This window comes from Synechococcus sp. CCY 0621 (genome assembly GCF_019038465.1).
GTDB lineage: Bacteria > Cyanobacteriota > Cyanobacteriia > PCC-6307 > Cyanobiaceae > Cyanobium.
This window is the reverse complement of sequence record NZ_JAFKRH010000034.1, coordinates 1-50,136: the sequence shown is the minus strand read 5'-3', so window position 1 is coordinate 50,136 and position 50,136 is coordinate 1. Positions and strand designations below refer to the sequence as shown.

The following is a 50,136-nucleotide window of genomic DNA, read 5'->3' as shown; positions in this document are numbered from 1 at the left end:
CCGCTCCATCGTCGCTGTAAGGCGTGATGTGAGCGATCAGCTCCGATCAGAGCTGTAGGAAAAGCCACCCGAGCAGGGTGGCTTTTCTGTTGGTCGTCTGTTGCTGGCTGGTGGCCGGTGGCAGGCTGCTGGTGCTCTGCCGGGTGCTGCGGACGGTGGGCAGAATGAATTGGCGTATCCGCCCGACACTCTTGACGTTGATCCTGCCGTGAGTTGGCGTCGCCGCTTCCGCCCCGTCTGGAAGGCCTATGCCCTGTGGCTGCGTTCGGATTGCGTTGATCTCAGTGCGGCCTTTGCCTACCACACCCTCCAATCCTTTTTCCCGGCCCTGTTGATCGCGCTCTCGGTGGCCTCCAGGCTGCTCGGACGCGACATGGAACGCTTCGACCGGCTGCTTGTCTACGTGGCCCAGGTGCTGCCAGCCTCCTCCCTGCCGGGTTTTGAGGCCACCCTGCGGCGTTTCACCAATCAGGGTTTTGGCGCTGGTCTGCTCGGATTGGTGCTTCTCGCCCTCAACGCCAGCAACATCTATCTGACGCTCCAGCGCGGTGCCGATCGGCTCTGGTGGAACCGTCCCTTTGGGCTTGACCACCTGCGCTGGCAGCAGCACGTGGCCCGATTCCTGGCCCTGCGCCTGAAAGCGCTGTCGCTGATTCTGTTCGTGGGGGTTCTGATCGTTGTTGACCAGCTGTTCAGCACCGTGAGGCTGTTCGGTTCGAGTGGGTTCCAGCAGCAGCTGCAGGCCTATCTGCCCAAGCCTTTGCTGTTGCTCAGTTCCCTTTCCTTTGGCCTGGATCTGCTCCTTTCCCTGGTGATCAGCTTCGCGGCCACCCTGGTGTTTCTCTGGCTGCTGCCATCGCGCCGCATTCCCTTCCGCCCCTTGATTCCCGGCGCTTTGCTGGTGAGCATCAGTCTCACCCTGTCCAACCTGCTGCTGGGCAGGAGCCTGATCGCCCTTGGCTTGCGCTTCCAGGCCTACGGGGTGGTGGGTGCCGTGTTGCTGCTCACGCTCTGGGTCTGGTTGGTGGGGGTGGTTCTGTACTTCGGCCAGTGTTTCAGTGTGGTGCTTTCCGGCGGTGCCGCTGGGGGGCCATCGACACCTCTGCCGCGCTGAGGACGGGCTTGTTTCGCGTCAGGATGGAGGTCGCTTCGATGGATCGACCCTTGGCCAAGCTTTCCCTCCGGATACCGCCATTGCCGGCCAGCCTTGCGCTTGTCTGCATGGCCGTGGGTGCGGTTGTGGTGATCGGCCTGACCACCCTGGCGCTGGTTCCCCTGCTGCTTGGTCTTGGCCTGTTGGCCGCCTGGCTGGTGGCGGCCCTGCTGCTGGGGTGGGCGGGCCTTGAAGGTCTGGCGGCACTGGAGCGGTGGATTGAGAACGACCCGCGCTTCCAGCGATGATGGAGCGCCGCATCCCTTGGCTCTGGATCGGTGTGGCGGCCGCCCTGCTCCTGGTGCCCACCTCAGCCGGCCGAATCCTCCTGGATGTGATCGGGGGGCTCACCCTCACCCTGCTGTTTCTGCCGCTGCTGGTGGCAGGGGTGGGTCTGATCGGCTGGCAGGTGCTTCGCCGCCGGCTGCGCACCTGTCCGAACTGCGGTTTCACCAGCCTCGGCAGCGAGGCCTGCCCCGCCTGTGGCAGCGCGTTTGATGCGGTTGATGCCTCTGGAACGGCGCCCAGCGCCCCGTCCGGAGCGTTCTTCTGGGGATCCCCGCCCGACGGGGAGATCGACGCCCGCGACGTCACCATCAACGTGGAGGCCGTCGATCTGGAGGCCTCCGGCTCCGCCGATGGTGCCATCAGGGAAAGCGAAACCCCCTGAGCGATCGGCTCATCCGTTGGCGACGGGACGCTCCTGGCCAAGGCGGGAGAGCTCCAGGAGCCGGCGTTCGCGTAGATGCAGGAACAGGGGCGCGCCGAAGGCAAAGGCGATCGTGACACAGCTGAGCAGCACCCAGCCCAGCCCGCGCATGCCGAGCCTGCGGCTTTCGCGCACCATCCAGATGGTGACGGCCGTGGCCCCGATCGCCAGATCGCTGGACAGGGAACGGGCCGCCGGGTTGGCATTGGCCTGGCGAATGAACAGCCCCAGATCAAAGGCCGCCCCTTCCGCCCGGATGAAGTCCAGATTGGCCAGCCAGGGCAGGATGGCCCCTGCCACGGCCAGGGCCAGATAGAGCCAGGCGACCCAGTTCAGACCGCCAGGGTCTTGTGGCGTGACGCGTGCTGCTTGGCTCATGGGGCGTAGGGCGTCGGCGCCCGTTCCGGCTGGCTGGAATCCCATTGCATCACCTGCTGTTCCACCTGCTGCAGCACCGACTCGCAGCGTTCGGCGTAGGCCAGGGCCCTGCGATAGAGATCGGCCATGGACTCCACATCCAGTTCCTCGTCCTGCAGCTGGGCCAGACAGAGTTCGAGGGCTGTCTGGGATTCGCGGAAGCTCAGTTCCTCGGCCACGGTTGCGGGTTCGGAGGACTCCTGGGGAGGGGGGCTGGATCTGGTGCTGGGCCTGGCCATGGGATGGGTGCGTGGTGGAAAAGGCGGGCAGCGATTCACCCGGCTGGGGCGGGGCCGTCGCCAGGGGGTGCGTCAGGGGGGGCAGCGGCTGGTTCGCTCGCCTCCACCCGCAGGGCCACCCGGCCATCTGCCAGTTCGGCGAGTACCGAATCGCCTGGTCGGAACTGAACCACGGAACGCAGCAGGCGTCCGTCGCGATCCCGCAGCAGGCTGAAGCCCCTGGCGAGCAGGTGCGCCGGAGACAGGGCCCGCAGCAGCTGACGTTGCTGGGCCAGCCACTGCTGTCGCTGCTCCAGAAGACGGCTCGGATGCAGCTTCTGCAACTGCTCCTGCCGTGTGCCCAGCCGTTGCCGGGCTGAGGCGATGCGTAGAGAGAGGGTGCGCTGCAGGTGTTCGCGTTCCTGGGCCAGGGAGCGGAGCACCTGGCTGCGTTCCGGCAGCACGGCCACCAGGGCCGCCGTCGGTGTGGCGGCCCGGTAGTCGGCCACCAGGTCGGCGATGGTGACGTCATCCTCATGGCCGATCCCGCAGATCACGGGCAGCGGCGACGCTGCCAGGCAGCGGGCCAGTTGCTCGCCGTCGAAGACGGCCAGATCCTCCCGGCTGCCACCGCCGCGGGCCAGCACCAGGGCGTCGATGCCGAGGCTGGCGGCCTGGCGGCAGACGCTCTCGATGGCAGCGGTGATCTGGGATTCCACGTTTCCCTGGACTGGGATCGGCACCACCAGCAGGTCCGTGGCGGGCCAGCGTTCGCGGGCCGTGCGCAGCATGTCGGCGAGGGCGGCGCTGGGCACGCTGGTGAGCAGGGCGATGCGGCGGGGCCAGGGCGGCAGCGCTCGCTTGCGTTCAGGATCAAACAGTCCTTCGGGCTCGAGCCGGCTGCGCACCTGCTCGAACTGACGCAGAACGGTGGTCAGGCTGGGACGCACATCCAGCACCTGCACGGTGAGGCTGGCCCGGGCGGCCCAGAAGTTGAGCTTGCCGACCACCACCACCCCATCGCCTTCCTGGGGAAGGAAGCTGAGTTTCTGCAGCTGGGAGGACCAGATCACCCCCTGGATGCTGGCCTGTCCGTCGAGCAGGCTCAGCCAGAGATGGCCCTTCTTCTGCTGGGGTCGGCCCATGGTGGCCTCCAGCAGGAAGCGGGGCGCAAATCCCCTCTCGAGCAACGTGCCGATGGCCTGGTTGAGCTCAGCGACCGTGAACCGGGGAATGCCGTCCTGCTGGCGGTGGGACGCGATGCTGCCAGGGGCCGTGAGCATGGAATCAGTGCTGGAGCTTGCGATAGCAGAGCCACCAGTAGAGGCTCAGCAGGCCGGCCACCAGGGCAACGACCCGTCCGATGGGATGGTCGACGCGGATCAGGCCAGCCCCGGTGATCACAAGGGCGCTGCTCAGCAGCCTGGAGCCGTCGCGGCGGTTGCCGACATAGAAGCGGGAAACGGCGGCAGTCGTTGCCATCGGAGGGCGTGAGCCTGTAAGAAGCCCAACCTAGGCCCGCCGCCGGGGTCATGAAAAAGCCGCCGGTGGAACCGGCGGCCAACGCCAAGGATGCGATTCAAGGATTGGTGATCTGGCTTGGTGGCCGGGCTTCAGCCGAGGCCAACCTGAGCCAGAATGCCTTGGCCGGTGAGAATTTCGGTCGCCAGGCCGATCACGAAGCCCATCATGGCCAGGCGGCCGTTCCAGGTTTCGGCGAAGTTGACAAAACCGAAGCGGGGCTGGGAAGCATCAGACATGGAAGTAACCGTCGGAAGAGACCCCACTGTAACGAAACGTGGAGGGATCTTGACAGTGTCAGGCACTACAAACTCTGGTGTGGGTTGCACGGTTGACAGTCGTGCTTTGGGGTGGGCTTGAAGACGATTCCGGTCTGCGGCCCCGGCCGGGGTTCCCTCTGGGGGCCTGGAACGGAGGAGCAGCGCCGTGCGCCCCGGGCTCACTTCCAGCAGCATCTCAAGGAGCCGCTACCCGGGGCGACCGAGCTGGTGCTGGTCACGGATCTCGATGGAACCCTGCTGGAGGGGAGCCTCCCGACCCGCCGCCGCCTCTACGGCTGGCTGGGTTCCCAGCGCCACCGGATCCTGCAGGTCTTCAGCACGGGACGGGACATGCGTTCCGTCGCCCGGCTGCTGGCCGCGGAGGCCGTCCTGGGCCTCCAGCCCCCGCACCTGGTGATCGGTGATGTGGGTTGCACGGTGGCCTGCGGTGCCTCCCTCACCCCCTCACCCCTGGCGCTGGAGCCGATCGAGGCCCTCTGGCGCGGACGGGCGGCACGGGTGCTGCCCCTGCTGGCGGGCCTACCGGGTCTTTGCGCCGAGCCCCTCAGCAGCGATCGGCGCCTGGCTTACGCCATCGACCCCAGCCAGCTCGATCGCAGCCGATTGCCGGCGATCGAGGCCCATGGGGTGGATTGCCTTGTCTCCGGCGGCAAGTACCTCGACGTGTTGCCGGCCGGTGTCAACAAGGGCAGCACCCTGCTGGGGTTGCTGGAGTGGCTGGAGCTGGATCCCGCCCTGGTGGTCACGGCGGGGGATTCCCTCAACGATCTGGCCATGTTCGAAACGGGGCTTCAGAGCGTGATGGTGGGCAATGCCGAGCCCGGCCTGGTGCGCGCCCTGCCGGGCCTGCCTCGCACCTATCGCGCCCGTGGCCATGGCGGCGCGGGCATCCTCGAGGGTCTGCGCCATTTCGGCTTCGGCCATCTGTTGGCCGGTCTGGTCTGAAGGGCCTTGCCTGAGGAGGCCTCGTCCGAGCAGACCAGCTGGATCAACGCTCCGGGGTCTGGCCGCCACGCCTCTCCCGCGCCAGGGCGGCCTTGGTACGGGCGCTGGCGATGCCCTGGCGGGGATCCTCGGGCCAGGGGTGGCGGGGGTAACGGCCGCGCAGCTCCCGGCGCACCTCGGCGTAGCCCTGGCTCCAGAAGCCGGCCAGGTCGCTGGTGACCGCCGCCGGGCGTCCCGCCGGAGACAGCAGCTCCACCCTCACCGCCAGCCGGCCGTCCAGCACCGTCGGCCCTTCGAGACAGCCGAACATCTCCTGCAGTTTCACCGCCAGCACCGGGGTGCCGCTGCCGTAGTCCAACGGCACACGACGGCCGGAGGGGACCGGCTGGGTCAGGGGCAACAGTCGCTCCAACTCCCGGCGCAGGGACCAGTCCAGATCGCCCCAGAGGATCTCGGGCAGGTCCAGTCGCTGCAGATCCTGAAGACTGCTCAGGCCGCCCAGGTGGGGCCCCAGCCAAGCCCCCGGATCCTGCTGCAGTTGATCCGGCGAACGGTCGGGCCAGGGCGACCCCAGGTGACGGTGGGCCAGCATCAGACGCTGCTGCAGCTGGCGGCTGGTGCGGCACCAGGGCAGCACCTCCAACCCCAGACTTTCCAGACCCTCCAGCAGGGCCCGCTCCACCACCTCCCCTGTGGCTTCGGGCCAGGGGCGACGCTCCAGCACCAGGGCCCCGCTCCGCCGCAGCCGTTCGCAGCGCACCCGCTGGTCGTTGCCATCCCAGCGGGCTTCGGTGCACTCCTCGACCCCGTCGGCCAGCAGCTCCTCCAGCCCCTGACGGGACAGGGCCACCGCCAGCCGCACCCGGGCCTCCTGGCCCTGGCCGTCGACACTGGCGATCGCCAGGGCTTCGGCGCCGGCGAGGGGGTCCCCCGGGGGCAGAACGGCGCCGCGACCGCTGCGCATCAGGAAGCGCCCATCCCCCCGGCCCCGGCCCAGGGCCAGCCGTTCCGGGTAGGCCCAGCCCAGCAGCTGGGCCGCCTGGGCATCCTCGGAGCCTGAGGCGGCCTCGCGGCCCGAGCGGCTGCGTGCCGACGGTGGTGGGCCATGGCTGTCCGTGAGCTGGCGCAGCAGCTGGGACTGGAGATCTCGCCAGGGACGCCTGGCGCCAGGGCGCCGCAGCCAGTCGAGCCGCCGCATCAGATCGCTGCCCGCCTCGCGGCGATCGAGCGGATCCCGTTCGCTCAGCAGCACGGCCACGGCACTGGCCAGGGACTCCCAGCCCCGTTCCCTGGCTCGCAACAGCATGTGGGCCAGGCGTGGATGGACCCCCAGCCGGGCCATCGCCCGCCCGTGGTCGGTGAGCCGTCCGTCGCCGTCAATGGCCCCCAGCTGACGCAGCAGGCCGCGGGCCTCCACCAGGGAACGCCTGGGGGGCGGGGTGATCCATGGCAACGTGTCGTCCGCCGCCCCACCCCATTCCGCCAGCTGCAGGGCGATCGGCAGGGGATCGACCTCAAGCACTTCCGGGGGATCGAAGGGGGGGCGCCGCAGCTGTTCCGCCGGGGACCAGAGCCGCAGGCAGTGGCCGGGTCCGAGGCGCCCGGCCCGGCCGCGGCGCTGCTCGGCACTGGCCTGGCTGGCGGGCTGGGTGACCAGGCCGTCCATGCCCGTGGCCGGATCGAAGCGACTCAGGCGGCTCAGGCCGCTGTCGATCACCAGGGTGACCCCTGCGATCGTGAGCGAGCTCTCCGCCACCGCCGTGGCCAGCACCACCTTGCCGGTGGCCTGGTGGGTCGCCGCGATGGCCTGGCCCTGGGCCGCCAGCGGCAGCTGGCCATGCAGCAGAACGCAGTCGATCTCGGCCCCCCAGGCGGTGGCTTCGATGGCCCGGCGTGTCGTCTCCAGCTCCCCGAGGCCCGGCAGGAAGACCAGCACGGTGCCCCGGGGCTGGGGCTGGTCCAGCCAGTGGCCTTCAAGGGCCCGCAGCACCTGGCGCTCCAGTCGCTCCTCCTGCCGCGGCGGTTGGTAGGCGACCGTGACCGGATGGCTGCGGCCCTCGCAGCTGATCACACTGGCCCCATCCAGCTCGGCGGCCAAAGGTTCCAGATCAAGGGTGGCCGACATCACCAGCAGCCGCAGCTCCGGCCGCAGCAGGCTGCGGGCCTGACGCACCAGGGCCAGGGCCAGATCCGCCTCGGCCTGGCGCTCATGAAATTCGTCGAAGATCACGCAGGCCACCCCTTCGAGGGCCGGATCGGCCTGGAGCCGGCGCAGGAACAGGCCGGCCGTGACCACCTCCAGACGGGTGGCCACCGAGGTGCGGGATTCCAGTCGCACGCTGTACCCCACCCGGCCGCCGAGGGGTTCACCGAGGTTGGCCGCCAGGCGCTCGGCGGCGGAGCGGGCCGCCAGCCGCCGCGGCTCCAGCATCAGGAGGCGGCCTTCCCGGCCGAAGGCGTCGAGCAGGGCCAGGGGGACCCGGGTGGTCTTGCCGGCGCCGGGTTCGGCCTGGAGCAGCAGGGTGGCTCCTGGGCTGAGGGCAGCGGTGATGGCCGCGAGGCGCCCGTCAATCGGCAGGGGCGGGTTCAGCGCACGTGGCGGAGGCCATCCACCGGGTGATAAGCCTCACCGGTGGTTTCTTCGTAAACGATGGCTGGCAGGCCGGTTTCGAACATGGTCTGCAGGGCCTCTTTCAGGTACGGGTTCCAGCCGCCGGTGGTGACCTTGCCGTGACGCACCGTCCAGTCCCAGGTGCCCTGGAGGTCTCGGGGAATGCGGCCCTCCCGGTCGCGCCGGGCTACCAGGTCCTGGGATTCGACGATGCCCACAAGGATCGGGTCTTTCCCGTAGGACGGCGTGATGCTGAGCTCAAGCCGAATCGGATCGTCCTTCACCATCTTGAGGCGAAAACGAGGTGGCAATTTCAGTGCCCCGAGCACGGCCGCCACGATTCGTGTTCTCTGATCCACCATCGATCTCCGCCTTTGAGCGCGTTCACCTCAGGGAGCCTATTCAGCGGTCGGCCTGGCGTGGTCAGTTCGGATCGGCGGGAAAGGCGGGCTGCTCGTTGTCGCCGCTGAACCGCACGGTGAGCAGGTCCTCCTGGGTGAGCTGGCCGTCGGCGTCGAGGAGCTCAGGATGAATGGTCAGCCGGCCCGTGCGATCACCCGTGGGGCCGCCGGAATCCGTCGCGGCCGCCGCTGGGTCGCCCGGGCGTGGCACGGCCCCAAACCCCCGTCCCATGACCCGGAACGCCTGCCAGAGCAGCAGAACAAAGCAGGCTCCATAGAGGATCGGGAAGATCTGCGAGAGGAGAGAAGTCATGGCGCGATGGGAACCCCGCATGCCGCGGACTCTCCCCCATCATCACCCGTCTGAAGGAGCGGTGGAGGTGGCCAGCATCCAAGCCCAGAGGGAGGTGCAGGCGGCTCCGAAGGCGAGAAAAGCCAGAAGCAGGCGACTTGTGTCCATGTCCCGATAAGAAAGTTTACAAATCATAGCCGATCAGGCCGGTTTGCCTCCCCTTCCTGCTTTCAGGGGAGGTGTCTACGGTTTTGTTACTGCCGATTCTTTTTGCGATGCGTTCCACCCGCGTTCTTGCTGCGGCCGCCGCCGGTCTTGCCACGGTCACAGCGGCGGCCACGGCCACGGTCACGGCGACCACGGCCCTGATCAGCCCGACCTTCACCCCCCCTGGCCTCGCCCAGCCGGCCGGGGCCGTGCTTGGGCGTCAATCCTTTGTGGCGGCGGCGATCCGCCGGGCGGGCCCGGCCGTGGTCACCATTGACACGGAGCGGACGGTGCAATCTGCCGGTGGCGGTGGCGGTCTGCCCCGGGGACTGATGAACGACCCCCTGTTCCGTCAGTTCTTCGGCATTCCGCAGCAGGGGGCTCCCTCGCGCCGTACCGAGCGGGGCCAGGGCAGTGGCGTGATCCTGCAGTCCGACGGGTTGGTGCTCACCAATGCCCATGTGGTGGATCAGATCGACCGGGTGACCGTGGGCCTGGAGAACGGACGGCGTTATGAGGGCCGGGTCGTTGGCCTCGACAAGCTCACCGACCTGGCGGTGGTGCGGCTGGTGGGGGCGGGTCCGTGGCCCGTGGCGCCCCTGGGCAACTCCGATGCCCTCCAGGTGGGCGACTGGGCGATCGCGGTGGGGAACCCTTTCGGTCTCGACAACACCGTCACCCTGGGGATCATCAGCAGCCTGAACCGCAACGCCACCAAGCTGGGCATCACCGACAAGCGGCTGGATCTGATCCAGACCGATGCCGCCATCAACCCCGGCAACTCCGGCGGACCGCTGCTCAATGCCGATGGCGAGGTGGTGGGGATCAACACCCTGGTGCGCTCAGGACCGGGCGCCGGGCTGGGCTTCGCCATCCCGATCAACCGGGCCCGCAGCATCGTCAATCAACTGGTGGCCACCGGTCGTGCCACCCATCCGATGATCGGCGTGGGCCTCGATGAGGTCAGGGCGGCCAGCGGCCAGCGTTCGGGTCAGGGTGCGGTCGTGGTTTCCGTGCAACCCAACGGCCCGGCGGATCGGGGCGGCCTCAGGACCGGTGACGTGATCGTCGCGGCCCAGGGGGCGACGGTGAAGGATCCCTCCCAGGTGATCACGGCCGTGGAGCGGGCCGGGGTGGGAGGAACGCTCAACCTGACGGTGAACCGTCAAGGGGCGACGCTGAATCTGCGCCTTGTGCCAGGCGATATGGCGGTGATGCGGCAGGGATGAGGTGGGTGGCCCGACCCCGCCACCTCGGGGCCGGGCCACGGATGGGCCTCTGGGCAGAACTCAGAGGATGTCCATGCCCCCTTTGCCGCCGTCCGGACGCAGGGCATCAAGCAGGCCGGAATCCACAGCGAGTTCGGTGCCGAAGCGGGCCGGTGCACCCAGTTGCTGCCGCATGACCCATTGGGTGGCCGCCTTCTGGCTCTGCCAGGCCTGCAGCAATTGCTTGGCCAGACCCCGCAGGACCTGCGGATCCCCTGTGGCGTCGATGGCCCGGGTCATGCGCTCAAGCTCGAATTTCTGACCGAGGCTGAGGGCGAGGGGTTCGGACATGGTGGGAGGCGCGATGGGGCGTTTCTGACCGGCCCAAAGCTACAAACTGTTTCAAGATGTCACGTAGCGGCTGTTACAGGGCCTATGCCCTGGTCAGGAAATCCGCTCAACATCCGCAGCAGGGGGCTCCCAGACCAGGCTCCCTGGTTCCCGGCCTGGGGACTGCAGGGCTCAGTGGCGCTCGCGCAGTTCTTCCACGCAGCGGGTGACGCACTCCCCATCCTCCAGGGAGCAGGTCGTGATGCACTCGAAGTACACCTCCATCGCATCGTTGGCGCCGGCTGTTTCCTCCCGCTCGGCATTCCAACCGTCGGTGACGACGTTCTGGATGGTCATCGCTGCTCCTGGATGGGTGACCTTGTCAGCCTATGCACACAGATCCCACGGCACCAGAGAAATGAGTCTTCCTGCCTAGGGAACGATGAAGTTGTATTTTGCTCCGCCCTGTCAGCCGCCACCGCCGTCCTTGCCCCCGGCCTTCGCGGCCGACTTGGCCCGCTGCTTCTGGCGCTGCTCCTGGCGTTTGGCGGCCAGCTTCTGCTCCTGCTCCAGGCGCTGGCGCTCCTCGGCCTCCTCGCGCTTCTTCTCCTGGTAGTAGGCGTAGTCGCCGCGATAAAGCACCAGTTCGCCGTCGCGCACCTCCACGATCCGGTTGGCCACCCTGCCGATGAAGAAGCGGTCGTGGGAGACCAGCAGGGCCGCCCCCTCGTAGGCCATCAGGGCCTCCTCCAGCATCTGCTTGGCAGGGATGTCGAGGTGGTTGGTGGGCTCGTCGAGCACCAGCAGATTGCAGGGGGTGAGCAGCATCAGGGCCAGGGCCAGCCGGGCCTTCTCGCCGCCGCTCAACTTGGCCACCGGCTTGAAGACCGTGTCATTGCTGAAGCCGAAGCCGCCCAGCAGGGAGCGCACCTGGGTCTGGGTCCAGTCGGGAACGGCTTCGAACAGGGTGTTGATCACCGTTTTGGCCAGATCCAGGGCCTCGGCCTGGTTCTGCTCGAAGTAGCCCGCCACCACGTGGTGCTCCCCCAGGCCTGCCTGGCCCTCAAGGGGAATCTCGTAGCCCATCACCAGCCGCAGCAGGGTGGATTTGCCGGCTCCGTTCGGCCCGACGAAGGCGATCCGGTCGCCCCGCTCCACCTCCAGGTTCGCCCCCAGAAACAGAATCTGGTCGTCATAGCCGTGGGTGAGGTTCTCGATCGCCGCCACCACCCGGCCGGAGCGGGGGGCGGGGGGAAAGGAGAACCGCGGCCCGCTCACCGACTCCAGTGGCGCCTCGATCCGTTCCACCTTGTCGAGCAGCTTCTCGCGGCTCTTGGCCTGGGTGCTGCGTGTCGCACTGGCCCGGAAGCGGTCGATGTAGGCCTGTTGGCTGCTCAGTTCCTTCTGCTGACGCTCGAAGGCCGCCTGGCCGGCCTCCCGCTCCAGGGCCTTCTGCTCGAGATGCTGGCTGTAATTGCCCAGGTAGGTGCGTGAGACGCCGCGTTCCGTCTCCACGATCTGGTTGCAGACCCGATCGAGAAAGGCCCGGTCGTGGCTGATCACCACCAGGGGAACGGTCTGATCCACCAGGTAACTCTCCAGCCACTGGATCGTTTCGACGTCCAGGTGGTTGGTGGGTTCGTCGAGGAGCAGCAGATCCGGCTCCTGCAGCAGGATCTTGCCCAGGGCGATGCGCATCTGCCAGCCGCCGGAATAGTCCCCCACGAGCCTTTCGGCCGTCTCGGGGGTGAAGCCGATGCTGGGCAGCAGTTTGTCGATGCGGGCGTCGAGCTCGTAGCCGTGCAGGGCTTCGAATCGGCTCTGCAGCTGGCTGAGGTCGTCGATCAGCCGGTCGAGCAGGGCCGCATCGCTGGCGGCCTCCTCGCTGGCCATCGCCTCTTCCACCTGGCGCTGGCGGTTGAGCACCTCGGCCGCCTCACCGAAGGCCTGGAACAATTCCTGGCGGACGCTGCGGGCGAGGTCGACATCGAACTCCTGCTGCAGGTAGGCGATGCGGGGATCCCCCTGGCGCACCACCTGGCCGCTGGTCGGTTCCTCCAGACCGGCGATGATGCGCATCTGGGTGGACTTACCGGCCCCGTTGACCCCCACCAGGCCGATCCGATCCCCCGCCTTGACTTCCCAGGTGATGTCCTTGAGCACCTCACCGGTGGGGTAGATCTTGCCGATGCGTTCGAGGCGCAGCACGGAGCGGATAGCGGTCGCAGTGAGCGCATCATCCCCCGTCGGGGCGTCCTGCAGACTGACTGAACGGTTCGGTCGTGTCGTCAGAATGATCAAGCGCCTCGAGCAGATCGCCGCCCTGGTGGTGGCGGCGGGCCTGGCGCTGACGAGCTACTGGCTGTTCTTCAGCTGGGCCCAGGGCGGGGGCTCCCAGCGGCGGGAACCGCCGCGCCGGCCCCAGCAGGAGGGACGCCGTTTTCCGGCTTCAGAGTCCGCCCCGGGCCTTGATCAGCCACTGCTTGGTGGCCCCGTCATCAAGGCCGGCCAGGTGGGCCTTGACCTCCTCCGGGCTGACCGGCAGGCCGGCCTGCTCGCCGAGGGCGACGATTCTGCTGAGGGCTCCACTCGGATCCTGCAGGGCCTGGCGGAACAGTGACTGGGTGAGCTCCCCGTCGTTGCTGATGCGTCCGTAGAGCTCTGCGGCGTTGTCGGAGGCGTTGCTGGTGGCGTTGCTGGTGGTCATCCTGGCCGGGATTCTTCCCTGACCTTATGGGCTGGGGGGCCATTGGCGCAGCCCCCTGGGGGTGGAACTTCAGGGGCGACGGGGACGGATCAGGCGGCCTGCGGACTGGGGTCCTCCTCGGCACCGCTGGCGGAGGCGTCTTCCATGCTGCGGGCGTCAAGACAGAGCACCTTGCGCAGCTGGGCGTAATTGGCAGCCAGGGACTGGCGTCCCTCCTGCTGGGCGCCGAACTCGGCCCGCTGCAGCACGTGGTGCAGATGGGTGAGCAGGTAGGTGCTGATCACGGCCGACACCAGCACATCGCTGCGTTCCGCCGTGCTGCGTCGCCGGCTCTGGCGGCTCTTGGGCTGCAGAGGGGTCTCGGAACCGGTGGGGCGGGACTGGGTGGATCGGGCCATGGCGGAGGCGGCCGGTGGGCCGTCGGAGGGGACGGTGGGCGTGGTCGGTGGGCGTGGAGCAGGTGGGCTTGGGCCTTGGGGAAGGGATTCCGGGCGGGGGCCGGAACGGTCCACAACCCTACTTTTGGATACTACCCATGACAGCCACTGTACACTTTTTCCTATCTCGCCGTACCCCAGCGGCAGCCGCTTGCCGGCACCCACCCAGAGGCACCGTGCCGACCCGCCAGACCTCCTCCAGCGGCAAGCCCAAGTCGCCGCGGATCCAGGTCGTCCTGCCGGAGGAGCTCTGCGCCCGCCTCGCCGCCCTGGCGGAAAGCGAATCGCGCACGGTCAGCAACATGGCCAAGGTGCTGATCCAGCAGGGGGTGGAACGGCTCGAGCAGCTGCAGCGCCCCGCTGAGCCCGCCCAGGCGCCTTACCCGAGTGGGCCGGCCGCCGCCGCCGCCGATCGGTTTCGCCGTGAGCTCGAACAGCAGGAGCAGGGCGGCACCCGGCGGCTGCGCGGGGCGCCACGCCGGCTGCGCCTGCGCCAGCCCCCCCTATCCCCTTGACGGGGGAGGCACGGCCAGCACCCCGAGCACGGCGGCCCGCCGGGCCCCGGTGACCGAGGGCAGCGAGCCTGGGTGGCCCCGCCAGCGCCACCAGGCCAGCAGGGCAAAGGCCAGGGCTTCCCGCTGATCATCGGCGATGCCATGGCCGGCCAGGCTGCGCACCGCCATGCCGCGGCAACGGCGCTGCAGCTGCTCCATCAGGAAGCCATTGCGGGTGCCGCCTCCGGCCACCAGCAGCTCCAGGGGGCGGGGACCCCGGGCCAGGTCCTGAGCCACCACCGCCGCACTGAAGGCCGTCAGGGTGGCCAGGGCATCGGCCGGCTCCACACCGGCGCCGAGCTCCGCCAGGCGCCGATGAAGATCGGCGGCCCCGAACAGCTCGCGGCCGGTGGATTTGGGCGGCGGCGCCTGGAGGTAGGGCTCCCGCAACCACTGCTGCAGCCGCCCCTCGTCGATGCGGCCCTGCCGTGCCCAGGCTCCGTCGGCATCGAAGTGCAGGCGTCCATCGCTGAAGCGGGAGACCGCCAGATCCAGCAAGGTGTTGGCCGGTCCGCAGTCCCAGCCCTGCACCGGGGCGTTGCGGTCTGGGCCCGTGGGTGGGGGGAGCAAGGTGAGGTTGGCGATGCCGCCCAGGTTGAGCAGGGCTCGCCAGCCGGCGATCCTTCCCAGCAGGGCGGCGTCGGTGGCCGGCACCAGGGGCGCGCCATGGCCGCCGAGGGCCAGATCGACGCTGCGGAAGTCGAAGACCACCGGCCGCCCCAGCAGCTCCGCCAGCAACGGTCCCTGCAGCAGCTGCCAGCTGGCCCCGCGGCGCTCCCCGTCCGGCGGGCGGTGCCAGAGGGTCTGGCCGTGGCAGCCCACCAGCTCGGCGCGGCCGTCCGGATCGCAGGCCCGGGCCGCCACGGCCTGGTGCTCGGTGAGGTCTTCAGCCAGGGTCAGCCAGGCGTCGGCGTCCAGGGGCATCCCCTGGCCAACGGCCACCAGGCGCTGGCGCAGGTCCGGCGGGTAGGGCGTGTGGGCACCCGCGAGAATCCGCCAGCGGGGCCGGGCGGACCGACCCTCCAGCCGCACCAGCACCGCGTCCACCCCGTCGGCGCTGGTGCCGCTCATCAGGCCCAGCACCCGCATGGCTGTCAGTGGGAGGGCAGGGCCTCGAGGGCTTCGCTGCTGCCCATCACCACCAGCAGCTCGGAGGCGTTGAGCACGTGGGAGGCGGGCGGGTTGACCGTGAGCTGGTTGGAGGGACCGGCGGCCAGCACGCTGACGTTGTAGTTCTTGCGCAGGTTCAGATCCCGCAGCGACTGGCCGACGAAGGAGCCCGGAACCTTGATTTCCTCGATGCTGTTGCGGTCGTCGAGGCGGAGCCGCTCCAGCAGGTTGGGCCGGACCAGCTCCATACCCAGCCGTGTTCCCTGCATTTTCGAAGGGAAGACCACCTTGTCGGCGCCGACACGCCGCAGCATCTTTTCGTGCAGGTCGCTGGTGGCCCTGGCGATCACCTGGCTGACCCGGCTGCCCTCGCCGTCCCTGACGATCAGGGTGGCGGTGATGCTGGCGCCGATCGGTTCACTGATGGCGACCACCACCGTGCCCACGTCGAGGGCGCCGGCGGCCCGCAGGGCTTCCTCGTCGGTGCAGTCCACCACGCGGGCTTCGATCGCCGGGTCCATCTGGCGCAGTTCATCGATGGCCCGCTGGTTGTTGTCGATCGCCAACACCTCGGCGCCATGGCGCAGGAGCTCCTTGCAGACGGCGCTGCCGAAGCGACCGACCCCGATCACGGCGTAGCTGTTGGAGGTGTCCGCCTCACTGCCTTGCCACTGCCACCACTGATTCATGGGACCAACGTCGAAAGAGTCATGGATGGAGCTGGGGGCAAGGAGCTTCTAGGGGCGTGGAAGGCAGAGCCGGAGGTCAGATGTAGAGCTCCTCGCGCGGGTAGCCGACGCGATTCTGGGGCCGGCTGCCATAGACAGCCGAAAGCAGAAGGAGAATACCGATCCGGCCCACGAACATGCCGATCATCAGCACCAGCTGCCCCCAGCGGTTGAGCTGGCTGGTGACACCCACGTCGAGGCCCACGGTGCCGAAGGCGGACACGCAGGTGAACAGTTTCTCCAGGAAGGTGAAGGCCTCACTCCCCGGGGTTCCGGCGGTGGTGTTGCCCAGCCCCAGCAGCAGGGCCATCAACAGGATGAACAGGCCCGAGCCGAGGGTGACACCCACGGCCTTGAGGATCACCTTGAGGGGGATCTCCCGGTTCCTCACCACCACTTCGTCATGGCCGCGCAGTGTGGAGCGGGTGGCAGCGATCAGGGCCGCGAAGGTGGTGGTCTTGATGCCGCCGCCGGTGCCACCGGGACTGGCGCCGATGAACATCAGGATGATCATCAGCAGGATGCCCGAGTCGGAGATCGTCTCCAGGGTCAGCGGGACGGTGTTGAAGCCGGCGGTGCGGGTTGTGATCGACTGGAAGATCGTCACCTGCAGCTTGTCCCAGAGACTCAGCTGCTCCACCATCCCTTCGGTGGCGAAGTGTTCGGTGAAGATCAGACCCACGGCCCCCAAGACGATCAGCAGGATCGTGGTGCGAATCACCAGCCGGGTGTGCAGGCTGAGGCGGCGGATGCGGGCCAGCCGAAAGCGGTTCACCCAGATGTCGTTGGTGACGCGCCAGCCGATGCCGCCCATCACGATCAGCAGGCCGATCACCGCATTGACGACGGGCTGGCTGCGGTAGCCGACCAGGCTGTCGCGCCAAAGCCCGAAGCCGGCGTTGTTGTAAGCACTGATGCAGTGAAACAGGGAGGCCCAGAGTCGCTGGCCTTTGTCGGGGATATCGGTGAAGCCGAAGTTGTAGAGAATCAGGGTGCCGATCCCGATCACGATGGCGGCGATCAGCAGGATCTGGTTCAGGGTGGGGCCGATGCCGCCGACGCCGAAATCGTCCAGAGCGCGCCCCTTGTCGAGGCGCTGGCGCAGCCCCGAGCGGCCTTGGACGAAACCCTGAAGAAAGGTGGTGATGGCCATCAACCCAAGGCCACCGGTGAGAATCAGCCCGGCCAGGGTGACCTGGCCGAGAAAGGTGAGTTCGGCGCCCACGTCGATGATCGACAGACCGGTGACGGTGATGGCGGAGGTGACGGTGAAGAGGGCCTCCCAGAGGCCCACGTCATCGCTGGAGCAGAGCGGGCTCGCCAGCAGCAGTGTGCCAAAGGCAATCACCAGACCGCCGGTGACAAGCGTGAACTGCGGCACCGTCAGACGGTGCCGCCAACTCTGCAGCCGCTTCATTTGTTGGGCTGGGGCGTCATCCGGAGGTAGGGACGGATTTCAGTGACGCCCTTGGGGAACTTCTCCCTGGCTTCGTCGGTGGGGATGGAGGGGACGACCACGCAGTCCTCGCCGTCCTTCCAGTTCACAGGAGTGGCCACCTGGTGGTGGTCGGTGAGCTGGAGGGAATCGATCACCCGCAGAATCTCATCGAAATTGCGGCCGGTGCTGGCGGGGTAGGTGATCTGCAGACGCAGCTTCTTGTTGGGGTCGATGATGAACACCGAGCGCACCGTGAGGTTGCTCAGGGCATTGGGGTGGATCATGCCGTAGAGGCTGCTCACCTTCTTGTCGCTGTCGGCCAGGATCGGATAGTCGACCGTGGTGTTCTGGGTTTCGTTGATGTCGCCGATCCAGCCCTTGTGGCTCTCGGCGGAATCGACGCTCAGGGCGATGGTCTTGACATGGCGTTTCTCCCATTCGGCGCGTAGCCGGGAAACCTCGCCCAGCTCCGTCGTGCAGACGGGGGTGTAGTCGGCGGGATGGGAGAAGAGCACCACCCAGCTGTCGCCAGCGAAGTCGTAGAGGTTGATCGGGCCGAGCTGGGACTCCTGAGTGAAATCAGGAACGGTGTCGCCCAGTTGCAGGGTCATGGGTGAGAAATTGGCGCCGGCCGATGCTGGCACAGCAGTGGGGCCGCCCGTCGTGGTTCCGGCGGGCCAGGACTGCAGCTCCTGGCGCAGATGCTGCAGGCCCAGGTCCGCCGTGGCTGAGACGAACAGCATGGCCGGATCCACGGCCCTGGCCCGTTCCAGTTCGCCGCTGGGGCAGCGGTCGATCTGGTTGCCGATCACCCGCCTGGGCATGGTGGCCTGCAGGGAATCGAGGATCGCCTGCACGGTGGTGAGCTGCTCAGGCCAGGCAGGATCGGCCAGGTCGACGACGATCAGCAGGCCATCGGCATCGAGCGCCTCCTCGAAGGTGGAGCGGAACGCCTCCATCAGCTGGGGGGGCAGATCGCGGATGAACCCCACCGTGTCGGTGACCAGCAGCGGCTGGCTGTCCGAGTCGCCGCCCGCGGTCCGCTCGATGCGGCGGGTGGTGGGATCGAGGGTGGCGAAGAGCTTGTTCTCCGCCAGCACGGCCTGGCTGCCGCAGGCCCCGGTGAGGGCGTTGAGCAGGGAGCTCTTGCCCGCATTGGTGTAACCCACCAGGGCCAGTCGTGGCAGGTCGCGGCGCCCCTCGCGCAGGCGGGCCCGGTGGGCACCCAGCCGCTGCACCTCCCGCTGCAGCCGCTCAATGCGGCGGGCGATGGCGCGCCGGTCCTTCTCCAGCTGGGTTTCACCGGGACCCCGGGTGCCGATGCCGCCCCCCTGCCGCGACAGGCTCAGTCCCCGGCCGGTGAGCCGTGGCAACCGGTAGCGCAGCTGGGCCAGCTCCACCTGCAGCCGACCGGCGCCGCTCGCCGCCCGCTGGGCAAAGATGTCAAGGATCAGTTCGCTGCGGTCGCTCACCGGCAGGTCGAGCAGCCCCTCCAGGTCGCGGGCCTGGGCCGGGGTGAGCTCCCGGTCGGCCACCACCAGGCTGGCGCCGACGCGGCGTGCCTCCAGGGCCGCCTCCCGCAGTTTGCCCTCCCCCCAGGGGTTGCGGGAGACGGGGCCATGGCGACGCTGCTCCATGCGGCCCACCGGCACGGCCCCGGCACTGCGCACCAGGCCTTCCAGTTCGGCGATGCGCCGGTCGCTCAGGGCCCGGTCGCCGCTGGTCTGCACCAGCAGCAGCACCCGTTCGGGGCCGTCCAGGGCGGGGGGGGAGACGGCCTCCGGCGGCTCCGCCGCGGCGATGGCGATTGGGTCAAGGCCGCAGAGCTCGGCCAGATCCCCCTCCAGGGCGCAGTTCCAGGCGCGATCGCCGTCGCTGGCCGGGGTGTGGATCGCCGCGGGCCAGCGTCCACCGGCGTCCGGTTGCTGGCCGAAGCGCAGCCAGAGGTCCGGCGCCACGTCCATGCCCACGACGGCTTCCTGGGCCGAGGGCTGCAGTTGTGCCTGGCGCCCAGCGCCCGCACAGGTGAGCAGACGCAGGTTGTGACCCTGGCGCCTGGACGGTCCGGGAAGTTTCTCCAGCAGGCGTGCCGAATGGTCCAACTCCCCCACCCACAGCAGCCGGCAGAGTCCGCGCCCGTCCACCACCAGGGTGAGGGGCAACTCCAGGTCGCGGCCTTCGGCCGCCAGGCGCTGCAGGGTGAGCAGATCCGCTACGGCATCGCCGCGGTGACGGCGGTGGCAGATCTGCTCCAGCCGGCGCCGCTCCGCGGGCCGCAGACCCACCGTTTTGCCGGCCAGCACCCCCTGCCTCAAGGACGCTGCACCAGCAGGCAGCGCACGCCGGCGGCCCGGGCGCCGGCCCGGTCCTCCGGGCTGTCGCCGACGTGCCAGACCTGGGACGGCGGCAGATCCATCGCCTCCAGGGCGACCTGGAAGGGCCGCGGCGATGGCTTGGCGGCCCCGGCACTGCTGGATACCACCACCGCCCCGAAAAGATCCGCCAGGCCCAGGCCCTCGAGCAGCGGCTGCAGCCGCCGGTCGAAGTTGCTGACCACGGCCAGACGCAAACCCGCCCCGTGCCAGCGGCGCAGGACGGAGGGCACATCGGCATAGACGTGCCACAGCGAGGGATCGGCGAAGCGATCGAACAGGGCGTCATGGAGGGCCGCCGGGGCCACGGCCGCACCGGCGACCCCCAGAACGGCGTCGATGCGCTCCGCCCACCAGCGGCGCTCCGCCTGGAGCAGGCTGTCGCCCTCGAGGCCAGGGAAGGCCAGGGCTGGCGCCTGCCGCAGCACGCCCGGAAAGGCCCGATCGATGGCCTCAGCGGCGACCTCAATACCGTGCTCGGCCGCCACGGCGGCATAGGTGTGGCCCACCGAGGTGCGCAGCCCGATCAAGGTGCCCATGGCATCGAGCAGCAGGCCCCTCGGCCGGGGCCAGGTCTGCGTCGTCGTCATGGCTTCCAGTCGGCCAGCCAGCCGGCGGCGACCCGCAGCTGGTGGGGCCGGCCCGGCAGACGGGCCAGGTAGGCCAGCCGGCGCAGTTGGTAGGCGGCTGGCCCGGCCAGGGTGACACCGGCGGCAGTGAGGCTGGCTTCACCCACACCAAGGCTCATCATTTCGCCCAGATCCTTCCACTGGAAGGGCTCCAGGGGTTCACCCCGCAACGACCGGATCAGGTTGGTGGCCAGCACCGAAGCCTGCTGAAAAGCCACCTGGGCCGTGGCCGGCGTGGCCGTGGATGGGGCTTCACCAGCCGTTCCTTCCCCATCCACCGGGGCGGCCAGATCACCGGCCACAAACAGATCGGCATGGTCCTGCAGGCGCAGATCGGCACCGCAGAGCAGGCGGCCGCGGCTGTCGCAGGCGGGGGCGGGGTCGATGCGGGGCGCCTGGAAGCTCAGCCCGGCGGTCCAGACCACCGCCCGAACGGCGAGGGTTTCGCGATGAGCGGTGCTGTCCCCATCGGCATGGCAGCGGAGGCTGATCGCTTCGGCCTCGACCGCCTCCACCTGGGTTCGGAGGCGCAGACGCACGTCACGGCGCCGCAGGGCCAGGCCGGCCTGTTCCCGGTTGAAGGCCCTGGCCTGGGGCAGCAGCTGCGGCCCCTGTTCGATCAGCTCGATCACCGCACTGCCCTCGGCCATGTCGGCGAGCTTGCAGGCCAGCTCCACCCCGGTGGGACCCGCCCCCACCACGGCGATGCGCTGCAGGGGGCGTCGTTGGTGTTTCAGGTCGGCCACCAGGCGCTGGAGGCGCTCCACATCGGCCAGGCTGCGGAAGCCCAGGCTGTAGCGGTCGGCCCCTGGCACCGCAAACGTATTGCTGTCGGCGCCCGTGGCGATCACCAGGCGGCCATAGGGGATGGTCCGGCCCGCCGCCGTGTGCAGCTGATGGTGTTCGGCATCGATCCGCTCCACCCGGTCCTGCAGCCAGGCCAGGCCCCGGCCCGCCAGCAGACCGTCGTAGCGGGGGGCGATTTCCCAGCCGCGCAACTCACCGCTGAGCAGTTCGTAGAGGAGGGGTAGAAACAGGAACCGGTCGTTTGGCTCAACAAGCAGCACAGGCGGGTGGTTCTTCCGCTGGGCCAGGGCCAGGGCCGTGTATAAGCCTCCAAAGCCACCGCCGACGATGACGACGTTCTGGGCCTTTTCCCGTTGCCCTTGCATATCGCCACCCTAACCACAATCACTGGATGCCTGAAGGGCGATGATGGGGCGATGGTGTCCTTCCCCCTCACGGCTTCCATCAGCTCCGAGGGCAGCGCGGCGGGTCTGGAAACGGCCCACCAGGCCCTGCCCCGTGATCGCCATGGAGCGGCCATCGACCTCGATGCCGCCCGTTCCGAGCTCGAGCCCCTCGATGCCATCGGCCGGATGCGCTGGGCCCAGGAGGCCTTCGCCGGTCACTTCGCCATCACCACCAGCTTCGGCATCCAGTCGGCGGTGATGCTGCACATGGTGAGCGCCCTCGACGGCTCCGGCGCCTGGCCGGCGATCCCCGTGCTCTGGGTCGACACCGGCTATCTGCCCCCCGAGACCTACCGCTACGCGGACGAGCTCTGCGATCGCCTCAAGCTCGATCTGCATGTCCTGCAGGCCGACCTCAGCCCAGCCCGGATGGAGGCCCTGCATGGTCGCCTCTGGGAAACGGGGAACCGCGACGACATGCGCACCTACAACCGGCTGCGCAAGGTGGAACCCCTCGACCGGGGGCTGGAGCGCCTTGAGGTGCATTGCTGGGCCAGCGGCGTGCGTGCCGGCCAGACCGACCACCGCGGTGCGATGCATTGCCTCGATCCGGTGCGGGAGCGCTGGTCGCTGCGGCCGCTGCTCGCCTGGAGCCGCCGCGACGTTTACTACTACATGCAGGAGCACGACCTGCCCCAGCACCCGCTGTTTGATCAGGGCTATTCCACCGTGGGCGACTGGCACACCAGCGCCCCTGATGACGGCACCACCAATGGCCGAGCCACACGGTTTGGCGGGCTGCAGCAGGAGTGCGGCATCCACATGCCCGGCCTGATGGGCGAGGGCATCTGAGGTGCCGGCTCGCCAGCTCCGCTGGCTGCTGATCGGCAACAGCCGCTGGCACTGGGCCCTGGAGGGGGCCGAAGGGCTCGGCGGTGAACGGCCGCCATATTTCCTGCACCTGCCTCCGCCGATGGCTGCGGAGGAACCTCCCGTGGCCTGGGCCGCCGTGGGCCCTGTGCCTCCCCAGGCCGCCCTGCCGGCGGAAACGCGCCTGGCTCTGGAGGATGTGCCTTTGGCTGACGCCCCCCCCTGGCTGGGCATCGATCGGGCCCTGGCGGGCTGGTGGGCGGCCCGGCTCACAGCCAGCCCTGTGCTGGTGGCCGATGCCGGCACCGTGCTGAGTCTCACCAGGGTGGACGGCTGCGGTCGCTTCGCCGGCGGCCGGTTGGTGGCGGGCGCCGCCCTGCAGCTGGGAGCCATGGCCTCCGGTACTCAGGACTTACCGGCCCTCGAGGGTGGCCTGGCGAGTGCCGCCAGCGGAGAGCTCTGGCCGCGCGATACCGCTGCGGCGATGACCCAGGGGGTGGTTGAGGGCCTGGCCGCCGCAGTGCTGGAGGCTGGACGCCAGGTCCGGTCGGTTGAGGCCAGCTGCCGGATCGTGCTCACCGGAGGGGATGGGCCCGCCCTGCTGCCGCTGCTGCGGCGATCGCCGCAGCTGGGTGAGGACGTCCTGCTGCACCGCCCCGATCTCTGCCTGGAGGCCCTTATGGCCCTGCGGCCCTGTCCGCCGCCGGTCGGCGCCGCTCAGGCCAGCCCGAGGTCCTCAAGGATCTGATCGGCCATGGCTTCGGCCTTCACCTTGAGATAAATCCGCTCCAGCTTGCCCTCGGCATCAACCACGAAGGTGTGCCGCATCATCCCCATGTACTCCTTGCCCATGAACTTCTTGAGGCCGTAGCTGGCGTACGACTCGGCCACCGGGCAGGGCTCGGCGTCGGTCAGCAGGGTGAAGGGCAGGTCGTACTTGGCGACGAACTTGCCGTGGCTGGCCGCCCCGTCCTTGCTGATGCCCAGCACCCGGATGCCATGGGTTTCGAAGGCGCTCCACCGGTCCCTGAAGTTGCAGGCTTCCTTCGTGCAGCCCGGAGTGTCGTCCTTCGGGTAGAAGTAAATCACCACACGCTGCCCCTTCAACGCGGCCAGGGACACGACCTCGCCCTTCTGATCGGGGAGGCTGAAATCGGGGGCTGGATCTCCCACCTGCAGGGCCATGGATCGAACCTTGAAAACAAAGGAGTCCCCTGTACCCTAGGGGATATGGCTTGTGGGTTCCATGCGACGCCCTAGTCCTTAGGAGCCGGCCGAGTCGCGGCGAGACAGCCCCACATCTTCCCTGAAACCCCTGACTTGTGTGTGGAGAGGCAAAGAAACCGCACACGCGTTGTAGGCAGAAGCACCTTGGATGGCTAGGTTGATTTTGAAGTCAACATCGTCTCCCGTGTTCAAGCAACTTCTCACCGGTCTCTTCGTGGGAACGGCCCTCACGGCTTCCGTGCTGCCCGCTTCCGCGGCTGTGGACAACGACCTGCCCGTCCGTTGGAACACCGGCGCTGCCGTGTGGTCGACGAACCAGGCGGCCTTCGACACCTTCCTCGATTCCGGTGATATCACCGACCGTGGCCTCGAGGGCGGCCTCGCCCGCTCCGGCTGGACCTCCGACGAAGTCAAGTCCGGCATGACCAAGACCTATGCCGTCAACCTCGTCGGGGTGTCGCGCTTCCTTTATTCCGACGCCGGGGTCAAATTCCTCAAGAACGCGACCAACAGCTACTTCCCTTACTACAGCATGAATACCTATGCTGTTCAGGCCCTGCGCTCGGCGATCATCTCCGACGCCAAGGACGGTTCCATCACGTCGGCAGGCATCATGAAGGCCCTGCCCACCGACTTCCGTCTGGCTGATTTCTGCAACACCTACACCGGTGCGCAGAACATCTGTGCCGAAGGTCGTTGCCAGCCCGGCACCGCCCAGTGCACCTCGCTGCTCTCCTGGTACGTCTTCCTGCCCGCCTGCATCCAGGCCAACCAGATGGCCGATCCCGTGGCCATGGTCAGGGACACCCCCGCCCCTGCGCCCATGATGCAGGAGCCCGTCCGCGGCCTCTGGTGAACCTTTGGGGAGGCTCTCTCCCCCATGCCTTCCAGCCCCGGCAGTGCCGGGGCTTTTTTCATGGCGCTGGGTTCCTGTGGGCCAGCAGCAGGGTGTGCCCCAGGGGCTGGGGCAGGGAGATGCCGCGCCGCTCCCGGAAGAGGGTCTCGAGGCGCTGGCGGCCGCTGGCCGGCAGCGCCGCTGCCAGATGCTTCCGGTAGCTGGCCTCTCTGCCGAACCACCGCTCCAGCAGGGCGTCACTGAGGGGCAGGTCGAGGGCCTCTTCCCAGACGTGTCGTTGCAGGCTCCAACCGAGGGCTTCCAGGTCCTCCTGCACCCGATCAGCCAACGCGGCGTCGGCCGCCAGCCATTCCTGTTCCCGGTCGGCTGCGGCCTCCAGCATGGCCGGAGCGGTACCCGTGGGGTTGCTGCCCAGGTGGGCGCGCAGGCTGCCCGCGGGTCCCAGCAGGGGATGGGTGAACAACAGGCGGGCCCGGGCTCCTGGGGCCGCCAGGGCCGTGAGCTGCTCCAGCCAGGCCAGCCGCTGCGCTGCCGAACAGCCCCGCCAGGGCTGGCGCGCCGCGATCCACTCGAAGCGTCCCTCCCCCTGGGGCGGGTCGGCCAGCTGCGCCTGAAGCTGGTCGGGGGCGTCGGGTGCCACCACCAGCAGGCGCGGGCGCCGCAGCTGATCCAGCAGCTGCAGCTGGGCCTGCAGGCGATCGACCACCGCCGCGCTCGGCGTGGTGAGCACCACCTCCCCCTCGCTGGTGGCCTCAAGTGGATCGAGGGCCCAGAGCAGGGAGTGGGCTTCGACCACCAAGACCCGGTCGAGGCGACCGATGGCGGCGTCCTGCCAGAAGCGCTGGCGCAGCCGATCGAGCCGTTCCCCCTCCGCCCCGGCCTGCCGCTGCAGCCAGCGGTTCAGCAGGGGGTCGTCCGGACTGCTGCTGAGCAGGTCGCCGCGGTCGTCGGCGGCCGTTTCGGCCGCGGCGGCCAGCTGGGCGGCCCGGCGCTGCTGCAGCCGTTTCCGCAAGCCCCCTTCCCAGCCCAGGGATCCCGGCTGCCAGAACACCTCTCCCTGCAGGGCCTGGGGCAGGTACTGCTGGGCCACCCAGTGGTCGGCATAGGCATGGGGGTAGCGGTAGCCCACCCCATCGCCGAAGGCCTGCCCGTCCCGGTTGGCATCGCGCAGATGGGCCGGCACCTGCTGGCGGCGGCTCTCGCGCACCGCCTTCACCGCATCGAAGAAGCCCAGGCTGCTGTTGCTCTTCTCGGTGCCGGCCAGGTAGAGGGTGGCGTGGGCCAGGGGGTAGAGCCCCTCTGGCAGCCCCACCCGGTCGAAGGCGGCGGCGCAGGCCTCCACCACCACCATCGCCTGGGGATCGGCCAGGCCGATGTCCTCGCCGGCGGAGATCAGCAGGCGGCGCAGGATGAAGCGGGGGTTCTCACCCGCTTCCACCATCCGTGCCAACCAGAACAGGGCCGCATCGGGATCGGAGCCCCGGATCGACTTGATGAAGGCGCTGATCGTGTCGAAGTGGGCATCGCCCTGCTTGTCGTAGAGCACCGCCCGCTGCTGGATCGATTCCTCGGCGATGGCCAGATCGATGCGGATCACGCCGCCTGCATCGGCTTCGGTGGTTTCCACCGCCAGTTCCAGGGCATTGAGCAGGCTGCGGGCATCGCCCCCCGCCACGTCCAGCAGGTGGGCCGCCGCTGGCTCGGACAACTCGACGGGCCGCTCACCGAAGCCTTGTTCGGGATCGGCCAGGGCCCGCTCCAGCAGGAGGCGCAGGTCTTCCGGTTCCAGGGGCTGGAGGCGGAACAGGCGGGAGCGGCTGACCAGGGCCTTGTTGACTTCGAAGTAGGGGTTTTCGGTGGTGGCCCCGATCAGGGTCACGGTGCCGTTCTCCACCCAGGGCAGCAGGGCGTCCTGCTGGGCGCTGTTGAAGCGGTGCACCTCGTCGATGAACAGGATCGTGCGCAGGCCGTGGTGCTCCAGGCGCAACTTGGCGGCGTCCACCTCGGCCCGCAGGTCCTTCACCCCGGCCAGGACGGCGTTGAGGCTGCTGAAGTGGGCCCGGGTGCTGCCGGCGATGATCCTGGCAAGGGTGGTCTTGCCGGTGCCGGGGGGCCCGTGCAGGATCAGGTTGCCGACCCGGTCGGCGGCGATGGCGCGACGCAGCAGCCGCCCCGGGCCCAGGATCGCCGCCTGCCCCACGAAGTCGTCCAGGGTGCGCGGTCGCAGCCGATCCGCCAGCGGGGCGATCCTGCGCCTGGCCTGCTCGCCCTGATGCCAGAACAGATCACTCACCGCCCCATCATCTCGCCGGGAGAGCCTTCGGAGCGGTACGGTCTACCTCACGCCTTGCGATTCGCTGAACCCATGATCGGCCATCCGAGCAGGCCGCCTCGTGACGGGGCCGCCCCGAGGCGAAGTCGATGGACCGGCCGTGCTTTCCCCGGTGTGGCCCTCGTGCTGTTCGGGGCCACCATGTTGGGGGCCTGCCAGTCCGAGCCTCCCGCTGCCCGGCCACCGCTTTCGGTTCTGACCGAAGCGGCCACCCTGGCTCCCTTCACCGACAACGTCGACACCGTCAGCACCCTGGAGGCCATTGAGGAGGTGCGGCTGGCGGCCCAGGCGGGCGGACGCATCGAGCGCCTGCTCGTGCGCCAGGGCGACAAAGTGACCCAAGGTCAGAGCCTGCTGGTGCTCGACCAGGCCCAGGCCCGTGCCGATGTGGCCCGCCTGGAGGCGGAGGTGCAGACCAACAAGATCAACTACGAACGCTACGAATACCTGGTGCGCCAGGGGGCGGCCAGTGCCTTCCAGCGCGATGAGTTCCGCCAGCGCTACATCTCCTCCAGGCAGGATCTGGTGGCTCGCCGGGCGGATCTGGCCTTCCGCGATCTGAAGGCGCCCATCACCGGCATTATCGGGGACGTGCAGGTGAAGCTGGGGGATGTGATTGCCGCCGGCGATCCCTTCACCACGATCATCCGCAACGACCGGCTGATGGCCCGGGTGGACGTGCCGGCCGTGTTCTCCAACCGGCTGCGGGTGGGCCAGGCCGTGATCCTGATGGATCCCGCCAGCAACAAGCCCATGGCCCAGAGCGTGGTCGGCTCCCTCGACCCCGGTGTGGTGGCCGGCACCCAGTCCCTGCTGGCCAAGGCGGAATTCGCCAATCCTGGCGGGCTGCTGCGCACCGGCCTGCGCACCCGCACCCGGCTGGTGCTCGACAGTCGCCAGGAGCTGTCAGTGCCCTTCGCGGCTGTGACCCAGATCTCCGGCCAGAGCTTCGTCTACGAGGTGGGTGGCCTGGCCGATCTGGAGCGGCGCCCGGGCCGGACCGATCTGGCCGTGGCACGCAAGCTGCCCGCCGGCACCAGCTTCGCGCTGCAGACCCCCGTGCAGCTGGGGCCGTTGCAGAACAACCGCTATCCAGTACTCAAGGGACTCCAGGCCGGGGCCCGCGTCATCACCACCAACCTGATCAATCTCCGCAACGGCGCGCCCGTCAAGGTCAACTGAGCCCTGCCTGATGTCTCCTTCGAACACGTTCATCCTCAGGCCGGTGCTCACCACGGTGTGCAGCCTGTTGATCGTGATCGCCGGCCTGATCGCCATCCCGCTGCTGCCGATTGAGAGCCTGCCGGACATCGCCCCTCCCACGGTGAGGGTCACCTCCCGCTACGTGGGGGCCGACGCGGTCAGTGTTGAGCAGGGCGTCACCAGCGTGCTCGAGCAGCAGATCAACGGGGTGCAGAACATGGAGTTCATCACCTCCACCAGTGCGGCCGATGGCTCCAGCTCCATCTCCGTCACCTTCGCCAGCGGCAGCGACGGCGACATCAACCAGGTGAACGTTCAGAACCGGGTGTCGCTGGCCCAGCCCAGCCTGCCGGAGGAGGTGCGGCAATCAGGCATCACGGTGAACAAGGCCTCGAACTCCATTCTCCTTGTTTATAACTTCACCAGCGAAGATCCGAACAATCAATACAGTCTCGAAACCATCAGTGGCCTTCTGGATCAGAACCTCACCGATGCGGTCAGACGCGTGCCCGGTGTGGGTGAACTCACCTACTTCGGTAACCGTCAGCTGGCTTTCCGCCTCTGGCTCGACCCGGATCGCCTGGCGGCCAACAAGCTCTCCGCCTCTGATGTGGTGCAGGCCCTGCGCAGTCAGAACCGGCTTGTTCCCGTAGGTCGCATCGGTGGTGCTCCCTCCCCCCAGGGCCAGCAATTCACCCTGACGGTGCAGCTGCAGGGACGGCTGCGGACCACCGAGGAATTCGGCTCGATGATCCTGCGCTCCACCGCCGATGGTGGCCTGGTGCGCCTGCGGGATGTGGGCCGGGTGACGCTGGGGGGTGAATCCTTCGACATCGAGGCCACCGACCTGCGCGGTGTTCCCTCCGTCGGCATGGCCATCTACCAGCTCACCGGCAGCAATGCCCTTGACGTCTCCAGTGGTGTGGAGGAGGTGATCAAGGAGTTCGCAGGCACGATGCCGGTCGGCATGACGATCCAGAAGATCTACGACAACACCGAATTCGTCGAGGCCTCGATCGACGGCGTCACCACCGCCCTGCGGGAGGCCGTGGTGTTGGTCGTGCTGATCCTGTTCCTTTTCCTGCAGAACTGGAAAGCCACCGTGGTTCCGGCCATCGCCATCCCGGTCGCCCTGGTGGGCACCTTCCTGTTCGTGCAGGCGTTCGGCTTCACCCTCAACCAGCTGACCCTGTTCGGACTGGTGCTGGCGACCGGCCTGGTGGTGGATGACGCCATCACCGTGATCGAAGACACCTCGACAAAGAAGGCTTCCGGACTGAGTGCCTTGGAGAGTGCCAAGGCGACGATGGACGAGTTGTTCGGCGCCGTGATCGCCACCTCCCTGGTGCTGTTTGCGGTGTTCGTGCCGGTGCTGTTCTTCCCCGGCGCCACCGGAACGATCTACAAACAGTTCGCCGCCACGATCATCTTCTCGATCCTGATCTCCACGTTCAACGCCCTCACCTTCTCGCCGATGCTCTCGGCCCTGTTGCTGGCCCGCGAGAGCGAGCCCCCCAGCCGCCGCACCTACGCCATCTCCGGGGTGTTCATCGGCTTCGTCTACGGCCTGCTCGCCAGCGGGGGCGGCACCTTGGTGGCTCTTGGGATTCTGGCCCTGGCGGCGGGAATCGGCTTCGGCCTGCACCTGCTGACGGGCCTGCCGCTGCGCATGCCCTTCGCGATCGGTGGTGCCGTCTCGGCGCTGTTGCTGGCGGGGGTCAACAGTCCCCTGGAGGTGCTGATCTACACCGTGATCGGTGGGGTGCTGGGTTGGGGGGCCCTGTACATCTTCCGCCGCTTCAACGTCATCTACGCCGGGGTGGAGCGGCGTTACCGCACGGGCCTGGGCTGGGTGCTGGGCAGGCGCCGGCTGATCATGGCCTTCCTGGCCGGGGGCATCGTCCTCACCGCTTTCGCCTTCACCTCGATCCCGACAGGATTCGTGCCTGTGGAGGACCAGGGCTATGCCATCGGCATCGTGCAAGGGCCTGACGGGGCTTCCCTCGAGACCACACGCCGCATCAACCAGCGGGTGGCAGAAATCCTGCGCAGCGAGAAGGACATCAACACGGCGGCGGTGTTCAGCGGCGCCAGCCTCGACGGCAACGCCCCCAACCGCGGCCTGTTCTTCTTCGGCACCCGCAACTGGGATCAGCGCACCTCCGATGACCAGTCGGTGGCGGCGATCACCCAGCGTCTGAACCGCAAGCTCTCGGTCATCCAGGAAGCCCGGATCATCGTGATCGAACCTCCTGCCATCCCCGGCTACGGCACGGGCGCGGGCTTCGAGATGCAGATGCTCAACCGCAGTGGGGGTGCCCTCACCCCCGCCGATTTCTTCGCCGCGGCCACCCAGCTGGTGGGCAAGGCCAACCAGAGCGGCCTGTTCGACCGGGTGTTCACCCAGTTTTCTCCTGAGGCACCGCAACTGCAGATTCTGGTCGACCGTGATCGGATGGCGGCCCTGGGTGTCGACTACGGCACGGCGATGCAGACGTTCAGCTTCAACATCGGCTCCTTCTATGTCAACGACACCTTCGATGCCGGCAGGGTTCGCCGCATCTTCGTGCAGGCCGATGAGCGCTACCGCGCCAATCCGGAGCAGCTGAAATCCCTGTATGTGCCCAACGCCAGTGGTGAGCAGATCCCCCTGTCGGAGTTCATCAAGGTGGAGTCGGTCACCGGCCCGTCGGTGATCCCCCGTTTCAACCTGTTCCGCTCGATCAAGGTGGAGGGGTCGGCCCTGCCAGGGCGCAGCTCCGGCCAGGCGATCAAGGATATCCAGGACCTCTTCAACAACCTCTCCACCACCGGCGTCGGCTACGACTGGACCGGCATCTCCCGGGAAGAGGTGAGCGCGGGGGCCCTGGCGATCGTGATCTTCGCTCTCGGGATTCTCGCGGTGTATCTGGTGCTTTCCGCCCAGTACGAGAGCTACAGCGATCCCTTGATCATCCTGATGACCGTGCCAACGGCCATGCTGGGGGCCCTGGCCTTCCTGGCCCTGCGCGGTGAAGTACTCAACATCTATGCCCAGGTGGGCCTGGTGATGCTGATCGGCTTGGCGGCCAAGAACGGCATCCTGATCGTCGATCTCGCCAACCAGCGCATGGAGGAGGGGGAGAGCGCCCTGGAGGCGGCGCGGGCCTCCGCCCAGTCCCGTTTCCGGCCGATTCTGATGACGGCCATCTCCTCCCTGTTTGGCTTCCTGCCCCTTGTGTTTGCCAGCGGTGCCGGCGCCAGAAGCCAGGCGTCCCTGGGTACTGTGGTGTTCGGGGGTCTGGCCGTGGCCACCGTGCTGTCCCTGTTCGTGGTCCCGGTGTTCTACGTCGTGGTGAAACAGCTCACAGGTGCATCGCCTACCGCGACGGCTGGGGCCCCGGCGGGCGGGGCGTCCTGATGCCGGCCCCCTGCCCACCACTGAGTGGCCGGCGGGTGCTCTGTGCAGGACTGATCACGGGGCTGGTGGGGTTGGCGATCGCCCAGTTCCTGCGGGCCATCGTCGGGAACACCCCCCTGAGGATCACCCCCGAGGCCCTGTTCTGGAGCACGGTGGTGCTCGGAGGGTTCGGGGTGGTGGCCGGCATGGCGGTGGAGGCGGTGCGCCAGTTGCAGGAGTCCAACCCGGAGCCCGAGTACCACCGGCGCCACAGTCGCCGGGGCGGGCCTGGCCCCCACGCCTGAGGGGCCGCAAGCCGCTCCGGACCAGTGGGGCGAAAGGGGCTTTTCCGGTACCTTGCAGAGGTATGAACCGGTTCGGTGCGCTGGCAGGCCTTTCCCCCCCTCCTTCCTCTGGCGCTGCTGTTGGCAGCCTGCGGCGCCCCTAAGCCCGAGGCCCGACAGCCCCTGGTGGTGCAGACGGTGACGGTGGGGGAGTTCCGCTTCGCCCCGAGCATCGAGACGATCAGCGTCATTGAGTCCACTTCCAACGTGGTGATGCGGCCCCAGTCCGATGGTCGGGTGGTGCGCATCCTGGCCAGGGAGGGCCAGCGGGTGAAGGCGGGCCAGCCCATCCTCGTGCTCGACAACGTGCAGGAATCGGCCACCCTCGATTCCGACCGGGCCGAGGCGATCAAGGATCGCGTCAATGCCGAGCGCTACGTCTTCCTCAACGAGCAGGGCGCGGTGTCGACCAAAGATCGGGATGCCTACATCACCCAGGCGATCCAGAGCCGCGACCAGGCCCGCTCCAGCGCCGCCACCCTGGGCTACAAGTTCGTCACCGCCCCCATCGACGGCGAAATCGGCAACCTCGACTCGGTCAAGCTTGGCGATTACGTGCGCCAGGGCCAGGCGATCACCGGAATCGTCAATAACAGCTCCCTCTGGACCCTGATGGATGTGCCCGCCACCCAGTCCAGCCAGGTGAAGATCGGCCAGCCGGTTCAGGTGGAGAGCCAGAGCAATCCTCCGGTGAAGGGCGTGGGCCAGGTGGTGTTCGTCTCCCCCTACTTCGCCACCGCCAGCCAGCAGGGTTCCTCCACCCAGCCGAATACGGTGCTGGTGAAAGCGGTGTTTCCGAATCTCACCGGGATCCTGAAAACCGGCCAGTACGTGCGCAACCGCATCATCACCGGCACCAGTGACCAGCTGGCGGTGCCGGTGGAGGCGGTGATGATGCAGGCCCAGCAACCGTTCGTTTACAAGGTGCTGCCCCTCGCCACAATCCTGCCCCAGATCAAGGCCTCCGATCAGCTGTTGCCCGCCCAGAAAAAGCAGCTGGAGAAACTTCCCGGCACGACGCCGGTGGTGGTGCAGACGGCGGTGACGCTCGGCAAGTTACAGAACAATGCCTATCCGGTGCTGTCCGGCCTGGCCAAGGGGGATGAGGTGGTGGTGAGTAACACGGCCCTGCTGCGCTCCGGCATGCCGGTGCGGCGGGCGACGGCTCCGGCGGCGAGCTGAGCCCAGATGTCGTTCTCCGATAACTTCATCAAGCGGCCGGTTCTGACCACCGTCTGCAGCATCCTGATCGTGCTGGTGGGCCTGATTGCCATCCCCACGCTGTCGATCGAGAACCTCCCGAACATTGCCCCACCCCTGATCCAGGTGACCTCCAACTACGGAGGTGCCAATTCCCTGGTCACCGAGCAGGCGGTGACCAATCCCATCGAGCAGCAGATCAACGGGGTTCCCGGGGCCAATTACATCTCCTCGACCAGCAACATGTCTGGGACGAGCACGATTCAGGTGTTCTTCAACGAAGGGACTGATATCAACATCGACCAGGTGAACGTTCAGAACCGCGTCTCCCTGGCGATGCCCCAGTTGCCCCAGCAGGTGCAGGCCACCGGCGTTTCGGTGATGCAGAGCACCCCGTCGATCCTGCTGGCCTATCAGGTCACGTCGACGGAAGGTCAGTTCGATGCCTCCTATCTCAATGGTCTGATCTATCAGAACCTTTATTTTCAGCTGGAGAGGGTGCCCGGCGTGGCCACCGTCAACCTGCTCGGTGGCAGCAATCCGGCCTTCTGGTTGTTCGTCGATGCCAACAAGCTGACCGCCAACAACCTCACCGCCGACCAGGTGGTGAATGCGGTGAGCAGCCAGAACACGGTGGCGATCGGCGGCCTTGTGGGGGGAGCGCCGGCGGGGGGAAACCAGAAGTTTGCTTACCCGATCCTGGTGGAGAACAACGGCAACCTGGTGTCGGTTGAGGAACTCAACAATCTGATCGTCGGCCGCACGCCCGCCGGCAACCTGCTGCGGCTCAAGGATGTGGGCGAAGCCACCTACGGCACCAACACCTACGCCCAGCAGGCCGTCAGCATCGAAGGCCACCCCTCGATCACGGTGGCCGTCTTCCAGACCCCCGAGAGCAATGCCCTCGATGTCTCAAACCAGGTGGTGGCGGTGATGAACCAGTTCACCCAGACCGTCCCTCCGGGGGTCAAGGTGTTCGAGATCTACAACATCGGCCAGTTCATCGAATCGGCCGTGGAGGGGGTGGTGGATGCCCTCGGCCTGGCCATCGTGCTGGTGCTGCTGATCCTGTTCCTGTTTCTGCAGGATTGGCGGGCCACGGTGGTGCCCAGCCTGGCGATTCCGATCTCCCTGATCGGCACCTTCGCCTTCGTGAAGATCTTCGGCTTCTCGATCAACCAGCTCACCCTGCTGGGCCTGGTGCTGGCCACGGGCCTGGTGGTGGATGACGCCATCGTGGTGATCGAGGCGGTGGAGAAGAACCTGGAAAAGGGGATGCGTCCCCGCCAGGCCGCGATGGAGTGCATGGGGGAATTGTTTGGCGCCCTGGTGGCCACCGCCCTGGTGTTGATGGCGGTGTTCGTGCCCGTGGCCTTTTACCCCGGCGGCATTGGCATCATCTACAAACAGTTCGCCCTCACGATTGCCTTTTCGATTGCGATCTCCGCCTTCAATGCGCTCACCTTCTCCCCCATGCTCTCGGCCCTGCTGCTCAGGAGCCAGAAGTCGGCGCCCCCGGGACGGCTGGTGGGCATCATCGGTGGTGTGGTGGTGGGACTGGCCTTCGGCCGTTTCAGCGCCGCCTCCTTCGGCAACCTCACCTACGTGCTCGGTGTGGTCGTCGGGGTGCTCGCCGGCGCCAATCTGGTCTGGATCTTCAACCGCTTCAACGCCTTCTTCTCCCGTCTGGAGCGGGGCTACGCCACGATGGTGGGGGCCCTGATCGCCCGGCGCCGCTGGATCCTGGTGGGCCTGGGTGGCGGCATCGCCCTCACCTTGTTCGCCTTCAGCGCCCTCCCCTCCGCCTTCATTCCGGAGGAAGACCAGGGCTATGGCATGGGCATCTTTCAGCTCCAGAACGGTGCCTCCCTCAGCCAGACCCAGGGCACCGGCCTGGAGGTAGCCAAGGTGCTCAATGCCGAGCCGGAGATCATCGCCGGGTCGGTGGTGAGTGGTTACGGCTTCAACGGCGCCAGTCCTGATCAGGGGGTGTTCTTCTTCGGCTTCAAGCCGCTGGAGGAGCGCAGCAGCGTCGCCCAGAAGGCGCCGGCGATCATCAACCGGCTCAACGCCAAGCTCAGCCAGATCAGCTCCGGCATGGCGGTCGCCGCCCAGCCGCCGGCGATCCCGGGCTTCTCCGCCCAGGGCGGCTTCTATTTCCAGTTCAACGACCTCAGCAATGGGGCCTACACCTTCAACCAGCTCAATGATCAGGCCAAGCAACTGATCCAGGCGGGAACGGCCAGCGGCGGCTTCTCCACCCTCTACACCCAGTTCATTCCCAGCGCCCCGGCCTTCGGGCTGAAGATCGACCGCTCGATCCTCGGGGCCCTCAACGTCGACTTCCAGCAGGCGATGCAGACCATCGCCGTGCTGGCGGGCAGCAACTACTCCGGCCTCACCTATGAGAGTGGCCAGGTCAGGAACATCTACGTGCAGGCCGCGGCGGGCAACCGCAGTTCCCTGGACGATGTGCTCAGTTACTACGTGCGCAGCAAGGACGACAAGCTGGTCCAGGTGTCGGAGTTTGCCACGGCGGAACTCACCAGCGCGCCGCCGGTGGTCAGCCACTTCAACCTCTACCGCACGATCCTGATCCAGGGGGCGGAGGCGGTTGGCAAGAGTTCCGGCCAGGCCCTGACGCTGATCCAGGACCTGTTCCGTGCCCAAGACTTCAACAACATCGGCTATGCCTTCACAGGCCTCGCCGCCCTGCAACTTTCGGCGGGCAATGCCAGCGTGCTGGTGTTCGGCCTTGGGATCCTGGTGGTCTATCTGGTGCTCTCGGCCCAGTACGAGAGCTATGTGACGCCGGTGATCATCCTGATGACCGTGCCCCTGGCCATGCTCGGCGCCCTGGCGTTCCTGGCCCTGCGCTCGATCGATCTCAACATCTACGCCCAGGTGGGCCTGGTGACCTTGATCGGCCTGGCGGCCAAGAACGGCATCCTGATCGTGGAAGTGGCCGAGCAGCACATGAAGGAGGGCATGACGGCCGCCGAGGCCGCCATCGCCTCGGCCGAATCGCGGCTGCGGCCGATCCTGATGACGGCCATCGCCGCCCTGGCCGGCTTCCTGCCCCTGGTGGTGGCCACCACGGCGGGGGCCAACAGCCAGCAGTCCCTGGGGACCGTGATCTTCGGCGGCCTGCTGGTGGCCACGGTGCTGTCGCTTGGGGTGGTGCCCCCCTTCTATGTGGTGGTGAAGGCCCTGGAGGACCGCTGGTTCGGCGAGTCCGAAACCGAGTCGACCGATCTGGCCGTCGCCCGGGACAACCCCCCCGGCTAGGAGCCACCCTGACTGCGCCCGTGTAACGAATCATGGGCCGGCCTGGCTGCGGCATTGCGGTCGCTGGGCCAGGCCGTGAGGATCGTCCAAAGGGGTTGTGGAGAGATCGCCATGTTGCCGACGCTTGCCGAACGGTTGCGGGAGCAGCAGGCCAGGAGCAGGAGCCGGCCCCCATCGCGCCAGCCCTGGCCTCTGCCCACCGAGCCGCCCACCGCCCTGCTGTTCCAGCCGCTGCAGCAGGCGGCAGAGCCGGTCGCCGCTGCCGCCGCGGAGCCCGTCGCCCCCTCGGCGCCCCCGATCCGGACGGCCCAGGCCGAGGCGCTGCTGCTGTGCGTCTGGGCCGTGCTGGTGGTGATCGATGGGGCACTGGCGCTGGCCGCCCTGATTGATCGCCTGGCCTCCCATGAGCGCGGAAGCTCCGGACAGCGCCCCCGGAAGAGGGCCACCCTGGCGGTGTCATCGGCAGGACGTCCTGATCTTCCTAGGGAGACGGAAGCCACAGGGTTGCTGCAGAGATGCCGCTCGTTGGCGCCTTCGTTATGACACAACGTTGTAACGTCTTGATGTAACACATCGATGATCAATTCTGGCCGCTTGTTGGCTGATTGTCTTTTCTGTAAGGCAAGTCCCTCTGGTAGTTTCGTTGTGCAGAATGCGATGGGGAGCGTGAGTCGAACAGGAGCGGTAACGAAGGGGTTTCTGGCAGCCCTTGTTCTCTCTTTTGCCGGGATCGGCCCCAGCTCCGACGCCTTCGCCCAGGCGGCGCCTCCTGTGCGCAGCGTGAAGGTTGTTCAGGGGGACACGCTCGAGGCCCTGGCTGCCCGCTATGGCGTGAGTGTGCAGGACTTGATGCGGCTGAACACGATCACCCGGCCAGAGGAGCTGCAGATCGGCCAGTCACTGAAACTGCCGCCATCGAAGGGCCTTGTGCAGGTGCGTACGGGTGACACGTTGGCTGTCCTGGCGTCCCGCCACCGCACCACCGTGGCGGAGCTACAGAAGGTCAATCCCGGGGTGAAGCCCGACCAGTTGAAGGTCGGCGCCTGGCTGAAGCTGCCTGCGGCGCCCCCTGTGGCCAAGGCCAAGCCGACGGCAACCGCCACCGCCAAGCCTGCAGCCAAACCCACGGCCACGGCCACGGTTGCCGCCAAGCCCCCGGCCACGACCAAGCCCCCGGCGCCGGCCAGTCCGCCTGTCGTGAAGGCCCCGACGCCCACTGCCCCCCCCTCGCCCCTGCCGCCACAACCGGGGGAGGCGGTGCGCTGGAGGTTCTATGGCAACACCCTCGTCGACTGGGGCGGCTGGAAGCTCCACCCCGGTGGTGTGCGGGTCAGCCTGGTGCAGCCCAACCAGGCGGAGGTCGGGCCGATCCGGGCGCAGGCGACGGCCGTGGCGGTGCATTGCGGCAGCCTGCGCCAGGCCTGGCTGATCAATGGGGCATGGGATCCCTGGACCGTTCCCGAGAGCCGTTCGGTGGCCCAACAGATCGTCCTGGATCTCTGCGCCAACGTGAGCGATCCCACCGCCCCGGCCGTTCCGCCCCCTTCCGCCCCTTGAGGGCCTGAGCAGCGGTGGCGCCTGTGGGGGTGATCTTGATCACTTTCGGGGTCTTTGATTGTGGCAATGAGCTAGCCTTCATGCGCCAAATTTGCTGCCTTTCACGGTGACATATTGCATCGGCTACTGGCTGGAGAAGGGTCTGGTGATGGTCTCTGATTCCCGCACGAATGCTGGAGTTGACTACATCTCCAGCTACAGCAAGATGCATGTGTTTCAGCCGTCGTCGGATCGGCTGTTCGTGCTCCTGGCGGCGGGAAATCTGGCCACCACCCAGGCCGTGATCAGCTGGATCCGCCGGGATCTTGACCGGCCGGCCGAGGCCTTCGTCGCCGGGGCCAGGGATCTGCGCTCCTGTGATTATCTGTTTGAGGCGGCCGCCTACATCGGCCGGGTGAGCGTGGCGGTGCAGCAGGAGAATGCCGCTGCCTTGCAGCAGGCGGGAGCCAGTGGGGGGGCCTCCTTCATCCTGGGCGGCCAGATCGCCGGGGAGGCCCACGGTCTGTATCTGGTTTATCCCCAGGGCAACGCCATCATGGCCACCCGCGAAACGCCCTACCTGCAGATCGGCGAAACGAAATATGGCAAACCTCCCCTCGATAACGTCGGCCACACCAACCTCTCCTTGGAGGATGCCGCCCGCCTCTGCCTGATCTCGGAGGTGCTCACCCAGCGCTCCAATCTCACGGTGGGACCTCCGTTCGAGCTGGCCATCCTTCCCGCCGATGCGCTGGCGCTGGCCCATCGGCTGACCTTGGGGGCGGAGGCGCCGGAACTGGCCGCCATGGTCGAGACCTGGAGCGATGCCCAGCGGGAGGCGTTGCACCGCCTGCCCAGCTTCCCCTGGGAGCAGTCGTCTCCGCAGCTGTCGTCGCCAACCTGATCCCGCTTTCCCTCCATGTGGTCCGTTTCCGAATGGGTGTCCAACGGCCACCTGCCCACGGCCGAGGTGGTGCAGGCGCTGGTGGCGGAGGCCCATGGCCGCTTCGCGCCGGTTCTGGATGGCCAGGTGGCCGACTACATCCCCGCCCTGGCGGCAGCCGCCCCCGAGCATTTCGGGCTTTGTGTGTCGAGTTGCGGGGGGGCGTTGTTCGAGGCGGGTGAGGCCCGGGTGGCCTTCAGCATCCAGAGCATCTCCAAGCCGTTCCTGTTCGCGTTGATCTGCCAGGCCATCGGTGAGGAGGAGGCCCGCGAGAAGCTCGGCGTCAACAGCACCGGCCTGCCGTTCAATTCCGTCCTGGCGGTGGAGCGCAGCGGTGAGGGTCTTTCCAATCCGATGGTGAACGCCGGGGCGATCGCCGCCACCAGCCTGGCGCCAGGGGCCAGCAGCGAAGACAAATGGGCCTTCATCCAAGAGGGCTTCTCCCGTTTCGCCGGCCGAACGCTGGAGGTCGACGAGCGGGTCTTCGATTCGGAGCTGGCCAGCAATCGCCGCAACGCCGGTCTGGCCACGCTGCTGAGCGACCATGACCGCATCTGGTGGGATCCCGACGAGGCCACCGAGCTCTACACCCGCCAGTGTTCCCTGAGTGTCACGGCGGCCGACCTGGCCGTGATGGCCGCCACCCTGGCCAATGGCGGATGCCAGCCGGTCACGGGCGAGCAGGTGATCGAGGCGATTCATTGCCAGCACGTGCTGGCGGTGATGGTGACGGCGGGGCTCTACGAAACCTCTGGCGACTGGCTGTATGCCACCGGCCTGCCGGGGAAGAGCGGCGTGGCCGGAGGCATGATCACCGTGGCCCCGGGCAAGGGGGGCCTGGCGACGTATTCGCCTCCCCTCGATGAGGCGGGCAACAGTGTGCGCGGCCAGCTCACCGCGCGCTTTCTCTCCGAACGCCTGGGCCTGAATCTGTTCGCCTCCCGGCCCGAGGGGAGCCGCTGAAGCATGGTCGCCGCAAGGGAGATGACGGCCTCGCCTGTCTACGATCCAGCTTCAGCAGGGGGCCTTTTGTCGCCATGATCAGCACCACCAATCTCGTGCGCTATCTCCTGCTGGTGGCCTGTATCGGCGTCACGGTGGTGATCTTCAACTACTTTTCGGGCACGATTGCGGTGTTCACGGCAGCCGCCATCGTGGCGGCCCTGCTCAACATCCCGGTGAAGTGGCTGTGCCGCTATCTGCCGCGGGGATGGTCGATCGCCGCCGTTTCCTGCGGCGCCCTGATCCTGCTGGTGGGCTTCGTCACTGGCATTGGCCTGCAGGTGCTCAACCAGGGCCAGGGTCTGCTGCTGGATCTGCAAGGCACCTTGAAGCAGCAGGACCTCACGCCCTTGCATCAATACCTCAAAACCTATGGATTCGACAGAATCACAACGCTGCTGCAGGAGGGCCTGCTGACGGGACTGGGGTTGTTGCAAACCGTGTTTTCCGGGATCTTCACGCTGATTTTCGGTGCGGTGATCAGTCTCTACATGCTGATCGACGGGGAGAAGCTCTGGAAAGGATTCCTGGGGCTGATTCCTGAGCGGCACCGTGATCGTTTCGCCGAGACCTTTCTGCAGAGCGTCCTGGGATTCATTCGCGGTCAGCTGCTGCTGATGGTATTTCTGACCGTCTCAACGGCCGTGATCTTCCCGCTGCTCGGTGTGAAATACAGCTTGATTCTGGCCGTCATTGTGGGGGTTCTTGATGTGATCCCCGGGATCGGCGCCACCCTTGGCATCGTGTTGATCTCGTTGATGGTCTTCGCCTCCCAGGGGGGAGACATCGGCTTGCGGGCCTTGATCGCGTCCGTGCTGCTCGGTCAGATTCAGGACAACATCGTCCGGCCCAAGGTGATGGGTGAGGCGATGGAGCTCAATCCGGTGATTCTCTTTTTGGCCCTGTTCATCGGACAGCGGGTCGCTGGCCTGTTGGGGGTGTTCCTTTCGATCCCCATTGCCGGCATGATCGCAATCTGGATTCATTCCGAACGCCAGCAGCAGGAAGCCATCATTCTCACCCCGGCGGTTGAGGATTAGACCGCCGACCACGGCCAGGCCCCCGTCTTGCAGGCGTCTGTCATGCTGCTCTTAACCGATCTCCTCGCTATGCCCTTGCCTGTGAATCGCGCGATCCTTGCCACCCTCACGGCCCTTGCCGCTACGGCGGCCACCGGAGTTCCGGCGGCGCAGGCCAGCTGCCGCTTTCTGATGCCACTTGGGGGCGGCGGCAACCCGGTGGTGTCCAAGCGGATCGGGCCGGACCGGCTCGTGGGCCGGACGAACTGGAACACCGACTTCATCGTGGATCGCAACTTCCGCAGTTATCGCTTCTTCTTCACATCGGCCTCCACCGAGCGGGCCAGCTTCCCGGTGTCCGGCTTCATGGTGTTCACCGACGGCAGCAACCTGCAGGTGATCAACGAAACACCGACCTTTGAGCCAGGCACGGGCCGGATGTTCGGACCTTTCCAGGCGGTTCCTGGCAAGCGCACCAGGCTGATGAATTTCCGGGTGGGCTCGTCCACCACACCGGCCGCCCTTGGATTCAGCTATCGCATCTCTGTCCAGGGCTGTGATTAAAACCCATGCAGTTTGAAAGCTTCGCGACCTTCAACATCGCCATCGTGGTGCTGGCGATCGGTCGTTGGCTGAACCGGAAGGTGGGCTTCCTGCGGGAGTTCAACATTCCAGAGCCGGTCACCAGCGGGCTGCTCGTTTGTCTTCTTCTGGCCCTGGTCCATGCGATCAACGGGACGGAGATCAGCTTCAATCTGCAGACGCGGGATTTTCTGCTGCTCTATTTCTTTGCGGCCATCGGCCTCAATGCCGACATCAAGACCCTGCTGTCGGGGGGGTGGCCCCTGCTGATCCTGGTGGGCACCACCGTGGGTTACATGATCCTGCAGAACCTCACCGGGATCGGCATGGCCGCGCTGCTGGGGCTGAATCCCCTGGTGGGTCTGCTGGGGGGGTCGGTGTCTCTGCTGGGGGGGCACGGCACGGCGATCGCCTGGGCACCCCGCTTCGCCGAGAGCCACGGCATCAGCAATGCCCTTGAGATCGGCATCGCCTGCGCCACCTTCGGTCTGGTGCTGGCCTCGCTGATGGGCGGACCGATCGCCCGGATCCTGATCCGCCGCCACCGGCTCAAGACGCCGCAGGCCGCGGCCATGGCCGAGCCCGAGGGCGGCACCCCGGACAGGGAGCAGGAGGCGGTCACCTACTTCAGCCTGCTGGGCACTCTCTTCTGGCTCAACGTCAGCCTGGGCCTGGGGGAGGTGCTGCATGAGGTGCTGAAGGCCGCCGGCAGCAACCTGCCCCTGTTCGTCTGCTGCCTGTTCGCGGCGATCTTCCTCACCAACACCGTGCCGCGGCTGCTGCCGATCCGTTGCCTGGCCGCCCCTCGCTCCCTGGCCATCGTCTCGGACATCGCCCTGGGCATCTTCCTGACGATGTCCCTGATGAGCCTGCAGCTCTGGACCATCGCCTCCCTCGCGGGCCCCATCCTGGCCATCCTCGCCGCCCAGTTCGTGGTGTCCTTCCTGTTCGCCCTGTTCGTGGTGTTCAAGGTGATGGGCCGCGACTACGAGGCCGCCGTGATCTGCGCCGGCTTCGGTGGCATCTCCCTGGGGGCCACCCCCACGGCGATGGCCAACATGTCGGCGGTGGCGCAGACCTACGGCCCCGCCCACCGGGCCTTCATCATCGTGCCGCTGGTGTCGGGCTTCTTCGTGGACATCAGCAACGCCGTGGTGATCCAGCGTTTCCTCAACTGGTTCGGCTGATCCGGTGGTGGTTTCGGGGCGGAGGACTCAGAAGCGCAGGGTCGTCCGGACCAGTCCGGCCCACACACCGAGGCTGGCTTCCCCTGACGCTGCGGGGAACAGCAGGGCCTGGGAGATCTCCGAGCTTCCGGTGAGGGCGCCCCTGGGCCGACTCAGCCAGAAGAGTGCCGGCGTCACCGAGAGCTCATCGCTGAGCTGGATCCGGTAGAAGAGCTCGAAGGCCAGCCCCCGTTCGTCGATCGCGCTCTGGCTGGGCGTCTGGATCGCGACCACTTGGGCTGGGGAGCCGACGGCCAGCCCCAGGCTGTTGCCTACCCCCAGGACGTCGCTCCAGACCAGGCCGGTGTACCAGGAGCGGCTGCGCACCCCCGAGAGGCCGGCCACCGCCGGGGTGCCGAAGCGGAAGGAGTCCTGGCCCCAGCCGGCGCTGATCGAGGGGAGCCAGCCGGAGCGGCGGGGCTGCCAGTAGCCCGCCAGCGACCAGGATCCCAGGTTGCCGTCGCGGCCAGCGGACGCCAGCTGACTGGCCAGGGGGGTGCCCCGGAGCCGCACCGGGGGGCCGCTCAGGCTGTAGGCGCCGGTGATGTTCCACTGGGGCCGGCTCAGGGCCAGCTGCAGGGTGCTGGTCTGGGAGGAGGAGCCGGAGAACAGGCCAGCCCCCTGCGCGCTGCCCCCGGCCTGGCCGGCCACGTAGGCGTAGCCCAGGCTCAGCCCCTGCAAATCGCCGCGGGGCTGCCACCAGAGTCCGAAGCCTCCCCCCAGCCGTTTGCTGTAGGTGCCGGGCGAGCCGGCGAACTGGAACAGATCCAGGATCGGCGAGGCGTTGTAGACACTCGGCCAGACGGGGAGCATGTCGAGCTGCATGATCCGTGGCCCGACGCTGAGCCGGATCTCGGGGCTGAGCGGCAGCTGCAGGTAGGCCCTGTTGATGCTCACCAGCCGGCCGGAGCACCCCTGCTCCCCCGCGGCGCAGGCCGGTTCCTGGAAGGCCACATCCAGGCGCGTCAGGGGGGTGGGCGGGTTGGAGAAGAAGCCGGAGGGGGCGAAGTCGCCGCTGCGCAGGCGGATTCGGAACAGGTCCTGGCCCGTGAAGCTGGTGTCGATCGTCAGGCGCAGCTCGTGGTTGAGGCTGACGCCGTTCAGCAGCGGCGCCCCCACCGCGGTGTTGCGGGCACGGTCCACCGCACTGCCGTCGTACTGGAGGGCCCCCAGGACGCCGTTGATCTGCAGGTTGACGGTGGTGGTGGGCGCGAAACGGGTGGCCTCGAGCGCCTCGACGGCCGCCTGGGGCGCCGGCGCCGGCAGCAGGTCCTGGGCGAGCAGGGGCCCGTTGGCACTGCAGACCCAGGCCGCCATCAGCCAGGGAAGGGTGGCGCCGGGGGGCCTCATGGAGCCTGGCCGCTCAGGTGATCACGGTGGGCCGCTCCATGCCGGTGCGCACCCGGATCTCGGCAAGGGCGTCGATGGCGACGATCAGGTCCCCCAGGGCCAGCTGGGGGTCCAGGTCGAGGTCGCCGCTGGGGGGCACGTAGCTCTCCAGATACACCCGCAGCGTGGCCCCCTTGGTGCCAGTGCCCGAAAGCCTCAGCACCACGCGGCTGCCGTCGTCGAGAAGCACCCGCAGGCCCTGGCCCTTGCTGATCGAGCCATCCACCGGGTCGGTGTAGCCGAAATCGTCGGCGGCGCGGATCGTGCGGCCGGCGAAGGCCTGGCCGGGCAGGGCGGTGAGCATGCCGGAGATGCGGTCGTAGAGGCCATGGGCGGCCTCACTGGCCACCGCTTCGTAGTCGTGGCGTGAGTAGTAGTGGCGGCCGAAGCGGCTCCAGTGACCCGCCATCACCTCCGCCACCGAACAGCCGCGCACCGCCAGGATCTGCAGCCAGAACAGCACGGCCCAGAGGCCATCCTTCTCGCGGATGTGGTTGCTGCCGGTGCCGAAGCTCTCCTCGCCGCAGAGGGTGATCCGACCGGCATCGAGCAGGTTGCCGAAGAACTTCCAGCCCGTGGGGGTCTCGAAGCAGGGGATGCCCAGCTCGGCGGCCACCACGTCGGCGGCGGCGCTGGTGGGCATCGAGCGGGCCACGCCGGCCAGGCCATCGGCATAGCCGGGGGCCAGGGTGGCGTTGGCGGTGAGCACGGCCAGGCTGTCGCTGGGGTTCACGAAGCAGTTCCGGCCCAGGATCATGTTGCGGTCGCCGTCGCCGTCGCAGGCGGCGCCGAAGTCGTAGGCGCCGCCGCTCAGCAGCAGGTCGGCCAGCTCGTGGGCGTAGGTGAGGTTGGGGTCGGGGTGACCGCCGCCGAAGTCGGCCAGGGGCTGGCCGTTGCGCACCGTGCCGGCCGGGGCCCCCAGCAGCCCCTCGAACAGGCGGGAGGCGTAGGGGCCGGTGACGGCATGCATGGCATCGAAGGCCACGCGGAAGTCGCCCCGCAGCAGGGCGGCGATGCGGTCGAAGTCGAACAGCTTCTGCATCAACGCCACGTAGTCGTCGACCCCGTCGATCACCTCCACGGCCATGGCGCCGATGGTCGTCGTCCCGGGGGCGTCCAGGTTCAGGGGTTCGGCGTCAAGGATGCGGTAGCCCTCCAGGCTGAGGGTGGCCCCATGGATGGCATCGGTGACCGACTCCGGTGCCGGTCCGCCGTTGGCGCCGTTGATCTTGACGCCGAAGTCGCCGTCCAGACCGCCGGGGTTGTGGCTGGCCGAAAGGATGATCCCCGCCACGGCGCCGCGACGGCGGATCAGATGGGAGGCGGCCGGGGTGGAGAGGATGCCGCCGGTGGTGGTGATCAGACGGCTGACCCCATGGGCCGCCGCCATGCGGGCGATGACGCTGATGGCCGGGATGTTGCCGAAGCGGCCGTCGCCGCCGACCACCAGGGTGCCCCCCTCAATCCCGGGCACCACCCGCAGGGAGGCCTCGATGAAGCTCTCCAGGTAGTGGGGGGTCTGGAACTGGCGGGTGCTCTTGCGCAGGCCGGAGGTGCCGGGCTTCTGGTCGTCGAAGGGTCGCTCCAGCGCCACCTGACGCAGCTCGGTCGTCTTCGCCATGGCTGGCGTCCTGGGGGGTCGGGGACGACCCAAGTTACCTCCGGCGATTGTTCCGCTCCTGCTGCTGGTGGCGTCGACAGGGCTGGCTAGCGTGGGTTGAACTGCTTTGACCCCATGGCGCCACGGTTGCTCCCCTCCGCCCTGCGCACGGCCGCTGCCCTCGGTGCCACCGCCGCCGTCGCTGCGGCCGGAACTGTGGTGCTGAGCCTGTCCTCGGCGCGGGCGGCGGTGATGGGCGCCGCGAAGGCCCTTCCCTATGCCGAAGCCGTGGACCGCACCCACACCGCCGCCGAGGCCGTGCTGGCGGGGGCTGGGGCCGAAACCTGCCTGCGGGGCAAGCTGACCAATGCCCTGCTGGGGCTCTCGAGCAGCTGTGAGGCGAAGGGCGAGCGCAATGCGCTCTGTCAGCTGGCCGACAAGGCCGCCGTCGTGACGCCGATGAGCCTGGCCTTCATGCGCGACACCGCGACCCAGCTGCTGGCGTTGATCGAGGCCCCTGCGACCGGTAGCCCCAAGCCCACCCAGTCCCAGCCCTGACCTGCCGCCCTCCATGGACATCCAGCACCCTTCGGAAGACGGACCCCTCTCCCCCGACCAGATCCTGTTGCTTGAGCAGTTCCGCGATCGTGTCGAGGCGAAGATCAGCAACCACGGTCTCACCAGCGCCGATGTTTCGGATCTGGTGAAGGACCTGCGCGGCCATCCCCAGATGAGCCGCCTGATGATGGCGGAGCTGACCCAGGAGCTGCAGCGGCTGCTGCCGGGCCAACGCTTCAGTTTTGATTGGGATTGATCAGGTTCAGGCCCCCCTGGGGCCTTGGGGCGGCATTGGCCGCCGGCTTGGCGGTCGGCAACTGCAGGCGGCAGACGGCCGTGAGGCTGCGGGCGGCCCTGTCAATCTGTTCACGCCGCTCGAAGCTGTTGCTGGCGGCCACCACCGACCGTTGACGGATCGTCCAGAGCGTGTCCTTGCAGCTGGCCGGCAGGCGCGGGTGGTCGAGCAGGGGGTCGGCCAGGCTGCGGGCTTTGTCGCAGGGTTCGGCCGTGTTCTCGCGGCTGCAGGCCAGGGCGATCAGTTGCAGGGAGCGGAATTCGGCGGAGGGCGGAAACGGGGGCGGCTCCGGGGCGGCCCACAGGGGTGAGGCCCCCAGCAACGGCAGGCTCGCCAGCAGGGCCAGCAGGGCCAGGTGCGGCAGGGACGGCCGCAGGCGGCGTGGGCCGGGGTGGGTGACGGAAACGGTCCGGTCCATGGCTGGCGGGGAGGTCCCCCAATCATGGCCGCCGCTCAGAGGTCCGTGGCGATCGCCTCAACGCCGTTGCGCAGTTCCCACTGCGTGGCCCGCCAGCGCCGCTCCAGCAGGGGGCCGCTCCAGCGGGCGGTGCGGGCCAGCAGACTCCGCAGCCGGTGCCGCCGCCGCAGCAGATCGGCCCGGCGGGCTTCCTCCTGCTGCAGCTGCTGGATGCGCCGGATCTCCGGCAGCCGGCGGGCGGCGATCGCCGCTGTGGCTGCGTCGATGGCGGCCGGTTCAGCCTCCAGCAGGGCGGGTTCCAGGTGCCTGGCGGCCACCAGGGCATCGCGCAGGGCCATGTTGATCCCCTGGGCCCGCAGCGGGCTCATCGGGTGGGCGGCATCGCCGAGCAGCAGCAGGCCCGGCCGCTGCCAGCACGGGCACAGCCCCACCCGCACCGGCAGCCGCACCGGCCCCTGCACGGCCGCCGCCACCAAGCTCCGCAGCAACCGGGCCAGGGGCTCGGGGGCGTCCCGGGCCCAGAGCGCCAGCCACTCCCCGGGGCTGGCCGGGGTCGGAGCCGGGGCGGCGCCACCCGGCTCGATCGCCCAGCCGAGCTGCACGCCGCCACGGGCGGAGGGGAACAGGGCATAGCTGCCGGCGGCGCCCACCACGGTCACGAAGCGGCCGGCCAGCCAATGCACCAGCGCCTCGGATCCGGGGGCCTCCAGCCGGAACCAAAGCACGTCGAGGGGGCTGGGGGCGCTCTCCAGCTCCAGCCCCGCCTTGCGGCGCAGCATCGACTCCCGGCCATCGCAGGCCACCACCAGGTCGGCCTCCAGGGCGCTGCCGTCCGCCAGGCGCACCCCGGCGATGCGGCCGTCCTGCTCCAGCAGGTCGGTGGCGGCCTGGCCGGCGTGGAACCGGAAGCCTTCCAGCCGGCTCGCCTGGGCCAGCAACTCCTGCAGCAGCGTGTCCTGGTCGATCAGGGTGCAGGGGAGGGGGCTGCCCATGGGCTCGGGCGCCTCGAACAGGAGCTCGCCATCGAGGAAGAAGCTCCAGGCCGCCAGGGGCCGCTGGGCCACCGCCGGCGGCAGGGGCTGCAGGCCCATGGCGGCCAGGGCCGCCAGGCCGCTGGGCATCAGCCCCTCGCCGCGGAAGGGCCGGCCGCCACGGCCGGTGGCGTCGATCAGGTCGACCGGGAGGCCGCGGCGGGCCAGGAGCAGGGCCAGGCTGGCGCCGGCCGGACCGGCCCCCACCACCACCACCCGGCTGGCGGCGGGCCCGGACGGGCTGTTCAGGTGAAGGAGTTGTAGTTGAGGCCTTCCTCGGGGTTGGCGGTGTCCGCCCCCTGGAGCGAGTTCTTCATCCTGAGCAGGTAGTCGACCAGTTCCTGCTGAACGGTCAGCAGCTCGCTGGTGCAGCCCCGGAAGGCGGCACGGTGGCGGATTTCGTCGTGGCGGGTGTGCAGGTCCCGCAGCATCAGGTTGATGGCATCCAGGCGTGGGGTGACCTGGCGGGAGCTGGTGGGGGCGGCGGGAGTGGACACCGGGTCCATGGATCGTGTAATGAGCGTTACCGAATCGTAGTCGCCGCCGTGGGCGCGGCCGCGGCAGCCCGCTGTGTTCCGCTGCCACAGGTGCGCCGCCGCTGCTCCATGCGGCGCGCCAGCCGGCCGCTGACGCCCAGTTCGGCCCCACGCCAGAGGCGGTCGACTTCCGCTTCGAAGTGGCGCGCCAGCACGGGGGAGCGGATCAGCAGCAGGGTTTCATCGTTCTGGAACGCGGCTGAGGGGCTCCAGTTGAAGCTGCCGGTGATCACCTCCCGGCCATCGAGCACGGCGAACTTGTGGTGCAGTTTGTCGCCGCGGGCCAGCTGGGGCGTGCCCACCCCTTCCAGCGGCGCGCTCCAGGCCCGGTTGTCCGCCTCGATCTTGCAGTCCTGGTCGGGCAGGGCCACGCCGAGCAGGTCGAGGGTTTCGCTGAAGGCCCGGTTGGCGAAGCCCGGATCCGCCAGCAGACGCAGCTTCACGCCCCGGCCATGCAGCTCCTGCAACCGGTCGGCCAGGTTCTGGCCCGAGAAGACGAACAGGGCCAGATCGAGGCGCCGGCGGGTGGTGGCCAGCTTGGTTTCCAGCCAGGCCAGGCCGTGGTTGGGATCACGGCGGCGGTGGGGGGAGAAGAGCACCTCCACCGGTGTGCCGGCCACGTCGACCACCTGGGGGCCGCCGCCCTCCTTGGCGATGCCGAAGCGGCTGTCGGGTTGGCCGCCGGGGCCATCGCCCCAGAGCCGGGCGAATTCGGCGGCGAACACCCCGGCCAGGGCGGGACTGTCGAAGCGCAGCAGGTGGTTGGCGTTGCCGCGGGTGCTGGGCGCGCCCGCATCGCCATGGACGCAGGAGGGGCTGAAGTTGGCTGAGCCGGTCACGACCACCCGGCCGTCGACCACCAGGAACTTGTGGTGCATGAGGCCGCTGCCGCGGCTGCCGTCGGCCGTGTCATCAAGCAGCGGCACGCCGGCACGCTGCAGCACGGCGACGGCGTCCCCCTGGCCGAGGGCCGCCAGCTGCTGCTGGCGCTGGCGCTGGTGGGGCGGCAGATCCACCGGATGCTGCTGGCTCCAGGGGGTGCTGTAGAGGTTCTCGAGCACCACCCGCACCCGCACGCCGCGGCGGTGCCGTTCCGCCAGGGCCTCCGCCAGCGTGGGCAGCGAGAGTTCCTGCACCGCCACCAGGATCTCCTGGCGGGCCTCGCGGATGCTTTCGAGCAGCAGGGCCTCAAGGTCATCCCCCTGGCGCCACTGGCCGCTGATCGGGCTGCGGTAGCGGCTGTCGCCGCGGTGGTTGAAGGCTACCCGGATGCCCGCTGGCAGGGGCAGGGCCTGGGCCGATCCCCCGCTCAGGGCCGCCGGCGCGGGGCCGCAGCCCGCCAGCAGCAGGGGTGCGGCCAAGCCGGCGAGGGCCCCGGTGGCGCGCCGGAGCGGACAGAGGAAGACAGCAGGGACCATGGGCTGGCAGGCGCGGCAGGGTGCGCTGCTTCAGCCTTCCCGGCGGCGGACGTTTCCGGGGAGCCCCCGTGGCGACTCAGTGGTGACCGGGCATCTCCGAGGTGCTGAGCATGGCGACGAACCAGAGGGTGCCGATCACCACGGCGGCGATCACCCCCGAAGCGATGCTGACCCGCAGCATCAGGATCGGCACCACCAGCGGGAAGAGGATGGTGCCGGCCATGGGGGTGAGGGCCACGACCAGCTTGAGCAGGTTGCGGTTGGAGCTGGCGGGGGTGTCCATCAGAACCACTCGGCCACGGCCTGGCTGGCGGGGTTGCTGTTGTCTTCCGGCGTGGAGCGGCGGAATTCCATGGTGATGCTGCGCTTCTGCTCCCCGTCGGCGGCCACGGCCTCGATCGGATAGAGCTGCTGGCCATCACG

General features: G+C 68.2%; 51 protein-coding genes and 2 pseudogenes. 23 read left to right on the top strand and 30 right to left on the bottom strand.

Annotation, left to right across the window (positions count from 1 at the left end):
- The first annotated feature begins 208 nt into the window (after positions 1–208).
- Genes KUG43_RS11595 through KUG43_RS11585 form a run of 3 tightly spaced genes read left to right on the top strand, consistent with a single transcriptional unit; the run spans position 209 to position 1,823 of the window.
- Positions 209–1,114: a YihY/virulence factor BrkB family protein gene (locus KUG43_RS11595; protein WP_216909193.1), complete on the top strand. Its 906-nt coding sequence runs from the start codon at positions 209–211 to the stop codon at positions 1,112–1,114.
- Positions 1,115–1,164: 50 nt separating this feature from the next.
- Positions 1,165–1,401 (top strand): glypican, encoded by a 237-nt coding sequence (locus KUG43_RS11590; RefSeq protein ID WP_216909191.1) that lies wholly within the window; start codon positions 1,165–1,167, stop codon positions 1,399–1,401.
- Positions 1,398–1,823, top strand: a complete 426-nt coding sequence (locus tag KUG43_RS11585) for a hypothetical protein (protein WP_286194685.1) — start codon at positions 1,398–1,400, stop codon at positions 1,821–1,823. The genes KUG43_RS11590 and KUG43_RS11585 overlap by 4 nt, the downstream gene beginning before the upstream one ends.
- 9 nt (positions 1,824–1,832) lie before the next feature.
- On the opposite strand, the gene KUG43_RS11580 is transcribed toward KUG43_RS11585, so the two are convergent.
- The 5 genes from KUG43_RS11580 to KUG43_RS11560 all read right to left on the bottom strand — a co-directional run bounded on the left by KUG43_RS11580 (position 1,833) and on the right by KUG43_RS11560 (position 4,257).
- Positions 1,833–2,240, bottom strand: a complete 408-nt coding sequence (locus tag KUG43_RS11580) for a DUF2834 domain-containing protein (protein WP_216909189.1) — start codon at positions 2,238–2,240, stop codon at positions 1,833–1,835.
- Positions 2,237–2,518, bottom strand: coding sequence for an exodeoxyribonuclease VII small subunit (gene xseB, locus KUG43_RS11575; RefSeq protein WP_216909187.1), 282 nt, complete (start codon positions 2,516–2,518; stop codon positions 2,237–2,239). The genes KUG43_RS11580 and xseB overlap by 4 nt, the downstream gene beginning before the upstream one ends.
- A gap of 35 nt (positions 2,519–2,553) precedes the next feature.
- Positions 2,554–3,780, bottom strand: a complete 1,227-nt coding sequence (gene xseA / locus KUG43_RS11570) for an exodeoxyribonuclease VII large subunit (protein ID WP_216909185.1) — start codon at positions 3,778–3,780, stop codon at positions 2,554–2,556.
- A gap of 4 nt (positions 3,781–3,784) precedes the next feature.
- A complete protein-coding gene (locus KUG43_RS11565; RefSeq protein WP_216909183.1) occupies positions 3,785–3,979 on the bottom strand; it encodes a hypothetical protein in 195 nt (64 codons plus the stop codon).
- 131 nt (positions 3,980–4,110) lie between these two features.
- On the bottom strand, positions 4,111–4,257 hold the full coding sequence (locus tag KUG43_RS11560; protein ID WP_015109196.1) for a CAB/ELIP/HLIP family chlorophyll-binding protein: 147 nt from the start codon (positions 4,255–4,257) through the stop codon (positions 4,111–4,113).
- Positions 4,258–4,374: 117 nt separating this feature from the next.
- On the opposite strand from KUG43_RS11560, the gene KUG43_RS11555 reads away from it, so the two are divergent.
- Positions 4,375–5,244 carry an HAD family hydrolase gene (locus KUG43_RS11555; protein WP_286194684.1) on the top strand — a complete coding sequence of 290 codons (870 nt, stop codon included), beginning with the start codon at positions 4,375–4,377 and terminating at the stop codon, positions 5,242–5,244.
- Between the two features lie 43 nt (positions 5,245–5,287).
- On the opposite strand, the gene hrpB is transcribed toward KUG43_RS11555, so the two are convergent.
- The 3 genes from hrpB to KUG43_RS11540 form a co-directional block, all read right to left on the bottom strand.
- Entirely contained in the window at positions 5,288–7,834 is a 2,547-nt protein-coding gene (hrpB, locus tag KUG43_RS11550; protein ID WP_216909207.1) for an ATP-dependent helicase HrpB, read from the bottom strand.
- Positions 7,831–8,214: a DUF8663 family protein gene (locus KUG43_RS11545; protein ID WP_216909205.1), complete on the bottom strand. Its 384-nt coding sequence runs from the start codon at positions 8,212–8,214 to the stop codon at positions 7,831–7,833. Before KUG43_RS11545 ends, hrpB begins: the two co-directional genes overlap by 4 nt.
- 64 nt (positions 8,215–8,278) lie before the next feature.
- The gene (locus KUG43_RS11540; RefSeq protein ID WP_216909181.1) at positions 8,279–8,569 is read right to left on the bottom strand and encodes a DUF2973 domain-containing protein; all 291 of its coding nucleotides are present in this window, start codon (positions 8,567–8,569) and stop codon (positions 8,279–8,281) included.
- Positions 8,570–8,823: 254 nt separating this feature from the next.
- Here KUG43_RS11540 and KUG43_RS11535 point away from each other — a divergent pair, with 254 nt between their 5' ends.
- On the top strand, positions 8,824–9,984 hold the full coding sequence (locus tag KUG43_RS11535; RefSeq protein ID WP_216909179.1) for a trypsin-like peptidase domain-containing protein: 1,161 nt from the start codon (positions 8,824–8,826) through the stop codon (positions 9,982–9,984).
- A 60-nt stretch (positions 9,985–10,044) separates the two neighbouring features.
- On the opposite strand, the gene KUG43_RS11530 is transcribed toward KUG43_RS11535, so the two are convergent.
- The 5 genes from KUG43_RS11530 to KUG43_RS11510 all read right to left on the bottom strand — a co-directional run bounded on the left by KUG43_RS11530 (position 10,045) and on the right by KUG43_RS11510 (position 13,398).
- A complete protein-coding gene (locus tag KUG43_RS11530) occupies positions 10,045–10,314 on the bottom strand; it encodes a hypothetical protein (protein WP_216909177.1) in 270 nt (89 codons plus the stop codon).
- Between the two features lie 171 nt (positions 10,315–10,485).
- On the bottom strand, positions 10,486–10,650 hold the full coding sequence (locus KUG43_RS11525) for a DUF8642 family protein (protein WP_216909213.1): 165 nt from the start codon (positions 10,648–10,650) through the stop codon (positions 10,486–10,488).
- A gap of 111 nt (positions 10,651–10,761) precedes the next feature.
- Positions 10,762–12,501, bottom strand: coding sequence for an ABC-F family ATP-binding cassette domain-containing protein (locus KUG43_RS11520; protein WP_216909175.1), 1,740 nt, complete (start codon positions 12,499–12,501; stop codon positions 10,762–10,764).
- A gap of 241 nt (positions 12,502–12,742) precedes the next feature.
- The gene (locus tag KUG43_RS11515) at positions 12,743–13,000 is read right to left on the bottom strand and encodes a DUF8665 family protein (RefSeq protein WP_216909173.1); all 258 of its coding nucleotides are present in this window, start codon (positions 12,998–13,000) and stop codon (positions 12,743–12,745) included.
- A gap of 89 nt (positions 13,001–13,089) precedes the next feature.
- A complete protein-coding gene (locus tag KUG43_RS11510; protein WP_216909171.1) occupies positions 13,090–13,398 on the bottom strand; it encodes a DUF8682 family protein in 309 nt (102 codons plus the stop codon).
- A gap of 215 nt (positions 13,399–13,613) precedes the next feature.
- Here KUG43_RS11510 and KUG43_RS11505 point away from each other — a divergent pair, with 215 nt between their 5' ends.
- Entirely contained in the window at positions 13,614–13,952 is a 339-nt protein-coding gene (locus tag KUG43_RS11505; RefSeq protein WP_216909169.1) for a ribbon-helix-helix domain-containing protein, read from the top strand.
- Here the strand turns inward: KUG43_RS11505 and KUG43_RS11500 are convergent.
- The 7 genes and pseudogenes from KUG43_RS11500 to KUG43_RS11475 all read right to left on the bottom strand — a co-directional run bounded on the left by KUG43_RS11500 (position 13,941) and on the right by KUG43_RS11475 (position 21,440).
- Positions 13,941–15,080, bottom strand: a complete 1,140-nt coding sequence (locus KUG43_RS11500) for an anhydro-N-acetylmuramic acid kinase (protein ID WP_216909167.1) — start codon at positions 15,078–15,080, stop codon at positions 13,941–13,943. The genes KUG43_RS11505 and KUG43_RS11500 overlap by 12 nt on opposite strands.
- Positions 15,081–15,085: 5 nt before the next feature.
- A complete protein-coding gene (locus KUG43_RS11495) occupies positions 15,086–15,790 on the bottom strand; it encodes a potassium channel family protein (RefSeq protein ID WP_216909165.1) in 705 nt (234 codons plus the stop codon).
- A 76-nt stretch (positions 15,791–15,866) separates the two neighbouring features.
- On the bottom strand, positions 15,867–17,246 hold the full coding sequence (locus KUG43_RS11490) for a potassium transporter TrkG (RefSeq protein ID WP_216909163.1): 1,380 nt from the start codon (positions 17,244–17,246) through the stop codon (positions 15,867–15,869).
- Positions 17,243–17,878, bottom strand: coding sequence for a peroxiredoxin (locus KUG43_RS17075; RefSeq protein WP_286194689.1), 636 nt, complete (start codon positions 17,876–17,878; stop codon positions 17,243–17,245). The genes KUG43_RS11490 and KUG43_RS17075 overlap by 4 nt, the downstream gene beginning before the upstream one ends.
- 84 nt (positions 17,879–17,962) lie before the next feature.
- Positions 17,963–19,231, bottom strand: a pseudogene (gene hflX / locus KUG43_RS17070) (GTPase HflX); the annotation flags it as partial.
- Between the two features lie 347 nt (positions 19,232–19,578).
- A complete protein-coding gene (locus KUG43_RS11480; RefSeq protein ID WP_216909159.1) occupies positions 19,579–20,229 on the bottom strand; it encodes an HAD-IA family hydrolase in 651 nt (216 codons plus the stop codon).
- Positions 20,226–21,440: an NAD(P)/FAD-dependent oxidoreductase gene (locus KUG43_RS11475; RefSeq protein WP_216909157.1), complete on the bottom strand. Its 1,215-nt coding sequence runs from the start codon at positions 21,438–21,440 to the stop codon at positions 20,226–20,228. Before KUG43_RS11475 ends, KUG43_RS11480 begins: the two co-directional genes overlap by 4 nt.
- Positions 21,441–21,491: 51 nt before the next feature.
- Between KUG43_RS11475 and KUG43_RS11470 the strand changes: the two genes are divergently transcribed.
- Positions 21,492–22,313, top strand: a complete 822-nt coding sequence (locus KUG43_RS11470; protein ID WP_216909155.1) for a phosphoadenylyl-sulfate reductase — start codon at positions 21,492–21,494, stop codon at positions 22,311–22,313.
- 1 nt (position 22,314) lies between these two features.
- Entirely contained in the window at positions 22,315–23,079 is a 765-nt protein-coding gene (locus tag KUG43_RS11465) for a type III pantothenate kinase (protein WP_216909153.1), read from the top strand.
- Here the strand turns inward: KUG43_RS11465 and bcp are convergent.
- Entirely contained in the window at positions 23,049–23,516 is a 468-nt protein-coding gene (gene bcp / locus KUG43_RS11460; RefSeq protein WP_216909151.1) for a thioredoxin-dependent thiol peroxidase, read from the bottom strand. The two genes, KUG43_RS11465 and bcp, sit on opposite strands and share 31 nt — an antisense overlap.
- A 190-nt stretch (positions 23,517–23,706) precedes the next feature.
- Here bcp and KUG43_RS11455 point away from each other — a divergent pair, with 190 nt between their 5' ends.
- On the top strand, positions 23,707–24,414 hold the full coding sequence (locus tag KUG43_RS11455) for an alpha/beta hydrolase (RefSeq protein ID WP_216909149.1): 708 nt from the start codon (positions 23,707–23,709) through the stop codon (positions 24,412–24,414).
- Positions 24,415–24,472: 58 nt separating this feature from the next.
- On the opposite strand, the gene KUG43_RS11450 is transcribed toward KUG43_RS11455, so the two are convergent.
- A complete protein-coding gene (locus KUG43_RS11450; RefSeq protein WP_216909147.1) occupies positions 24,473–26,707 on the bottom strand; it encodes an AAA family ATPase in 2,235 nt (744 codons plus the stop codon).
- Positions 26,708–26,860: 153 nt separating this feature from the next.
- Between KUG43_RS11450 and KUG43_RS11445 the strand changes: the two genes are divergently transcribed.
- The 12 genes from KUG43_RS11445 (at position 26,861) to gltS (ending at position 42,429) form a co-directional block, all read left to right on the top strand.
- On the top strand, positions 26,861–27,928 hold the full coding sequence (locus KUG43_RS11445; protein ID WP_353618014.1) for an efflux RND transporter periplasmic adaptor subunit: 1,068 nt from the start codon (positions 26,861–26,863) through the stop codon (positions 27,926–27,928).
- A 10-nt stretch (positions 27,929–27,938) separates the two neighbouring features.
- Positions 27,939–31,349 (top strand): efflux RND transporter permease subunit, encoded by a 3,411-nt coding sequence (locus KUG43_RS11440; protein WP_216909143.1) that lies wholly within the window; start codon positions 27,939–27,941, stop codon positions 31,347–31,349.
- Complete coding sequence (locus KUG43_RS11435; RefSeq protein WP_216909141.1) at positions 31,349–31,633, top strand: hypothetical protein; 285 nt, start codon at positions 31,349–31,351, stop codon at positions 31,631–31,633. The genes KUG43_RS11440 and KUG43_RS11435 overlap by 1 nt, the downstream gene beginning before the upstream one ends.
- Before the next feature lie 120 nt (positions 31,634–31,753).
- Complete coding sequence (locus tag KUG43_RS11430) at positions 31,754–32,854, top strand: efflux RND transporter periplasmic adaptor subunit (RefSeq protein ID WP_353618013.1); 1,101 nt, start codon at positions 31,754–31,756, stop codon at positions 32,852–32,854.
- Between the two features lie 6 nt (positions 32,855–32,860).
- Positions 32,861–36,160 carry an efflux RND transporter permease subunit gene (locus KUG43_RS11425; protein ID WP_216909139.1) on the top strand — a complete coding sequence of 1,100 codons (3,300 nt, stop codon included), beginning with the start codon at positions 32,861–32,863 and terminating at the stop codon, positions 36,158–36,160.
- A gap of 111 nt (positions 36,161–36,271) precedes the next feature.
- Complete coding sequence (locus tag KUG43_RS11420; protein WP_216909137.1) at positions 36,272–36,703, top strand: hypothetical protein; 432 nt, start codon at positions 36,272–36,274, stop codon at positions 36,701–36,703.
- 114 nt (positions 36,704–36,817) lie between these two features.
- On the top strand, positions 36,818–37,717 hold the full coding sequence (locus tag KUG43_RS11415; RefSeq protein ID WP_216909135.1) for a lytic transglycosylase: 900 nt from the start codon (positions 36,818–36,820) through the stop codon (positions 37,715–37,717).
- Positions 37,718–37,823: 106 nt separating this feature from the next.
- Positions 37,824–38,600 (top strand): proteasome-type protease, encoded by a 777-nt coding sequence (locus KUG43_RS11410; protein ID WP_216909133.1) that lies wholly within the window; start codon positions 37,824–37,826, stop codon positions 38,598–38,600.
- A 15-nt stretch (positions 38,601–38,615) separates the two neighbouring features.
- The gene (gene glsA / locus KUG43_RS11405; RefSeq protein WP_216909132.1) at positions 38,616–39,602 is read left to right on the top strand and encodes a glutaminase A; all 987 of its coding nucleotides are present in this window, start codon (positions 38,616–38,618) and stop codon (positions 39,600–39,602) included.
- 74 nt (positions 39,603–39,676) lie between these two features.
- Positions 39,677–40,681, top strand: a complete 1,005-nt coding sequence (locus KUG43_RS11400) for an AI-2E family transporter (protein ID WP_216909130.1) — start codon at positions 39,677–39,679, stop codon at positions 40,679–40,681.
- A gap of 69 nt (positions 40,682–40,750) precedes the next feature.
- Positions 40,751–41,224: a hypothetical protein gene (locus KUG43_RS11395; protein WP_216909128.1), complete on the top strand. Its 474-nt coding sequence runs from the start codon at positions 40,751–40,753 to the stop codon at positions 41,222–41,224.
- Positions 41,225–41,229: 5 nt separating this feature from the next.
- Positions 41,230–42,429 (top strand): sodium/glutamate symporter, encoded by a 1,200-nt coding sequence (gene gltS, locus KUG43_RS11390; RefSeq protein WP_216909126.1) that lies wholly within the window; start codon positions 41,230–41,232, stop codon positions 42,427–42,429.
- Between the two features lie 27 nt (positions 42,430–42,456).
- On the opposite strand, the gene KUG43_RS11385 is transcribed toward gltS, so the two are convergent.
- A complete protein-coding gene (locus tag KUG43_RS11385) occupies positions 42,457–43,818 on the bottom strand; it encodes a carbohydrate porin (protein ID WP_216909124.1) in 1,362 nt (453 codons plus the stop codon).
- Positions 43,819–43,831: 13 nt separating this feature from the next.
- The gene (locus tag KUG43_RS11380; RefSeq protein ID WP_216909122.1) at positions 43,832–45,478 is read right to left on the bottom strand and encodes an alpha-D-glucose phosphate-specific phosphoglucomutase; all 1,647 of its coding nucleotides are present in this window, start codon (positions 45,476–45,478) and stop codon (positions 43,832–43,834) included.
- A 114-nt stretch (positions 45,479–45,592) separates the two neighbouring features.
- On the opposite strand from KUG43_RS11380, the gene KUG43_RS11375 reads away from it, so the two are divergent.
- Entirely contained in the window at positions 45,593–46,015 is a 423-nt protein-coding gene (locus tag KUG43_RS11375; RefSeq protein WP_216909120.1) for a hypothetical protein, read from the top strand.
- A 13-nt stretch (positions 46,016–46,028) separates the two neighbouring features.
- Entirely contained in the window at positions 46,029–46,271 is a 243-nt protein-coding gene (locus KUG43_RS11370) for a hypothetical protein (protein WP_216909118.1), read from the top strand.
- Here KUG43_RS11370 and KUG43_RS11365 read toward each other — a convergent pair.
- From KUG43_RS11365 to KUG43_RS17065, 6 genes and pseudogenes are all read right to left on the bottom strand, one after another.
- On the bottom strand, positions 46,252–46,728 hold the full coding sequence (locus tag KUG43_RS11365) for a hypothetical protein (RefSeq protein WP_286194683.1): 477 nt from the start codon (positions 46,726–46,728) through the stop codon (positions 46,252–46,254). The two genes, KUG43_RS11370 and KUG43_RS11365, sit on opposite strands and share 20 nt — an antisense overlap.
- A gap of 35 nt (positions 46,729–46,763) precedes the next feature.
- Positions 46,764–47,966 carry an FAD-dependent monooxygenase gene (locus tag KUG43_RS11360; RefSeq protein WP_353618012.1) on the bottom strand — a complete coding sequence of 401 codons (1,203 nt, stop codon included), beginning with the start codon at positions 47,964–47,966 and terminating at the stop codon, positions 46,764–46,766.
- Between the two features lie 38 nt (positions 47,967–48,004).
- Positions 48,005–48,265 carry a hypothetical protein gene (locus KUG43_RS11355; protein ID WP_216909197.1) on the bottom strand — a complete coding sequence of 87 codons (261 nt, stop codon included), beginning with the start codon at positions 48,263–48,265 and terminating at the stop codon, positions 48,005–48,007.
- Between the two features lie 17 nt (positions 48,266–48,282).
- On the bottom strand, positions 48,283–49,713 hold the full coding sequence (locus KUG43_RS11350) for a phospholipase D-like domain-containing protein (RefSeq protein WP_286194682.1): 1,431 nt from the start codon (positions 49,711–49,713) through the stop codon (positions 48,283–48,285).
- Between the two features lie 76 nt (positions 49,714–49,789).
- Positions 49,790–49,996 (bottom strand): DUF8677 family protein, encoded by a 207-nt coding sequence (locus KUG43_RS11345; protein ID WP_216909116.1) that lies wholly within the window; start codon positions 49,994–49,996, stop codon positions 49,790–49,792.
- Positions 49,996–50,136 (bottom strand): annotated as a pseudogene (locus KUG43_RS17065) (DUF4912 domain-containing protein); the annotation flags it as partial. The gene KUG43_RS11345 and the pseudogene KUG43_RS17065, both read right to left, overlap by 1 nt.

What these genes read in the sequence shown, in the direction of transcription:
- KUG43_RS11585 (WP_286194685.1), top strand. Translation starts at nt 1,398, where the DNA reads ATGATGGAGCGCCGCATCCCTTGGCTCTGGATCGGTGTGGCGGCCGCC.
- KUG43_RS11580 (WP_216909189.1), bottom strand. Translation starts at nt 2,240, where the DNA reads ATGAGCCAAGCAGCACGCGTCACGCCACAAGACCCTGGCGGTCTGAAC.
- xseB (WP_216909187.1), bottom strand. Translation starts at nt 2,518, where the DNA reads ATGGCCAGGCCCAGCACCAGATCCAGCCCCCCTCCCCAGGAGTCCTCC.
- xseA (WP_216909185.1), bottom strand. Translation starts at nt 3,780, where the DNA reads ATGCTCACGGCCCCTGGCAGCATCGCGTCCCACCGCCAGCAGGACGGC.
- KUG43_RS11565 (WP_216909183.1), bottom strand. Translation starts at nt 3,979, where the DNA reads ATGGCAACGACTGCCGCCGTTTCCCGCTTCTATGTCGGCAACCGCCGC.
- KUG43_RS11560 (WP_015109196.1), bottom strand. Translation starts at nt 4,257, where the DNA reads ATGTCTGATGCTTCCCAGCCCCGCTTCGGTTTTGTCAACTTCGCCGAA.
- KUG43_RS11540 (WP_216909181.1), bottom strand. Translation starts at nt 8,569, where the DNA reads ATGACTTCTCTCCTCTCGCAGATCTTCCCGATCCTCTATGGAGCCTGC.
- KUG43_RS11535 (WP_216909179.1), top strand. Translation starts at nt 8,824, where the DNA reads ATGCGTTCCACCCGCGTTCTTGCTGCGGCCGCCGCCGGTCTTGCCACG.
- KUG43_RS11530 (WP_216909177.1), bottom strand. Translation starts at nt 10,314, where the DNA reads ATGTCCGAACCCCTCGCCCTCAGCCTCGGTCAGAAATTCGAGCTTGAG.
- KUG43_RS11525 (WP_216909213.1), bottom strand. Translation starts at nt 10,650, where the DNA reads ATGACCATCCAGAACGTCGTCACCGACGGTTGGAATGCCGAGCGGGAG.
- KUG43_RS11515 (WP_216909173.1), bottom strand. Translation starts at nt 13,000, where the DNA reads ATGACCACCAGCAACGCCACCAGCAACGCCTCCGACAACGCCGCAGAG.
- KUG43_RS11510 (WP_216909171.1), bottom strand. Translation starts at nt 13,398, where the DNA reads ATGGCCCGATCCACCCAGTCCCGCCCCACCGGTTCCGAGACCCCTCTG.
- KUG43_RS11500 (WP_216909167.1), bottom strand. Translation starts at nt 15,080, where the DNA reads ATGCGGGTGCTGGGCCTGATGAGCGGCACCAGCGCCGACGGGGTGGAC.
- KUG43_RS11495 (WP_216909165.1), bottom strand. Translation starts at nt 15,790, where the DNA reads ATGAATCAGTGGTGGCAGTGGCAAGGCAGTGAGGCGGACACCTCCAAC.
- KUG43_RS11490 (WP_216909163.1), bottom strand. Translation starts at nt 17,246, where the DNA reads ATGAAGCGGCTGCAGAGTTGGCGGCACCGTCTGACGGTGCCGCAGTTC.
- KUG43_RS17075 (WP_286194689.1), bottom strand. Translation starts at nt 17,878, where the DNA reads ATGACCCTGCAACTGGGCGACACCGTTCCTGATTTCACTCAGGAGTCC.
- KUG43_RS11480 (WP_216909159.1), bottom strand. Translation starts at nt 20,229, where the DNA reads ATGACGACGACGCAGACCTGGCCCCGGCCGAGGGGCCTGCTGCTCGAT.
- KUG43_RS11475 (WP_216909157.1), bottom strand. Translation starts at nt 21,440, where the DNA reads ATGCAAGGGCAACGGGAAAAGGCCCAGAACGTCGTCATCGTCGGCGGT.
- KUG43_RS11470 (WP_216909155.1), top strand. Translation starts at nt 21,492, where the DNA reads ATGGTGTCCTTCCCCCTCACGGCTTCCATCAGCTCCGAGGGCAGCGCG.
- bcp (WP_216909151.1), bottom strand. Translation starts at nt 23,516, where the DNA reads ATGGCCCTGCAGGTGGGAGATCCAGCCCCCGATTTCAGCCTCCCCGAT.
- KUG43_RS11455 (WP_216909149.1), top strand. Translation starts at nt 23,707, where the DNA reads ATGGCTAGGTTGATTTTGAAGTCAACATCGTCTCCCGTGTTCAAGCAA.
- KUG43_RS11440 (WP_216909143.1), top strand. Translation starts at nt 27,939, where the DNA reads ATGTCTCCTTCGAACACGTTCATCCTCAGGCCGGTGCTCACCACGGTG.
- KUG43_RS11435 (WP_216909141.1), top strand. Translation starts at nt 31,349, where the DNA reads ATGCCGGCCCCCTGCCCACCACTGAGTGGCCGGCGGGTGCTCTGTGCA.
- KUG43_RS11425 (WP_216909139.1), top strand. Translation starts at nt 32,861, where the DNA reads ATGTCGTTCTCCGATAACTTCATCAAGCGGCCGGTTCTGACCACCGTC.
- KUG43_RS11420 (WP_216909137.1), top strand. Translation starts at nt 36,272, where the DNA reads ATGTTGCCGACGCTTGCCGAACGGTTGCGGGAGCAGCAGGCCAGGAGC.
- KUG43_RS11415 (WP_216909135.1), top strand. Translation starts at nt 36,818, where the DNA reads ATGGGGAGCGTGAGTCGAACAGGAGCGGTAACGAAGGGGTTTCTGGCA.
- glsA (WP_216909132.1), top strand. Translation starts at nt 38,616, where the DNA reads ATGTGGTCCGTTTCCGAATGGGTGTCCAACGGCCACCTGCCCACGGCC.
- KUG43_RS11400 (WP_216909130.1), top strand. Translation starts at nt 39,677, where the DNA reads ATGATCAGCACCACCAATCTCGTGCGCTATCTCCTGCTGGTGGCCTGT.
- KUG43_RS11395 (WP_216909128.1), top strand. Translation starts at nt 40,751, where the DNA reads ATGCCCTTGCCTGTGAATCGCGCGATCCTTGCCACCCTCACGGCCCTT.
- gltS (WP_216909126.1), top strand. Translation starts at nt 41,230, where the DNA reads ATGCAGTTTGAAAGCTTCGCGACCTTCAACATCGCCATCGTGGTGCTG.
- KUG43_RS11385 (WP_216909124.1), bottom strand. Translation starts at nt 43,818, where the DNA reads ATGAGGCCCCCCGGCGCCACCCTTCCCTGGCTGATGGCGGCCTGGGTC.
- KUG43_RS11380 (WP_216909122.1), bottom strand. Translation starts at nt 45,478, where the DNA reads ATGGCGAAGACGACCGAGCTGCGTCAGGTGGCGCTGGAGCGACCCTTC.
- KUG43_RS11375 (WP_216909120.1), top strand. Translation starts at nt 45,593, where the DNA reads ATGGCGCCACGGTTGCTCCCCTCCGCCCTGCGCACGGCCGCTGCCCTC.
- KUG43_RS11370 (WP_216909118.1), top strand. Translation starts at nt 46,029, where the DNA reads ATGGACATCCAGCACCCTTCGGAAGACGGACCCCTCTCCCCCGACCAG.
- KUG43_RS11365 (WP_286194683.1), bottom strand. Translation starts at nt 46,728, where the DNA reads ATGGACCGGACCGTTTCCGTCACCCACCCCGGCCCACGCCGCCTGCGG.
- KUG43_RS11355 (WP_216909197.1), bottom strand. Translation starts at nt 48,265, where the DNA reads ATGGACCCGGTGTCCACTCCCGCCGCCCCCACCAGCTCCCGCCAGGTC.
- KUG43_RS11350 (WP_286194682.1), bottom strand. Translation starts at nt 49,713, where the DNA reads ATGGTCCCTGCTGTCTTCCTCTGTCCGCTCCGGCGCGCCACCGGGGCC.
- KUG43_RS11345 (WP_216909116.1), bottom strand. Translation starts at nt 49,996, where the DNA reads ATGGACACCCCCGCCAGCTCCAACCGCAACCTGCTCAAGCTGGTCGTG.